We start from the raw sequence: 56,272 nt of genomic DNA, 5'->3' as shown, positions 1-56,272 counted from the left end.
TCCGGCTCGTCCGGCCGCGGACCACCGGCGTGGAGTACGGCATCGAACACGCCGGCGACCACTTCTTCGTCCTGCACAACGAGGGCGCGGAGAACTTCGAGCTGGCCACCGCCCCGCTGAACTCCCCCGGCACCTGGACGCCGCTGATCCCGCACCGCGACGACACCCGGCTGCTGGAGATCGACGCGTTCGCCGACCACTCGGTCGTGCACTTCCGGCGCGACGGCCTGACCGGCATCCGGGTGCTGCCGCGGGCGGCGGAGCCGTACGAGATCGAGTTTCCCGAGCCGCTGTACGACGTGGCGCCCGCGGGGAACCCGGAGTTCAGCACCAGGCGGCTCAGGCTCGGCTACACCAGTATGGTGACGCCGCCGAGCGTGTACGACTACGACCTGCGGACGAACGAGCTGATCCTGCTGAAGCAGCGGCCGGTGCTCGGCGGATACACCCCCGGCGACTACGAGCAGTTCCGCGAGTGGGCGACGGCGGAGGACGGCACGCGGGTGCCGATCTCGATCGTCCGGCGCAAGGACGCGGTCAGTCCCGCGCCCACCGTGCTGTACGGCTACGGCAGCTACGAGACCTCCATCGACCCGAGCTTCTCGGTGGCCAGGCTGTCGCTGCTGGACCGGGGGTTCACCTTCGCCGTGGCACACGTGCGCGGCGGCGGCGAGATGGGCCGCAGGTGGTACGAGACCGGCAAGCTGACCAGTAAGAAGAACACCTTCACCGACTTCGTCGCGGTGGCCGCGCACCTGAAGGCCGGCGGCTGGAGCGACCGGGTGATCGCCAGGGGTGGCTCGGCGGGCGGCCTGCTGATGGGCGCCGTCGCCAACCTGGCGCCCGAGGCGTTCGCCGGGGTGGTGGCCGAGGTGCCGTTCGTCGACGCGCTCAACACCATCCTCGACCCGTCGCTCCCCCTGACCGTGATCGAGTGGGACGAGTGGGGCGACCCCCTGCACAACCCGGACGTGTACGCCTACATGAAGTCGTACACCCCCTACGAGAACGTGGACGGCAGGGCGTACCCGCCGATTCTCGCGATCACCAGTCTGAACGACACGCGGGTGTTGTTCCACGAGCCGGCCAAGTGGGTCGCGCGCCTGCGGGCGACCGCGCGGGGCGGGCCGTTCCTGCTCAAGACGGAGATGGGCGCGGGGCACGGCGGGCGCAGCGGGCGGTACGACGCGTGGCGGGAAGAGGCGTTCGCGCTCGCCTGGATCATCGAGAAGGGGATGAAGTGACCTATCTGGCGGCCGACGACCGCTACGAGCGGCAGCCGTACAACCGCAGTGGCAGGAGTGGGCTGAAGTTGCCCGCGGTGTCGCTGGGGCTGTGGCACAACTTCGGTGACGACCGGCCGCTGGACAACTCCCGGGCGATCCTGCGCCGGGCCTTCGACCTGGGCGTCACCCACTTCGACCTGGCCAACAACTACGGCGTGCCGTACGGCTCGGCGGAGCGGAACTTCGGGCGGATCTTCCGCGAGGACTTCGCCAGGTACCGGGACGAGCTGGTCATCTCCACCAAGGCCGGCTGGGACATGTGGCCGGGGCCGTACGGCGAGTTCGGGTCGCGCAAGTACCTGCTGGCGAGTCTGGACCAGTCGCTGGAGCGGATGGGGCTGGAGTACGTCGACGTCTTCTACAGCCACCGGCCCGATCCGGAGACGCCGCTGGAGGAGACGATGGGGGCGCTGGACCGGGCGGTGCGGTCGGGCAAGGCGCTGTACGCGGGCATCTCCTCCTACGACCCGGAAATGACCGCGCAGGCCGCGCGGATCATGCGGGAGATGGGCACGCCGCTGCTGATCCACCAGCCGTCGTACTCGATGATCAACCGGTGGATCGAGGACGGGCTGCTGGACACGCTGGAGGAGGAGGGGATGGGCTGCATCGTCTTCTCGCCGCTGGCGCAGGGGCTGCTGACCGACCGCTACCTCGACGGGGTGCCCGCCGGCTCTCGGGCGGCGACAAGCGGGTTCCTGACGGTCGAGGAGGCCGAGCGGGACCGCGACCTGGCGCGGGCGCTGAACGAGGTCGCCGCGGACCGGAACCAGAGCCTGGCGCAGATGGCGTTGTCGTGGGCGCTCAGGGACCAGCGGGTGACCTCGGTGCTGATCGGCGCGAGCAGCGTCGCGCAGCTTGAGGCGAATGTGGACTGCGTGAACGGCCCGGCCTTCACCGAGGACGAACTGGCCGCGATCGACAAGATCACAGGGCCTCGTGCCGCTGCAGGTAGGTGAAGGACGCCCAGCCGGGCAGCACCGGCAGCCAGAAGGTGAGCAGCCGGTAGAGGATCACGGCTGAGGTGGCGAGTTCCTTGGGCAGGCCGGCCACGGTCAGCCCGATCACGAGGGCCGCTTCGACCGCGCCCAGACCACCAGGTGTGGGCGCGGCCGAGCCGATGGCGTTCGCGGTGAGGAAGACGACGGCGACCGCGGTGAAGTCCATCTGGCCGCCGAACGCGCGTACGCAGGCGTCCAGGCAGGTGATGAACGCCAGCGTGAGCAGCAGCGTGCCGAAGGAGCCTTCGAGGATCTTGCGGGGCGACTGCACGACGTCCAGCAGGCGGGGCAGCACGTTGGAGAAGAGCCGCTTGAGCCGCTGGGTGAGCAGCCGGCGCAGGACCGGCACGCCCAGCACGATGACGATGAGCACGGCCACCGCGAGCAGCGCCACGACCAGTCCGCGCGAGGGCGTGAACGAGGTCGCGGTGCTGGAGCCGGTGACGTAGGCGAAGAACAGCAGCAGCCCGATGTGGAAGACCAGCGTGATGAGCTGAGAGGCGCCCACACTGGCCACCGCGAGCGCGGGCGGGATCCCGCGCTTCTGCAGGTATCGGGTGTTGATCGCGATACCGCTGACGGCGGCGGGCGCGACGAGCTTGACGAACGACCCGGCGAACTGGACGAGGATGGTCCGGCCCAGCGGCAGCCGTTCGGGCACGAACCCTCTGAGCGTGAACGAGGCGGCCAGGTAGCTGACGAACGCGGCGATCAGGGCGAGGCCCGTCCACGCCCAGTTCGCGGTGGTCACCACCTTGATCAGGTTGACCTGGCTGAGCTGGGAGAGCAGGAAGTAGGCGGCCAGCGCGCTCGCGATGATGGTGACGAGCGTGCGCGGCTTGAACCGTTCGAGGCGGACCTCCTCCACCTCGACCTGCGGCTTGAGCGCCACGATGTGCTCGCGGATGGCGGGCAGCAGCTGCTTGTTCTTCGCCAGCGCCACCCGGGTGTCGCGGGTCAGCGCGATGCGCTGGAGCAGCGGCAGGGCGGCGGCCAGCGAGTCGGGGCCGAGGACGGCGGCCGCGGCGGCCACCGAGCGCTCCGCGCCGACCCGTAGCGACAGGTAGGTCAGCAACTGGGCGATGTCCAGTCTGAGCAGCAGGTCGCCGGCCGCGATGTCGCCGCTGCGGGCGTCGGTGAGCACGACCCGCCCGGCCCGGTCGACGTGGATGCTGTCGCCGATCAGCCGCCGGTGGGCCAGCCGCTGCACCTGCAGCAGCAGAACCTGCTCCCAGATCTGGGCGAGCAGGTCGTCGTCGATCTCCTCATCGCGCAGCTCGTCCAGCGACCTGGTGTCGAGGTGCTCGTAGGCGAGCAGCGCCGCCTCGGTGCCGATCTCGCTGGTGCCCAGCAGCCGCGGCGTGCTCGCGCCCGCCGCCTGCGCGGCGTACGCCATGAGCGCTTCGCGCTCCAGCTCGGCGCGGAGCGAGCGGATGGCCCGCCGCCGGGTCTCCGAGTTGAGCCGAAACCGCCGCCAGAGCCGGTACGGCAGGCCCGCCACCTGCCGGTCGCGGTCGAGGACGGTGACGTCGAGGCTGCTGCCGTCGTTCAGCCCGACGGCGTAGCGGCGGCTGCCCTGGTGGTCGTCGTCGATCCGGCGGGCCGAGACGGGTGAGAAGGACAGCTTGCGCAGGGCGGCGACGACGGCGTTGCCGGGCGGGCGGGTGTTCGGGCTGCCGATGCCGTACAGGGTGCCGTAGCCGACGAGCATGCCGAGCAGGATGGTGACGATGGCGCCCGGCAGGGTGATCTGGGTGCCGGTGTAGAGGGCGAAGGTGTAGAGGCCGATCACCGTCCAGACGGCGACGCGCCAGGTGGGTCTTCGGGAGATGCGCACCGCGGTGGTGTACGCGATCACCGAAGTGAGCAGGGCGTTGAGCGGCTCGACCGACCTGTTGCCGGTCAGCAGCACGCGCAGGTCGTCGGGGGCGGTGGTGAGCACCCACTGGCCGAGCAGGAACGAGCCGACCATGCCGACGATCGCCGCGATCAGTCCTTCGGCGACGCGCAGGCCGTCGCGGTGGTAGACCCGCTCGACGGCGAAGGCGGTGGGGACGATCAGCACGGCGGCGCCGCCGAGGAATGTCGCGGTCCTGCTCAGCAGGTCGGGCACCCGGGTGGTGCCCTCGGCGACGTCCTTCTCCAGGCCGTTGAGCGTCTGCTTGGCGACGAGCGCGAGCAGGATCACCGCGGCCAGCACGAGGAGCGTGGCGATGAAGCGCAGCGCGTCGGAGGGCCTGCGCAGGCGTTGCGGCAACAACGGTTCGACGACGAACACCACGGCGTCGTCGCGCGCGTCAGGCACGGCTGGAACCCCCTCCGAGAGGTCCGCCGCTTCTTCGCGTTCTCTTATATTCGCCACCGTCAGCGATTCTGCCCCTTCCACCCCAGACCGTGCGATGTCTATCCTCCAGTGTCCCTAATCGCCACCTCACCTATCTGTCCGGGTAACGTGTCTACCAGCATCGACGCGTCCTGCTGACGTTCTCCCTGTCAGTTGCCACGCTCTTCGCATGATCACTCATACGTTGCTGCTCCTCGCTCTCGCCGCTCCGGGCTCCCCTTTGGTGGACGCGGTGTCCGGGGAGAACGCGCTCCACCATCTGCGGGCGTTCCAGGCGATCGCCGACGCGCACGGCGGAAACCGCGCGGCCGGCACACCCGGTCACGACGCCTCGGCCGCCTACGTGGCCGACCGCCTGCGGGAGGCCGGGTACGAGGTGGAGATGCAGCCCTTCACCTTCGACTTCTACCGCGAACTGGAGCCCGCCCGGGTGCTGAGCGGCCGGCACGTCCAACAGGAGGTCACCACGCTGGCGTACTCGGGCAGCGGGAAGGTGCGGGCGCGTCCGCAGCGGGTGGGGAGGGGCTGCGCGGACGCCGACTTCAAGCGTTTCGTCCCGCGGCGGATCGCGGTGGTGCAGCGGGGCGTGTGCTCGTTCGCGGTCAAGACGGCGAACGCCGTGCAGGCGGGCGCGCGGGCGGTGGTCGTGGTCAACCAGGACGGGCCGTTCAGGGGCACCCTGGGCAAGCCGCAGCGCGTACCCGTGGTGGGTGTGCCCGCGAAGGCGGGTAAGCGGATCGGGCACGCCGGCCGGGTGACGGTGCAGACCAAGACCTCGTCGGAGACGCGCACCACGCACAACGTGATCGCGCAGACCCGCGCGGGCAGCACGCACGACGTCGTCATGGTCGGGGCGCACCTGGACTCGGTGCTGGAAGGGCCCGGGATCAACGACAACGGGTCGGGGAGCGCGGCGGTGCTGGAGATCGCGCTGCAGACGGCCAAGTTCACGCCGCAGCGGGCGGTGCGCTTCGCCTGGTGGGGAGCCGAGGAGGAGGGGCTGCTCGGTTCGACGCACTACGTCAAGAACCTTTCGGCCGCCCAGCGGGCGGACATCGAGGTTTACCTGAACCTCGACATGGTCGCCTCGACCAATCACATCTACGGCATTTACGACGGCGACGACTCCGACAAGATGGGGGCGGGACCCGGGCCTGAGGGGTCGGCGAAGGTGGAGAAGGCCTTCGAGCGGTTCTACCAGGGGCGGGGCCTGCCGTACCGGGGGACGGACTTCGACGGGCGTTCGGACTATGGGCCATTCATCGCGGCGGGAATCGCGGCCGGGGGGCTGTTCACGGGGGCCGAGGCGGTCAAGACGCCGGAGGAGGCCAAGCTCTTCGGTGGTACGGCGGGCGCCCCGTACGACCCGTGCTACCACAAGGCCTGCGACGACCTGCGCAACGTCAACTCCCACGTGCTGGACATCAACACCGACGCGGTCGCGGCGGTTGTCGCCGAGTATGCGGGAGCTATGTAACAAATACGAATTACATCTTCCCCAATAGCGCAACTCATCATACTTTTCCCGTCAGGCGTCACTTTTCGGGGGATATTCGTCATTCTCCTATTCCGAGGAGTCACATGCGTCATCGCCTGGGGAAAAGCAGCATCGGCGCGATTCTGGCCGCCGCCGTACTCGTCGCTCCGCTGGCCGTCACGGGCACGGCGTACGCCGATCACGGCGGCCAGAACGAGGTGCGCAAACTCGTCGAGGCCGTAAAGGGCTCGAACGTCAAGAAGCACCTGCGGGTGCTCGACGCTTTCGCGAAGTTCACCGGGGGCACCCGGGTGGACGGCTCGCGCGGCTTCGAGCTCTCCAAGGACTATGTGGCCGGCCTGCTGCGCCTGGCCGGCTACAAGGTCACGGTCCAGAACTTCGAGTTCCAGAGCGAGGAGTACAAGACCAAGCCGACGCTGGAGCGGGTCTCGCCGAACCCGAAGGTCTACCCGTTCGGGCTCGACTGGATCCCCGCGCTGGGGTCGGCCGACGGCACCTTCACCGCCCCGGTGCAGCCCGTCGACGTGGTCATCCCGCCGGGCCCGACGCCCAACTCCAGTTCCTCGGGCTGCGAGGCGGCGGACTTCGCCGGGTTCACCGCGGGCAACTTCGCGCTGATCCAGCGCGGCACCTGCAACTTCAGCGTCAAGGTGGCCAACGCCAAGGCGGCGGGGGCGGCGGGCGTGGTGCTGTTCAACGAGGGTCAGCCCGGCCGTGACGAGGTGGACCTCAGGCCCGACCTCGGCGGGCAGGCGGACATCCCGGTCGTCTTCACCAGCTTCTACGAGGGCAGGGACCTGGCCTCCACGCCCGGCGCCACGGTGAAGATCGCCTTCAGCGGCGAGACGGAGATCAAGACCTATCCGTCCTTCAACGTGCTCGCCGAGACCAGGAAGGGCCGTACGGACAACGTCGTCGTGCTCGGCGGCCACCTCGACTCGGTCGAGGACGGTCCCGGCATCAACGACAACGGCGCGGGCGTCGGCGCCCTGCTGGAGGTCGCGCTGCGGATGGCCACGACCAAGCCGGCCAACGCGGTGCGCTTCGCCTTCTGGGGCGGCGAGGAGTTCGGCCTGCTCGGGGCCCAGCACTACGTGAACTCGCTGACCGAGCAGGAGCGGGCGAACATCGGCCTCTACCTGAACTACGACATGATCGCCTCGCCGAACTACATCTACTCGATCTACGACGGCGACAACTCCGACGGCGTCGGCTCCGGCCCCGGCCCGGAGGGCTCGGCGCAGATCGAGAAGGACTTCGAGGCGTTCTACACCTCGCGGAAGCTGGCGTTCCGGGGCACCGACTTCGACGGCCGCTCCGACTACGGCCCGTTCATCGAGGTCGGCATCCCCTCGGGCGGCCTGTTCACCGGGGCCGAGCAGCGCAAGACGGCCGCGGAGGCCGCGCTGTTCGGCGGTACGGCGGGCATGCGCTACGACCCGTGCTACCACCAGGGCTGCGACGACATCAAGAACATCAGCGACACCGCCCTCGACGTGAACGCCGACGCCATCGCGACGCTGGCTGGGCTCTACGCCTTCGACGCCGCCAAGCTCGACAGCGTGCACGTGGCGGGCAAGCCGCACCAGACCGCTCCGGCCGCGACCGCGCGGACGGCCCGTCAGCACGAGATGCCCGCCGCCGCGGCGAGCTGAGACACCTGGGGCGGGCACCAGCCAGGTGCCCGCCCTACTATCAGGTGGTATGTCGGGTGAATTGAAGGTTCTTGGGGCGTGTCCGCTCGACTGCCCCGACACCTGCTCGTGGGTCGTGACCGTCCAGGACGGCAAGGCCGTGAAGCTGCGCGGCAACCCCGACCACCCCTACACCAGGGGCGCGCTCTGCGTGAAGGTCAACAGGTATCTGGAGCACACCCGGGCCGGGGACCGGCTGCTGTATCCGCTGCGCCGTACCGGGCCCAAAGGGGCTGGGCGGTTCGAGCGGATCAGTTGGCAGGAGGCGCTGGACGAGATCTCCGACCGGCTGCGGTCGATCGTGGCCGAGCACGGCGGCGAGGCCATCTGGCCGTACCAGGGGACCGGGTCGCTCGGCTACCTCCAGGGCGAGGAGGGGCACGCCGGGCGCAGGTTCTGGAACATGCTCGGCGCCTCCCGGCACTTCCTGAACATCTGCTCCACCGCGGGCAGTCTCGGGCTGCGGCGCGCCAACGGCACCGCCGCGGGCATGGACCCGGAGATGTTCGCCCAGTCGAAGCTGATCCTGCTCTGGGGCACCAACACGCTGACCAGCGGCCACCACCTGTGGAAGTTCATCCAGGACGCGCGGGCCGACGGCGCGCACGTGGTGGCCATCGACCCGATCCGCACCAGGACCGCCGACCAGGCCGACCAGCACCTGGCGATCAGGCCCGGCACCGACGCGGCGCTCGCGCTCGGGCTGCTCAACGTGGTGCTGCGGGAGGGCGCGGAGGACCGCGACTTCCTGGAGCGGCACACCGAGGGCTGGGCGGAGTTCCGGCAGGAGATCCTCCGGCACCCGGTCGAGCGGGTGGCCGAGATCACCGGCATCCCGGCCGAGGATGTGCACAGCCTGGGGATGCGGCTCGCGCACACCCGCCCGACCGGCATCCGCGCCACCATGGGCGTCCAGCGCCACGAAGGCGGCGGCAGCGCGATGCAGACCATCGCCGCCATCCCCGGCGTGACCGGCGACTGGCGCCACCCCGGCGGCGGCGTCGCCTACTCCACCTCCGACCATGTGAAGGTGCGCATCGACCCGCGCAACGATCTGCTGGAGAAGCCGGTCCGCACGCTCACCATGACCCGCCTGGCCGAGGGGCTGGAGGGCGAGTCGGTGAAGTGCCTGTGGGTGTTCGGCGCCAACCCGCTCGGCAGCACCTCCGACACCAACCGAATCAGGCAGGGCCTGGCCCGCGAGGACCTGTTCACCGTCGTGATGGAGCAGTTCCCCACCGACACCGTCGACTACGCCGACATCGTGCTGCCCGCCACCATGCAGACCGAGCACATGGACCTGCACGCCGGCTACGGCCACCTGTACCTGATGTGGAACGAGCCCGCCGTCGAACCGCCGGGCGAGTGCCTGTCCACCACCGAGACCTTCCGCCGGCTGGCCGCGCACATGGGCATGACCGAGCCCTCCCTGTTCGACTCCGACCTGGAACTGGCCGAACAGCTCCTGTCCAGCGGCGACCCCTCCCTGGACGGCATCACGCTGGAACGCCTGCGCAAGGAGGGCTGGATCAGGCTGAACTACCCCGACCCGTTCACCCCCTTCGCCGAAGGCTTCCCCACCCCCTCGGGCCGGATGCGCTTCCCGCGCAAGGGCTACACCCTCTCCCTGAGCGCCCGTACGGCAGGCCAGGGCCCCTACCCGCTCACCCTGATCACCCCGGCCGCGCACACCTTCCTCAACACCACCTTCGCCAACAACCCCGAGCTGCTACGCCGGGCCAAGGACCCCAGGGTGCTGGTCAACCCGGCCGACGCGGAGGCCCGCGGCCTCGCCGACAACGACCGGGTACGCGTCCACAACGCCACCGGCGAGTTCCTGGCCGACGTCGAGGTGAGCGACCGGGTGGCGAGGGGCGTCGTGGCCAGCCCCAAGGGAAGCTGGCCCAAACTGAGCCCCGGCGGCGCGAACCCGAACGCGGTCGTGGCGGAGCGCGACGCCGACATGGGCAGGGGCGCCGTCTACCACGACAACCTAGTCGAGCTTGAGCTTGTAGCCGACGTGTGAGTCGGTGAAGCCGAGCGAGTCGTAGAAGCGGTGCGCGTCGGTGCGGGACCTGTCCGAGGTGAGCTGCACCATCGCGCAGCCGCGCGCCCGAGCCCGGTCGACCGCCCACACGATCATCTTGCGGCCGAGCCCCTGGCCGCGGGTGGAGGCGGCGACCCGGACTGCCTCGATCTGGCAGCGCACCGCGCCCATCCGGGAGATCCCGGCGAGGTAGCTGAGCTGCATCGTGCCCACCACCTTGCCGCCGTCCTCGGCCACGATGAGCTCCTCCCACGGGTTGGCTTCGATCCGCTCGAACGCCTCCAGGTAGCGCTCGTCGGCGGGGTCACCCTCCCGGAGCGCGCCCAGCGGGTCGTCGGCCAGCATCGCCACGATCGCCGGCACATCGCTCCTGGTGGCCTGCCGGAACAGCAGGGACAGCACGTAGTGCGACTCCATCAGCGCCGGGTTGGACGGCAGCGCCATCACCTTGCCGCTGGGGGTGAACCCCTTGCCGGTGTACAGCGCGCGGGCCGTGTGGTTCTGGTCGACCGCCCACAGGCCGATCTCCTCGGCGCCGCGCCCGCGCGCCCAGGAGATCACCTCGTCGACCAGCCGGGAGCCCAGTCCCCGGCCCCGCGCCTCGGGGGCGACCCACATCGACAGCAGGTGCACGTGCCCGTGCTCCTCCTCCAGGCCGCAGACCAGCCCGACGTCCGCGCCGCCGTCGACGGCCGCGAACCAGGCCGAGCCCGGGTTCGCCAGCCGTTCGGCCCACTTCTCCGGCGGGTGGGCCGCGTCCTTCTCGTAGGTGGACCCGAAGGCGTCGGGAGCCTCGGCCAGCGCCCGCAGCCTGACCTCCCGCAACCGCTCTCCGTCCTGCGTGCCAAGGCGCTCAATGGTGATTTCCCGCATGTCCGAATCATGTCAGGGACGGGTCAGGGCTCCGCCCCTGCCTGTTGTATGGGCACGACGCCCGTGATTCGCAGGCTCGGCTCGTGGTGATTCTCCAGCACAGTCACCCGCACATCCAGCAACTTCAAGACCTCCGCCTGCTCGGCCAGGTCCATGTTCGCCAGTCTGGCGCTGGCTCGTTCCGACAGCTCGATCAGGGCGCGCATCCGCTCGGACTCGCCGTTGGCGTCCTCGACTCGGGCTACCAACTCAGCCCTTCGTCCCCTCAGTTCGGCCATCTCCCCCTTGATGCGGTCGGTTGCCTGCTTGACCACTTCGGGGTCCACCCCAGCTCGCAGGTACTCGGCAACGTCGTCCACGAGGCTCCGCTCTAGCTTGGCCAGGTGGGTCGTGATCTGCTCCAGCTCGTCACGTTCGGCCTCCACCTGGTCGGCGCGGTTGGCGTAGTAGTCGCTGGCCAGCCGCATCAGCCGTTCCGGTCGCCCCAGCAGGTCGCGCACCTCTGCCCACACCCGCCTGTCCAGCGTGTCAGCCTTGATGTTGACGCAGTCGCACTTGGGTGCTCCGGTCGAGTTCCACCGTCGCCCCTTGCACCGGTAGATGCGTGACCCATCGGCCTGCCTGGAGACTCCTCCGTAAGGCAGCCCGCAGGGCGAGGCCACCCTCCCCCCTCCCAGCGGGAACTCGCGCTTCTGGCCAGCCACCCGCGTGTTGCGGCTCAGCGCCTCTTGCAGGGCGAGCCACCGGGCTTCGCCGATGATCGGCTCCACCTGGATCGTGATGGGGTCGCCGTACTTGCCGCTCGACTTCTTGCCGCCCCAACTCAGCTCGCCGACCAGACCCCGGTTCTTGCGCAGCACGTCCCGAAGGTTGTCGTAGTGCCAGGGGTTGCCGTTCCGCTGGCGGTAGCCCTCGGCGTTCAGCCGCACTGCGGCCTGCCCCCTGGTCAAGCCGTCGTCCACGATCCAGCCGACCACCATCCGCAGCATGGCGACCTCGTCGGCGTTGTGCACGACCTTGTTGGTTCGCCCCTGCCCCTCCAGTCGGTAGCCGTACGGAAGTGCGCTCGGCGAAGCGGGCCACCCGCCCGCCCTGGCCTTGCCGTGCTGCCCCTCGGCCATCCGCCGCAGCAACCTGCGACGCTCCCAGGCGGCCACCTGCCCGACAATGCCGTGAATCAGCTCGCCCTCCTCGGTGCGGTGGTCGGCTCCGCCCAAGTCCAGCGCGACGAGTTGAACATCCAGCTCGGCCAGCTCACGCATGGTCAGGATGCGTGCGATCTCGTCACGTGCCAGCCTGTCAAGCTTGGATACCAGCACTGCCCCGACTCCGCCGTTAGCGCACTGTGCCAGGAGCTGGTCAAGCTCGGGTCGGCTGTCCTGCGTCCCGGTGAACCCCTCCCGGTAGACCTGCACGACTTCCCAGCCTCGACGGTCGGCCTCCTGTTGGCACTTACGAACCTGCTCGTCCAGGCTGCTGCCGTCAACCTGGTGCTCGGTCGAGACCCTCGCGTAAATCGCGGCTCGCATGTTCGGCTCCTTAATACGGGTTGGACCCCCGCCGTAGCGGGGGTCCTGGGGGGGACGGGGGGTTAGGGGGCAACGTTCTCGTTGGCCTTGGGGGCAGCCGCCTTGGCCTTGGCGCGCTGGGCGGCGTTGTCGAGCATGGTCGCCAGCTTGTTCCGCAGGGCCTCGCTTGCCTTCCCGGCCTGCGCGAGCGCCTGGGCCTTGGTCAGCTCCTTGTTGGCAACCGCCTTGGCGAGCTGGGAGCAGTGCCGGGCGTCGTGTCCGGGGCGGAAGATGCCCTTGCGGCTGGTGATCTGCTCGCCGCAGCCGCACAGGCACGGGCGGGGCTCCACGACCTTCTTAGCCTTGGGCTGGGGCGTGGTGGCCTGCGGCTTGTCGGCGGCGCTGGTGGCGGGGGTGGTGGTCATTTCCTGGCTCCTTAATTGCGGCGTCTAATAAAATTAAATCACCCAGGAATTGTCACCAACAATATTTCCGGTCAGCGTGAACGGACCACCCTGCATGATTAGGGTTCCGAATGCCGCGTATTCGGCGGGCAGCTCCACGAGCCACACTCCCGCCGCCGCATCCTCGGCCTCGAATCGCGGGGTATTGCCGAACAGCGCCTGCAGGGCCTCGCGAATCCCGTCGATTGAGGAAACCGGGATGCCGCCACCCCAGCTCACTTTTACGCTTTTCATTTGCTGCCTCCTGGGTTCGGATCTTGCCCCCAGGCAATCAGCGGAGATATTCCGCCAGGAACTACCCCCGGAATTACGGCCCCATACCCCCCGGGGGCGGGGTGGCCAGTGGCTCCCGGGGGGCTCGCCACCCCGCCCCCCGCCGAGAACGCTCCGCCCCACGCGAGAACGCATGGCGGGGGTGGTCTCTATCCCAGTGAGATACCCAGTCTCCGCGCCTTTCCGGATGCGTTTCCCCAGACCTATTCGAGACTGGGTATCCAACTGGGTGTGAGACTAGGTATCCGACTGGGTGCCGGATAGCCATTCCCCGTATCTCACGGGAACGCTCCTGGGGTTGGGCGACTCGATCCCGTGGTAACCGAGGGCGGTGACCTCCTTGTGCCGCTTGAGCAGGGCCAGGTCATCGGCGCAGGGCAGCCAGTCGGCGGGCTCCATGAAGTCATCCACCGAGCAGCCCAACACCTGGGCGCACCGGGTCAGGTGCGGCGAGCTGATGCGGTGCTGGACGTATCCCCGCTCCCATTCCTTGATGGTGACCTTGTGCATCTTGGCCTTCTTGGCCAGCTCCGCCCGTCCGTATCCGGCCTTGATCCTGATGAGCCGGAATTTGGCGGGGTGAAATCGCTTCTCGTCCATCTGTTTCCTCCTTGAAATGGTGTGGATACTGGGATGGATACCGGTACCCGGGTGGATATCCATCCCAGTATCCGTGGCTATCCATCCCAGTTGGTGATTTCCGGGATGGCCACAGATAGCTCGTACTATCTGCTCGGATAGGGCGAGCACGTGCTCGGGCTGCTCGCGCTCGCCGCTCGTCTGGCCCGAGCACAGGGGCGAGCAGCCCGAGCACAGCTTTTTCACCAGGGACGAGCAGCGAGCACACCCCGAGCAGGCTGCTCGGCCTGCTCGTCGGGGATAAGCCGAATGAACTTGCCGCCGTTGATCAATTCGATTGATACCAGGGAACCCGTTTCGGCGTCGGCGACCATCGCTGTTCCCCAGGGGTTCCACGCCTCCACTCGATAGGGAACGTGCAGCGTGCCATCGCTGGTATCGAACTCAATAACCGCGAGCCATCCTGGCGCTGCTGGAATCATCGTGAACATTTCATTTCCTTTCTTGATTGGGGGCGGGGGCAGTGGGGGGCAGGGGGGGCAGGCCCCCCACCACCCCGCTCTGTACGGGGCGCTCTCCACCTACCGATCCCCCCGGATGTAGCGGGGTGGGGTCGTAGCTGCCCCCCTGCCCCCCGGCTGCCCCCTGGCCGGTGAGAACGCTGCTGGGGGGCAGTGGGGGGCAGGTGGCTAGTTGCGGCTGCGGTCCCAGTTCGCGCGGTACGGTGCCGTTTTGTCGTAGTCGTTGGTCACCGTGACACCCTTGAACCCTCGGGTGCCCTTCCGCTTCGCCTCTTCGATCCCCGCGTTGCGCATCCGGTCGTAGAACTCGGCGGCCTTGAGAACGCCGTAGCGCCCGTGCTCGGCCCACCTGCGGTAGGCGTCGTAGAAGGTGACCCGCTCGGCCCAGGTGTCGGGGGTCCGCTCGCAGCACTCATCGAGCCAGCTTTCGAGCTGATTCGTACGGCGCTTGAACTCGGCCATGGCCTCCAGGGCGGAGGGTGGCTCGTCGAAGTTGCCTCTTGCCATCAGCCGTTGCAGAGCCGGGACGGCCTTCGCCGCGATGCCCCGGATCTCCTCGGGACGCTGGAGTCTCGCGGCAAGGTGCCTGTCCTCCTTGCCCGTGAAGTCATTCGGGAAGGGGACGACCACCCAGCGGGACATGTAGCCCGTCGTCACGTCGGCGGAGCCAGGAATCTTGTTGGCGCTGAACACCGGGACAGCCCAGGGCGTGAAGTCGAACGGGTCTCTGTTCTTGAACTCCGCCGTGATCACGTCCTCACCCGTGATCGCCTTGAACTTCGCCGTCTGCTCCAGGTAGGTGCCGTCGATGTCACCCGCGATGTTGGCGATCTTGCCGAACAGGCTTGCCGCCGCGAACCGCTCCATGTTGAGGGACTGGAGGGTCACCGCAGTCACGTTCTCGTCGCCGAGTAGGGTCTTGATCACCCGAATCCAGGTGCCCTTGCCGTTACGCCCGGAACCGTGCAGCATGACCGCCTTGTGCAGGGGGTTGCCGCTGTACATTAGGTAGCCGATCAACTCCCAGACCATGTCGACCATGTCGGCTGGCAACACACTGGCAAGGAACCGGTCGAACTCCGGACACTGAGCCTCGGGGTCCCACTCGGTGTGAAGCTGAACGGTAGACAGCGCGTCCGGCGAGTGCGGGTGAAGCTTGCCCTGCTCCCAGTCCAGCAGCCCGTTTCGGAAGTTGATCCACTTGGGTACCGGTTCACACTCGATCTCGGGAGCCCTGGAGCGGATAACTGCCTCAACGTCCATGGCATGCCGGACTCGGAACGCCTCGCTGAGCAGCTTTGACGCCCTGACCCTGACCGCGTGCTTGTCGATCTTCCAAACGCCGTCCCGGTAGGCCCAGAGGTGGCCGCTGGTCCCGACCCCAATCGGTCCCTCCTTGAGGATGGCGTCGGCGAGGGTGGAGGCCAGCAGTTGGCCTTCCCTGCCGTTGACCAATCCGAAGAACTCCGAGTCGAACGCAGTGCTGGCCCTCGGCCGGTCGAACCCGTCGAAGTAGCCCGAGTCGCGGGTCCGGTACTCGCTGGTCGGAGCGCCCAGCTCGTCGAGCAGCTCCGTCAGGATGTCGTAGGCGAACTCGTGATCCAGCTCGCCGCCCGCCACCAGTTGGCCGATGCCGAAGCCCCCTGAGTTAAGGGTGTTGTTGAACGTGCCGTCGTCGGCCCTCCACACCTTCCTAAGCTTGTTGACCTCGGACCTGAGCGCGCTGTTGCCGTACTTGGTTCCCTCGCCGTTCGTGTACTTGGGGGCGCGCGGTGGCCCGAGCGGTGTTGCCTCGTCGCCCGCCCGTGGGGGCGCGCCGGGGAGGGTGTGGCGAGCCAGCAGCGCGGTCTCGTCAGAGGTCAACTCCTTCGCCTCGTCGAGCCCCTTGATCCACGCGCGCCGACCGCCCTTGTGGTGCTCGGACGGCGGAGCCATGACCCCGCCTCGGCGCTGGCCCAGCACATCGAACCGGATGTTGTTCTTGTTGCTGCTGGGAGCCGACCAGCGGAACACTCCCTGCGAGCCAGCGGGAATGCGGAACCACCAGTGCGGCCTGCCGTGTGGCGGCTGGCTGACGGCAGCCTTTTCGAGGACGTCTCCGAGCCTCTCCGTCCAGTACTCCACGGCCTCGTCGGAGTCCGGATCGACCACCACCCACTCATCGGGTACACGGACCCAGATGCCGCACTTGTTGCCCCACGACATGTCGTACTCGATCGTTTCGAGCGAGGTCGGTCCGGGGAACTCGTCCTTGTTCCACTTGCCAAAGGACTTCTTGTCCGGCGAGCCATCCTCGCGCCGACCCACGGTGAGGATGAACATGCCGCGTTTGGCCAGGTCCTTAGCGGACTCCTTGAGTGCGAGCCGCAGGTCACCAGGGATTGCCGCCATGTCATGCTCCGTGCTTCCCTGGGTGGTGGATTTGCTCGCCTGGGGGCGGTGTGCGTGCGTCATCACGCCACCGCCCGATCCATGTCCGGGGCCTGCTCGGCCTCGTCCGGCTGGAACAGCAGGGCCAGCAGCCGCCGGTAACGGTCGCCGTTGGGTACCGAGGTCCACTCGGCCTTGGCGTTCACAGCTCCACCTCGACGTACAGGTCCTCGGCCTTGCAGCCGAGAATCTCGGCCATCCGCTCGACGGTCGGGGGCTTGGGCCTCCGCTTCCCGCTGAGGTAGCCGTAGACGGGGGTCGCGCCGTCGAAGCCGATCCGACGAGCCAGCGCCCTCTTGGAGATGCCCGACTGCTCGAACACGGCCCGGAACTTGGACACGCTGAAGATGAGAGTTGTCGAATGCACGACATGCCTCCGGTGTCTTCACGGAGGGGGGGTCGGCTGCCCGCCTTACTTCTCAGGACTAACCAAGCGTCCGGGGGGTGTCCCCGGAGGCCCAATAGGGTCGGTGTGCGTGCGCCTGGGGTGGTTACCAGGTCTTGGGGTCAGTTGACCTTGTGCAGTCGCCCTCTGCCGTCGTCCTACACCTAGTAGAGCACGGCGTATGTCGCGGGCAAAAGATATGGCGCACCCATTGACTCCGGGGCACGCTGCGGCAGGGTTCTCGCCGGGGATGGATCACGAGAAGTTACGGTCGGCGATACGACGAGTGATCCCCCATGTTCCGGAAAGAAAGAGAAAAACTGCGGGATTTCTCTTCACTTCACCGCAGCTATGTCGCGACCCCCTCCCCCTACTCCTGGGGCAGCGCGGCAACCGCCGTGTCCCAGTCGGGCGGGATGCTGGGGTCGTCCATGAACTGAAGCCAAACCCACACCCGCTGCTCCTCAACCGCCTTGAGCGCCTTCGCCAGCTCGCCCATGAACCGCTTGAGGGTGGGGGGCGCGGGGTGGCTCGGGTGCGCCCGGCGTTCCATCAGCTTCCGCAGGTCCGTCAGCTCCACGTCGGTCATGAACTCGACATCGACGTGCGCAAGGTTGGGCTTGCTGAGCGCTCGGGGCGCGGTGGCCCGACCAAACTGGATCAGTGCTGCCTGCTCGGCTACGGCCTGCTCCGCAGACTGGCCTGCGTCCGCGTCCCCGTGCCACATGGGAACGCCTGCCGGGCTGTAGCTGGGGCGTCCGCACCCCTGCGCGTCCTGCGCCGTCTCCGTGTGCTTGTCGTCCACTGTCCACACCACCTGTCCGTAAGTAGGAGGGGGGACCCCCGGAGTCTTCACAGGGGTCCCCCAGGTCGAAGACCCCCACCTACCAGCAAGGGGTCTCCTCATCGGGGGGCCACCACTCCCCCCGGGTCTTAAGCCGTGGTCGGCACGTCCAGCATCCGGAATGCGTTCGGCACGACGACGTTGCCGCCCGTACGGAAGTACAGGTACAGCCCCCGCTGACCGGTCGGCCTGCGGTTGGGTCCTACGAGGTGCGGGATTAGCTCGATGGTCGTTCCGATCCGGTCGGCGATCACGTAGTTCTTGAAGTCGCCGTAGATCATCACGTAGTTGTTCGCGGTCACGGCCGGGTTGATCGAGCCGTCCATGTTGCTGTTCTCGTTCATCCGCCGCCCCAGCAGGACACCGTTCGCCAGCTCGGGGAACTTGAGCGCTCCGTTGGTGGTCTCGAACTGCCGCAGCGAGTTGATGATCGGCAGGGGTGCCATCCACTGCGCGTTCGGGCTGAACCTGGGCGGCAGCGCGCCCTGGAGCGTGAACGGGTCCGCAGCGGTCAGGGCCTCGGTGCCACCGCTGTTGATCTCACTCGCCGTTCCAGCCAGTGCCGTCACGATTCCAGTCGGCTGGTTGATGCCCGTCCCCAGGACGAACGCGGTGGCCTGGAGCTGGTCCGCTCCGTCGACGAGCAGCCTTTGCAGCTCCTGCATCGGACTGACCGCGTCCATGCCGAACTCGATGCTGAACGGGATGAATGAGTCACCCTTGTGGACAGGGATCGTGACCTGTCCGAGGGTCGGGCTGTCGTCCTGGGCCTCTTCCTCTTCCGGCCTCCAGTGGGCGGTGACGCCTGCGCTGGTCACGCCGTTCCACGAGTCGCTGTTGGTCTGCACCACCCTGGCAAGCTGCCGCATCGGGTTCACGCTGCCGCCAGAGGTCAGCAGGATCGACGGGTCCAGGTGGAAGGGCACCATGTAGCCGCCCTCGGCGTCCGTGAGGGACATTGCACGCATCTCGCTACGCAGGTTCTGCACGGCCTGGAATGCCGCGCGCTCCTCCTCGCCCCACATCATGTGTCCACGCTGGGGGTCCGCGACGAGGTGGGCGAATGCTCGCTCATAGGCAGGGGCTCCGGTGGTCAGCACCCACCTTTCCGCCAGGCTCCGGTGAGCTGGTGCGCCCTGTCCGAGCAGCCCCTCGGCCTTCTCCTGAGCCTCGGCGGGGATGTCGGCTCGCTCAATGGTCCGCATCGCCTGGTCGCGCATCGAGCCACCGCCCAGCCCTGGAGTGTTCCCGGTCCCGCTGCCGTACTCGGTCTTGATCCCGTTTCCGCCCCCGACCGAACCTCGGATCTTGTCCAGCGTGAGGTTGCGGAACTCGATGTTGAGGTCGGTCCACTCGGCGGTCAGCTCTGCGAAGCGCTCCGCCTGCGATCGAGTCGGGCGCTCGTGCTCGCCGATGCGCTCCATCTCTTCAGTGATGACCGTCATTCGAGCGGCGACCTGGTCATACCTGCTCATTGCAGTGTTCTCCTAGGTGAGAGTGGTGAGGTCTCCCCTAGCGACGTCGAGCGAGCCCGCTGGCCCGCGACGTGACACATCCCGTGTCCGGCCTTGATCGAGGTGCTGTGGTGGGGGGCTGCGGTGCGAGGGTGGGGAACGTCAACACCCGGCGCTGCGCGCCGCTACCACTACCAGCCAAGCAGCCCGCCAAATCGGCGCACAAGTCCGTGCGGGTCAGGCGTCTTCTGGCCCTGACCCTACGAACGAACCGATCTGCGGAACGGTGTAGATCAAGCCCTCTTCGCGCAGCGCGGCGATGATCTTCCGGGCGGTGCCGCGCGCTATGCCGAACTCCTGGCCGATCGCGGTTTCGGAGGGCAGCGGGACGCCAGGGCGATACTCGCCCGACTCGATCCGCTGGCGCAGAATGCCTGCCACCTGCCGCCATTTCGGCTGGTCAGCCCGTAGCTCGATCACAGCTCAACCGTAGACATGCAGGTCAGAGCATCCTCATTTGAGTACGAGCATGAACGACCTTGTACGAGCATGTACAAGCTCCTAAGCTGGCCGTATGCCCCCAGTGACGATCGAGATCGAGGGCCTGGCCCTCACGTTCAAGGAGCACCTCTACGCGTACGCCTACCTGGCGAGGGTGTTCGAGGTCGGCTCGAACGAGCCCAAGGCCATGCGTCTGTCCGTCAACCTGGACGACTGTTACGTGTTCCTAGACGAGAAGGTCATCGGCGAACTGTACGGAGACGTGGTTGTCTACGACGTCCAGTTCCCTAGCAAGCGCAAGCCCACCATGGTCAAGACGTTGCCCTCCAGGAGGATTCGCACGTGACCCCAGCGCAGATGGTCAGGGAGTTCCACGAACGGTTCGGCTTCCCTGTGGCCGACACACCAGCGGCGCCGGACGAGCGGATGGCCCGCCTGCGACAGCGACTGCTCGCCGAGGAGGTCACCGAGGTTGGCCAGGCCGTCGAGTCGGGTGACCTGGTGAACCTCGCACAGGAGCTGGCCGACGTGGTCTACGTCGTGTACGGCACCGCCATCACCTACGGCATCGACCTGGACGCGGTGCTGGCGGAGGTCCACAGGGCGAACATGACCAAGGAGGGCTCCAAGGACGGCAAGGCCGTGAAGGGTCCCGGCTTCCGGCCGCCAGATCTGTCCGGCCTGGTGCCTCCGGGATAGGTCTCGGAGGCCCTCCGTGGGGTTTCGGACAGCACGAGAGCCACCACCCGGCACCTACGCGCGGACTGGTGGCTCTCAGAGTCTCCGTGAGGCTCCCGTCTATGCGGCTAATGTGAAGGGAACCCCGACCGCCCCTGACAACAGATGGGGGCGAAGCCAGGGTCGTTCCCCGATGCGGACAAGGGCCCCGAAACGGCAGAGTGGAAGCATGAACGAGATCAGCCGCCGCGAAGAACTGTCCCTCTCAGGTGCCGCGCTGCGCGGTGCGCCGTGGAAGACCGCCACCATCGCCGGTGGCGCCGTCGCCGCCGCCAGCTACGGCATGGGCGTCATCCTGCCCGGTACCGCCGATCTGCCCTGGGCGCTCGGCCTGGGCATCAGCCTGTTCGCGCTCATCGCCGCGATCGGCGCGGTCGCCAAGCCGGACATCGGCGACCGGGTCACCCGGCAGGCGCGGCAGTGGTCGCTGCGGCACCCGTGGCGCTTCGCCCTGATGCCCGCCGGCATCACCGCGGTTCTCACCTATCCCGTGCAGCTCGTCCTCGACAACGAGGGCATCTTCGGCGCGGCCTGGGACTCGGCCTGGCGCGGCGCCCTCGTCTACCTGATCACCGGCATCGTGGCGATGACCATGAAGGGCCGGGCTCGCTGAGCTCAGCCCGGCAGACCCTTCTCCGCGTCGCTGCGGCAGACGCAGAACTCGTTGCCCTCAGGGTCGAGCATGGTCACCCAGCCGGTGCCGTCGGCGCGGCGGTGGTCCTCGAAGATGGTCGCGCCGACGGCCAGCAGGCGCTCCACCTCCTGGTCACGGGTGCGCCCGCCGCTGCCGGTCACGTCGATGTGGACGCGGTTCTTCACCGTCTTGCCCTCGGGCACCCGGATGAACAGCAACATGAAGCCGTACGGCGTCCGCAGCATGATCTCGTCATCGCCCGGCTCGTCGTCCTCGCCGAGCGGCCATCCGGTGGCCTTGCTCCACCAGGTGGCCATGTCGTACGGCTCGGCGCTGTCAATCGTCACCGCATGGATCTCCATCATGGAGTCCACCCAATCGTCACACCGGCAAAGCCGTCAAGCCGGTTATCAGTGGCCCGCTCCGGCGAGGTTGAGGCCGACGACGCCGAGCAGGATGAGGGCGATCGAGCCGACCTTCATCAGCGAGACGTCGTCACCCATCGCGATCATGCCGAGGGCGGCGGTGCCGACGGCGCCGATGCCGGTCCAGACGGCGTAGGCCGTACCGACTTCCAGGCTCTTGAGCGCGTAGGAGAGCAGGCCGAAGCTGGCGACGGCGAACACGCCGAAGCCCAGCGACCACCACAGGTGGGAGAAGCCCGCGCTCATCTTGAGCGCCAGAGCCATGGCGACCTCGAGGACGCCGGCGATGATGAGAATGACCCAGGCCATGAAGACCCCAGATAGACGAGTCCGACAATGTCGTGCGTCGTCTTTGCATATCCGGGTACGGCGCGTCTCGTCCGGTCACTCACCTTTCAGAACCGCCTGGGCGCACCCTTCATTCCCGGGTGTCCCACCAGAGCGTCACCCAGCGGTCGCGCGGCACCGGCCACATGCCGAGCTCCATCGCGGTCGAGGCCACCTCTTCGGATCGCGCGGGATCGAGGCAGACCCGCCGGCAGACGCTCTCGGCCAGGTCCTCGATGTGCGTGAAGCGCTCGATCGGCGCCTCGCGCTCCTCCACCCGCACGTCGTAGCCGAGCGCGGCGGCCAGGGCCACCGCGTCCTCGGCGATGGGCCGTACCGGGCGGCGGATGCCGTGGAAATGCTCCCAGAGCGGGCTCATCCAGCTCATCGGGTGGCGGTTCGGCAGTTCGAGGACGACCCGGCAGCGGGCGTGCGCGTTGAGCGCGACGAAGAAGGGCGCCAGATCCGGCACGTTGTAGACGACGTGCGCGGCGATCACCACGTCCGCCCGCGGCACCTCGCCCTCGACGTCGGGCCAGGCCCCTTCGACGGCGGTCGCGGCGACGCCGAGCCCTTCGGCGCGGATCATCAGCTCCTTCAGCATGGCCGCCGAGGAGTCGACGGCGACGAGGTCGCCGATGCGGTCGTGCAGCGGGAGCGAGGCGCCCCCCGGCCCCGAACCGACGTCCAGGACGGCCCCTCCCTCGGGCAGGGCCTCGGCGACCCTGGCCAGCGTGGGCCCCTCGGGCTCGGCCACCGCACGGTCGGTACGGCCGGCGAAGCGCGCGGGCACGTGCGCCCAGGGGTCGGCTGGTGCCGCGGCCAGGATCTCGTCGGGGATCGCCCATGACTCGAGATTCCGCCGCCAGCGTTCGTTCAGAGCTCCGGCGTCCATGACAGGAGCGTATGTGCCACAGACCACGCTTATCTGTGGTTACCGGCGGGTAGCATTGCGAGTAAGGTTACTCGCCAGTACTTAACGCCCCCGGTTCAAGGAGAGCAGCACCCATGGGCCACTACAAGAGCAACGTGCGCGACCTGGAGTTCAACCTCTTCGAGGTGTTCGGCCGCCGCGACATCCTGGGCACCGGGCCGTTCTCGGAAGTGGACGAGGACATCGCCCGCAGCATCCTGGAAGAGGTCAACAGGGTCGCCACGGGTGTCATCGCTGACTCCTTCGAGGAGGGTGACCGCAACCCGCCGGTGTTCGACCCGGCGACCGGCACCGTGACCCTGCCGGAGGGCGTCAAGAAGTCGTTCGCCGCGCTCATGGAGGGCGGCTGGGCCCACCTGGACCTGCCCACCGACCTCGGCGGCCCCGGCATCCCGCGCTCGCTCGCCTGGTCGGCGGCCGAGATGGTGCTCGGCGCCAACCCCGCCCTGTACATGTACGCCGCGGGCCCCAACTTCGCCTACACGCTGTGGAAGGTCGGCACCCCCGCGCAGAAGCGCTTCGCCGAGCAGGCCATCGAGCGCAACTGGGGCGCCACCATGGTGCTCACCGAGCCCGACGCCGGCTCCGACGTGGGCGCGGGCCGGGCCAAGGCGGTCCAGCAGCCCGACGGCACCTGGCACATCGAGGGCGTCAAGCGCTTCATCACCAGCGCCGAGCACGACATGGCCGAGAACATCTTCCACCTCGTGCTGGCCCGCCCCGAGGGTCACGGCGCCGGCACCAAGGGCCTGTCGATGTTCCTGGTGCCCAAGTACCACGTGAACGACGACGGCGACCTGGGCGAGCGCAACGGCGTCTACGTCACCAACGTCGAGAAGAAGATGGGCCTGAAGGTCTCCACCACCTGCGAGCTCACCTTCGGCGACAAGCACCCGGCGATCGGCACACTGGTCGGCGACGTGCACGAGGGCATCAAGCAGATGTTCATGGTGATCGAGCACGCCCGCATGATGGTCGGCACCAAGGCGATCGCCACACTCTCCACCGGCTACCTCAACGCCCTGGAGTACGCCAAGTCCCGCCTCCAGGGCGCCGACCTCACCCGGATGGCCGACAAGACCGCGCCGCGGGTGACCATCACGCACCACCCCGACGTGCGCCGCGAACTCATGCTGCAGAAGTCGTACGCCGAAGGCATGCGCGCCCTGGTCCTCTACACGGCCACCTTCCAGGACGCCATCCAGATCAACCCCGGCGACCAGGACGCGGCGGCGATGAACGACCTGCTGCTGCCGCTGGTCAAGGGCGTCGGCTCGGAGCGCTCCTACGAGATGCTGGCCCGTTCGCTGCAGACCCTGGGCGGCTCCGGCTACCTGCAGGACTACCCGATCGAGCAGTACATCCGGGACGCGAAGATCGACTCGCTGTACGAGGGCACCACCGCGATCCAGGGCCTCGACCTGTTCTTCCGGAAGATCCTCCGCAACCAGGGCGCGGCCGTGGGCTCGCTGTTGGCCGAGATCAAGGCGTTCGCCACCTCCGAGGCGGGCAACGGCCGGCTCAAGGGCGAGCGCGAACTCCTCGACGAGGCCGCCGACCACGTCAAGGCCATGGGCGACGTGATGGCCGGATGGGCGATCGGCTCGCTGGAGGCGCCGAAGGACGTCTACAAGGTCGGCCTCAACAGCACCCGCTTCCTGCTCGCGCTCGGCGACCTGGTCATCGGCTGGCTGCTGCTGCGCCAGGCGGAGATCGCGCTGGACGCGCTGGCCGACGGCGAGGACCCGTTCTACCAGGGCAAGGTCGCCGGCGCGTCGTTCTTCGCGACCACCGTGCTGCCGCGCCTGGCCGCCGAGCGCCGGATCCTCAAGGGAACGAACCTGGACCTGATGGAGCTTGCGGAAGAGGCGTTCTAGGTTCACCTGCTCCCGCGGCAGGGTCACGACAGGCCCGCCCGCCCCTCACCGGGGCTGGGCGGGCCTGTTCCGTCCCAACGCACCCGGCTCGCCCTCCCCGATCCACGCGAACCTGTTGAAGCCCGGAGACGGGCGGTGCGAGGGTCGAGGGCATGAGCTCATCGCGTCACGACCACGCCTTGCCCCCTGCTCGCGTCGAAGAGGTGTCCGACGGCGTCTACGCCTACATCCAGCCGGACGGAAGCTGGTGGATCAACAACACCGGGTTCCTCGCCGGACGGCGCGGCGTCATCAGCGTCGACGCCTGCTCGACCGAGCGGCGCACCTTGGCGTACCGGGAGGCGATCGCGCGGGTCACCGACCGGCCGGTGACCACGCTGATCAACACCCACCACCACGGCGACCACACCTTCGGCAACTACCTCTTCCCCGAGGCGACGATCGTGGGGCACGAGCGCACCCGCGAGCAGATCCTCGCCGACGGCATCCCCGACTACCGCGACCTGGCCTGGACGCCGGTGGAGTGGGGCCCGCTGGAGGCGGTGCCGCCGTTCCTCACCTACACCGACTCGGTCACCGTCCACTCCGACGAGCTGCGCTGCGAGGTGCGCCACCTCGGCCTGCCCGCGCACACCAGCAACGACTCCATCGTGTGGATCCCCGAGCGCAGGCTGCTGTTCTCCGGCGACCTGATCTTCAACGGCGGCACCCCGTTCATGCTGATGGGCTCGGTCACCGGCGCGATCGAGGCGCTCGAAGCCCTCAGGGCGCTGGGCGCGGAGACGATCGTGCCCGGACACGGCGCGGTGTGCGGGTCCGAGGCGATCGACGCCGTGCAGGGCTACCTGCGCTTCGTGCAGGCCACCGCCGAGCGCGGGCGGGCGGCGGGTCTCACCCCGCTGCAGGCGGCCCGGGAGAGCGACCTCGGGGAGTACGCGGAGCTGCTCGACGCCGAGCGGCTCGTCGGCAACCTGTACCGCGCCTACGCCGAGCTCGACGGGCTGCCCCGGGGCGAGCCGATCGACCTCGTCCCGCCCATGCTCGACATGATCGAGTTCAACGGCGGCAAGCCGCTGACATGTCTCGCCTAGATCACCCATAGACGGGTATGACGGAGGGCGTACGCGCTCTTTACCCTCCGGAGGTCGCCATGGGTGTCGGGGTCAGCATCTTCTTCCTCACGCTCGGCGCCATCCTCAGATTCGCCATCGAACCGGACGTCTTCGGCTCCGCCGTCCACATGGACCGGATCGGCATCATCTTCATGATCGTCGGAGGCGTCGGGGTGATCCTCAGCATCGTGCTGGCCCCCCGGCGCGGCCAGACCTCCGAGGGCAGGCTGATGCACCGGGAGAACAACCCGCCCGACCTCTGATCGCCGCTCAGAACTCGAACTGCACGGCCGCCCTGCCCGCCTTGATGGGCTTGATCCGCTCGGCGATGACCGCCTGGTGCGCGGGGTGGTCGCGGTACACCTCGTAGTCGGCGAGGTTGTCGAACTCGGCGACGATCGCGAAGTCGGAGTTGTCGGCGACCAGTCCGAGGTCGGCGCCAAGGTCGTAGCGGCGTAGCTGCGGGATGAGCGCCGGAAGCGTGGCCAGCCCCTCGGCCACCGCCGCCCGCTGCTCGGCGGTGGCGTCGTCGGTCCAGGTCAGCAGCACGATGTGACGAATCATGGCGGCCAGCCTAGAGGCGGCGGCCACAGCGGTCGACACCGGGCGCTCGTGTCCTGGAACCGGGCAGGAGGGCCCCGGCGGGCCCTCCTGCTCGGATCAGCTCCAGGCGAGCATGCGGAGCGGGTCCTCCAGCATCGCGCCGACGTCCCTCAGGAACAGGGAGCCGAGCTCGCCGTCGATGATCCGATGGTCGAAGGAGAAGGCCAGCGTGGTCACCTTGCGTACGGCCAGCTCCCCGTCCACCACCCACGGCATGTCGCGCACCAGGCCGAACGCCAGGATCGCCGACTCACCCGGGTTGATGATCGGAGTGCCGGTGTCCACGCCGAACACGCCCACGTTGGTGATCGTGATCGTGCCGCCCGCCATCTCGGCCGGCTGGGTACGGCCCGCCCGCGCGGTCTCGGCCAGCTCGCCGAGCGCCACCGCCAGTTCGGGCAGCGACTTGGTGTGCGCGTCCTTGATGTTGGGCACCAGCAGGCCGCGCGGAGTGGCCGCGGCGATGCCCAGGTTCACGTAGTGCTTGACCACGATCTCCTGGGCCTGCTCGTCCCAGGTGGAGTTGACCATCGGGTAGCGGCGGGCCGCGGTGAGCACGGCCTTGGCCACCAGCAGCAGCGGCGAGACCTTGACCTCGGCGAAGTCGGCCATCGTGCGCAGCCGCCGGACCGCCTCCATCGTCGCCGTGACGTCCACCTGGAGGAACTCGGTGACGTGCGGGGCGGTGAACGCGCTGGCCACCATGGCCTGCGCGGTCATCTTCCGCACGCCCTTGATCGGGATGCGCTCCTCCTCGGCCGCGGGCGCGGCCTGCGCGGGACCGCGGACGGCCGGGGCTCCGGCCGGCACGCCCTGGCTGGCCGCCTGGACGTCCTCGCGGGTGATCGAGCCCTGCGGCCCCGAGCCCGTGAGCGTCGCCAGGTCCACCCCCAGGTCCTTGGCCAGCTTGCGCACCGGAGGCTTGGCCAGCACGGCGACCCGGGCCGGGTTGGCGACCGGCTCGGCGGGGATCAAGGGCACCGGCGCCGGGGCCTCGGCGCGAGCCCCCTCAGGCGCGGCGGCCTGGCCACCGTTCGCGGCCGGTGTGGCTGCCTTCCTCGGGCGGCGCTTCGCGGCGCCCTGTTTGACGCCGTAGCCCACCAGGACCGGCTGGCGTTCCTCCTTGGGGGCGGGACTGCCGTGCGCTCCCGGCTCGACCGCGCCCTCCTTGGGCGGACTCGGCACCATGTCCTCGGCCTGGGCCGCGGAGACACCCGTCTCGGGAGCGGATTCGGCCTCGGCGGTGTTCACCGCGATGATCGGCAGGCCGACGTCGATCGTCTGGCCCTCGTCGGCCAGCAGGTCGGCGACCACCCCGTCCCACGGGATGGGCAGCTCGACGATCGACTTGGCCGTCTCGATCTCCACGACGATCTGGTTGACCTTGACCGCGTCCCCGGCCTTGACGTGCCAGCGGACGATCTCCGCCTCGGTCAGGCCCTCACCGACGTCGGGGAGCTTGAACTCGCGTCGCATGGACGTCCCCCTCTCAGTAGGTGTAGGTACGGTCGACGGCGTCGAGCACCCTGTCCAGGTCGGGCAGGTAGTACTCCTCCAGCTTCGACGGCGGGTACGGCGTCGACGGCCCGCAGACCCGCAGCACGGGCGACTCCAGGTGGTAGAAGCAGCTCTCGGTGATCCGGGCCGCCAGCTCCGCCCCGAACCCGCTGTAGAGCGGCGCCTCGTGCACGATCACGACCCGGCCGGTGCGCCGCACCGAGTCCATGACCAGGGGCGTGTCCAGCGGGTTCAGCGAGCGCAGGTCGATCACTTCGAGGGAGCGGCCGTCGTCCTGCGCCGCTGCCGCCGCCTCCAGGCAGGTCTTCACCATCGGGCCGTAGCAGAGCAGTGTGACGTCGGTGCCGGGCCGTACCACCTGGGCCTTGTCGAGTGGGGTCCACCAGGCGGTGTCGGTGGTGTCGACGTCGGCCTTCTCCCAGTAGCGGCGCTTGGGCTCGAAGAAGATGACCGGGTCGTCGCAGCGGATGGCCTGCTGGATCATCGAGTAGGCGTCGGCGGGATTGGAGCAGGCCACCACGCGCAGGCCGGCGGTGTGCGTGAAGTACGCCTCGGGCGACTCGCTGTGGTGCTCGACCGCGCCGATGCCGCCGCCGCACGGGATGCGCACGACCACGGGCAGCTTCAGCGCGCCGAGCGAGCGCAGCGGCATCTTGGCGAGCTGGGTGATGATCTGGTCGGCGGCCGGGAAGACGAAGCCGTCGAACTGGATCTCGCACACCGGCCGGTAGCCGCGCAGGGCCAGGCCGATCGCGGTGCCGATGATGCCCGACTCGGCGAGCGGGGTGTCGATGACCCGGTCCTCGCCGAAGTCCTTCTGCAGGCCGTCGGTGACCCGGAAGACGCCGCCGAGCTTGCCGACGTCCTCGCCCATGATGAGGACCTTGGGGTCGTCCTCCATGGCCTTGCGCATGCCCTCGTTCAGCGCTTTGGACAGGCTGAGAATGCTCATCGCTCGAAGCCCTCCAGGTAGGCGGCGAACTGCCGGCGCTCGTCGTCCATGAGGGCGTGCGGCTCGGCGTACACGTGGTCGAAGATGGCCAGCGGCTCGGGATCGGGCATGGCCAGGCAGCGCCGTCGCACGTCGGCGCCGAGCGCGTCGGCCTCGGCGTCGACGGAGTCGAAGAAGTCCTGGTCGGCCAGGTCGCTCTTGAACAGGTACGCCTTGACCCGCTCGATCGGGTCCTTGAGCTTCCACGCCTCCAGTTCGCTGGCGACGCGGTAGCGGGTGGGGTCGTCGGTGGTCGTGTGGGCGCCCATCCGGTAGGTGAATGCCTCGATGAGGGTCGGCCCCTGGCCTTCGCGGGCGTTCTTCAGCGCCTGGCGGGTGACCGCGAGGCAGGCGAACACGTCGTTGCCGTCGACCCGGATGCCGGGGAAGCCGAATCCGGAGGCGCGGCGGTACAGCGGGATGCGGGTCTGCTTCTCCAGCGGCTCGGAGATGGCCCACTGGTTGTTCTGGCAGAAGAAGACGATGGGCGCGTTGAACACGCTGGCCCAGATGAAGGACTCGTTGACGTCGCCCTGGGAGGTGGCGCCGTCGCCGAAGTAGGCGATGGTGGCGGCGTTGGCGCCGTCGCGCTGGATGCCCATGGCGTACCCGACGGCGTGCAGGGTCTGGCTGCCGATCACGATGGTGTACAGGTGGAAGTTGTGCTCGGCGGGGTCCCAGCCGCCGTGGTTCACACCGCGGAACAAGCCGAGCAGCTTGACCGGGTCGACGTCCCGGCACCAGGCGACGCCGTGCTCACGGTAGGTGGGGAAGGCCATGTCGGCGTCGGTCAGGGCGCGGCCCGAACCGATCTGCGCGGCCTCCTGGCCGAGCAGCGAGGCCCAGATGCCCAGCTCGCCCTGGCGCTGGAGGGCGACGGCCTCCAGGTCCACGCGACGCACGAGAACCAGGTCGCGGTAGAGCGCCTTCACCTCGTCGGGCGTCAGGTCGATGTCGTAGTCGGGGTGCTCGACACGCTCTCCCTCGGGGGTGAGCAGTTGGACGAGCTCCGGAGGTGCTTCAGCACCACGAGAGGCGTCGACGGTCACGTGCCACTCCTGTGCGGTCGGGGCCAGTGGGATGGGGTTGCCACCTGTAGCCAGCCTTTCCATGCGTCCGTCCATCTGGTGGTGGTTCGTACGCTTATGGGGACATCGTGGCAGAGGCCACAGCCCCACGCGCAAGCCCCTTCCCCTCCCCGTTCCCGGTGGATCGCCGCCGACACCTCGCCGAGGGCCGCCGGGTAACGGCCGCGCCCCCTTCTCCCAAGTGAACTCGGAGGGGGAGAAGCGGCGATACCAGAGTGCGAAGCCGGTAACGATCTGGGGGTCACCATTCCGCCATCTCGCGTATTTGTGCTGCTCGAAAACAGGGCACTGCTCCTGGCCCTGGTGCCGGCGGTCGCGCTCAGGGCGCTCACGGTTCTCGGCTATCCGCCCGCGCTGTGGTTCTGGGCAGACTCCTTCAGCTACCTGCGGGTGGTGGCTCCCGGCCCGTTTCGGCCGGCCGGATACTCCGTCTTCCTCGCGCTGCTCGAGCCCGCGCACAGCCTCGCATTGGTCACCGGGATCCAGCACACCCTCGGCCTGGCGCTGGCCGTCGCGGTGGCGCTGGTCAGGCGGGCCTACGACGCCCTGTTTCCGGCGCTGGCGGCGCTGCTGCTCATCGCCGCGCCGCCCTTCCTCACCGGCTTCGACGTGCGCTACGTGATCCCGGCGATCCCCCTGGCCTGCCTGGCGACCGGGATGGCCGCTGCGGGGCGGTCGGGCGGTGGCACTAGGCTGAACGCCGGAAGTCACCTGCGCCTACCCATGGAGGAAGATCGTGGCGCGCGTCATCGTGGACGTCATGCTCAAACCGGAGATCCTGGACCCGCAGGGGCAGGCGATCGCCCGCGCACTGCCGCGCCTGGGCTTCTCGGGAGTCTCCCAGGTACGCCAGGGCAAGCGCTTTGAGGTCGAACTCGACGGCCCCGCCGACGAGGCGGCACTTGCGGACGTCCGAAAGATGGCTGAGACGCTCCTGGCCAACACGGTGATCGAGGACTACACCGTACGGGTTGAGGGGTAGAAGGGCACTTTTGCCGCCTTGATTTACCCTTGACAGCTTAAAGTCGGATTCCGCCGTGCCACAATGCCACGTGCTTACCAACACTAAATAACAACAACGTGATTTTGCGGTTAGCCCGGATTTCACGGGGAAACCTACTCCAGGTGACATTCTGGCGCCGGGAGGGGTCCGGTGGACATTGAGTTCTCGTTGGCTCTGCCTCGGGATGCGATCGGCATACCGATGGTCAGGCGAGTGCTGGGAGACGCCTTGCGCTCACTCAACGTGAGCGAGAGCTGCATCTCCGACATGCTGCTCGCGGTCTCCGAGGCCTGCTCCAACGCCGTACGGCACGGCGGCCCCGCCAACCGCTACGAGGTGACCGCCTCCATCGGCTACGGCCGCTGCGACGTACGCGTCGCCGACAGCGGCCGCGGCCTGCCCTCCATGCCCCTGCACTACCCGCCCGCCGACACCGAGAACGGCCGCGGTCTGCTCATCATGCGCTCGGTCGTGGACGAGATCTCCTTCGGCATCACCCCGGGCCGCGGCACCACCGTGCACCTGCGCAAGCACCTGGCCTGGGACGACGAGGCGGGAGCGCGCCAGCGCGAGCTCGCGGCCGTCTGAGCGGTCCCCCGCCGCCCCGTTTGGCGGCAACCGATAACCTGGGGACACCGCCGCAGACCGCCGTCCACCCCAAGAGACGGCGGCGCGCGCGTGCGCATCCTCGGAGGGGACGAACTCATGAGCGCTGCCCGTGTGGGCGTAGTCACGTTTCCAGGCACTCTCGACGACCAGGACGCCGCCCGCGCCGTGCGGCTGGCAGGCGCGCAGGCGGTGCCGCTGTGGCACGCCGAGCACGACCTCAAGGGCGTCGACGCGGTCTTCCTGCCGGGAGGGTTCTCCTACGGCGACTACCTGCGGTGCGGAGCGATCTCCCGCTTCGCCCCGCTGATGGAGGAGCTGATCCCGGCCGCCCGCAGCGGGCTTCCGGTGCTCGGCACGTGCAACGGCTTCCAGATCCTCTGCGAGGCGCACCTGCTGCCGGGCGCGCTGACCCGCAACGCGAGCCTGCACTACATCTGCCGCGACCAGCGGCTGGTCGTCGAGCGGGACGACACCCCCTGGACCTCCGCCTTCCGGCCCGGCCAGGAGATCGTGCTGCCGGTCAAGCACGGTGAGGGCCGCTACGTCGCCGCGCCGGAGACGCTCGCGGCGCTGGAGGCCGGCGGCCAGGTGGTCATCCGCTACGTGGGCAATCCCAACGGCTCACTCAACGACATCGCGGGCATCCGCAACGAGGCCGGCAACATCGTCGGCCTGATGCCGCATCCCGAGCACGCCGTCGAGGACCTGGTCGGCGCCCCGAGCACCGACGGCCTCGGCTTCTTCACCTCGATCCTGAAGAACCTGGTGAACGCATGAGCACCGACAACGTCAAGCGCGCGGCCGAGACCCCTGACGAGCCGATGCCCTACGCCGAGCTGGGGATGAAGCTCGACGAGTACGACCGGGTGCGGGAGATCCTCGGCCGCCGCCCCACCTCCTCCGAGCTGGCGATCTACTCGGTCATGTGGAGCGAGCACTGCTCCTACAAGTCCTCCAAGGTGCACCTCAAGCAGTTCGCCAGCAAGGCGCCCAAGTCGGAGGCGCTGCTGGTCGGCATGGGGGAGAACGCCGGCGTCGTGGACATCGGCGACGGCTGGGCGGCCACCTTCAAGATCGAGTCGCACAACCACCCGTCCTACGTCGAGCCGCACCAGGGCGCCGCCACCGGCGTCGGCGGCATCGTGCGCGACATCATGTCGATGGGCGCCCGGCCGATCGCCGTCATGGACGCGCTGCGCTTCGGCGGCGCCACCCAGGACGACACCCGCCGGGTGCTGCCGGGCGTGGTCGAGGGCATCAGCCACTACGGCAACTGCCTGGGCCTGCCCAACATCGGCGGCGAGGTCTCCTTCGACCCCTGCTACATCGGCAACCCGCTGGTCAACGCGCTCTGCGTGGGCCTGCTGCGCAAGGACCAGATCAAGCTGGCCACCGCGCCGGGTCCCGGCAACAAGGTGGTGCTGTTCGGCGCCTCCACCGGGCCCGACGGCATCGGCGGCGCGAGCGTGCTGGCCAGCGCGACCTTCGAGGAGGAGTCGCACGCCAAGCGCCCGGCCGTCCAGGTCGGCGACCCGTTCATGGAGAAGCTGCTCATCGAGTGCTGCCTGGAGCTGTACGCGGCCGACGTGGTCGTCGGCATCCAGGACCTCGGCGCGGCCGGCGTCTCCTGCGCGACCACCGAACTGGCCGCCAAGGGTACCGGCGGCATGAATGTCGACCTCAACCTGGTCCCGCTCCGCGATCCCTCGCTGCAGCCCGAGGAGATCCTGATGAGCGAGTCCCAGGAGCGGATGATGGCGGTCGTCGCGCCGTCGGACATCCCCGCGTTCATGGCCATCTGCCGGCGGTGGGACGTCCCCGCCACGGTCATCGGCGAGGTCACCGACACCGGCAGGCTGGTGATGACCTGGCACGGCGAGACGATCGTCGACATCCCGCCGGGCACCGCGGCCGACGAAGGTCCCGTCTACGAGCGCCCCTACTCCGAGCCCGCCGGCCAGGCCGCGCTCAACGCCGATTCGGCCGCCCGGCTGGAGCGGCCCGGCGACCTGCGCGCGACGCTGCTGGAGCTGCTCGGCTCGCCGAACCTGGCCTCCAAGGAGTGGGTGACCTCCCAGTACGACCGCTATGTCAGGTCCAACACCGTGCTGGCGCAGCCGGCCGACGCGGGCATGCTGCGGATCTCGGAGGTCATGGACGGCGCGGAGCCGACGACCAGGGGCATCGCGCTGGCCGTCGACGGCAACGGCCGCTACGCCAGGCTCGACCCGTACGCGGGCGCCCAGCTCGCGCTGGCCGAGGCGTACCGCAACGTGGCCGTGACCGGCGCGAAGCCGCTGGCGGTCACCAACTGCCTCAACTTCGGCTCGCCCGAGGACCCCGAGGTCATGTGGCAGTTCGCCGAGGCCGTCCGCGGGCTGGCGGACGCCTGCAGGACGCTCGGCGTGCCGGTCACCGGCGGCAACGTCTCCTTCTACAACCAGACCGGTTCGGCCGCCATCCACCCCACGCCCGTCGTGGGCGTGCTCGGCGTGATCGACGACGTGGCCAAGCGCGTCAGGTCCGGGTTCGTGGCCGAGGGGCTGCGCGTCGCGCTGCTCGGCGAGACGAAGGAGGAGTTCGGCGGCTCGGAGTGGGCGCACGTCGTCCACGGGCACCTCGGCGGCCTGCCGCCGGAGGCCGACCTGGAGGCCGAGCGCGGCCTCGCGGCCGTCCTGGTCGAGGCCGCCTCCCAGGGGCTCGTCGAGGGGTCCCACGACCTCTCCGACGGCGGTCTGGCGATCGCCCTGGCCGAGGCCTGCCTCGCCCAGGGGGTCGGCGCGACGGTGTCGCTGAGCGGGGACGCGTTCGCCGGCCTGTTCAGTGAGTCGTCGGCGCGGGCGCTGGTGGCGGTGCGCGAGGAGTCCTTCGACGCGCTCGCGGCCCTATGCGCCCGGCACGAGGTGCCCTGCTACGGGCTCGGCGTCACGGGCGGCTCGTCCCTGGTCGTCGAGGACGTCCTGGAGATCCCGATCGAGGAACTCCGCGCCACGCACGAGGGAACCCTGCCGGCCCTGTTCGGCTGACCCGCCGGGGCCGGTACGGCACGCGCCGTACCGGCCCTGTCGGTCAGCTCTTCGACACGCAGACGGCGTAGACCGTGCCGCCGTTGCCGTGGCCGCCGCCCTTCTGCAGCTCGGGGGAGGGGGTCTGCTTGCCAGCCTCGGACGAGCTCATGGACCTGTCATCGTCGTCGTCGTGGCTGCCGTTCAGCGACACCGTCCAGCCGCTGGGGACGCCGCCGTTCGCGGTGGGCATGCTGGTCACGACCGTGCCCTTGATGCCGGAGAAGCCGCCGCCGGTCGCCACCTTGCCGTAGCCGCAGGAGACCGAGCCGGTCTTGCCGGAGAAGTTCGAGGACACGACGGTGACCGAGCCGAAGCCTCCGGAGTCGCCCTTGTCGCCCTTCGGTCCCTGCTTGCCGTCGTCGCCCTTGGGTCCCGCGGGGCCGCGCTCGCCGTCCTTGCCCGGGGAGCCAGGCTGACCGTCCTTGCCCGGGGCGCCCTGCTTGCCGTCGTCGCCCTTGGGTCCCGCGGGGCCGCGCTCGCCGTCCTTGCCCGCCGGGCCCTGGGGACCGGTGGCGCCGTCCTTGCCGTCCTTGCCCGGGGCGCCGTCCTTGCCGTTGACGCCGGGCTTGCCCGCCGGGCCCACGGGGCCGGTGGCGCCGTCCTTGCCCGCCGGGCCCTGGGCGCCGGTGAGGCCGCGCGGGCCGTCCGCGCCCGCGGGGCCCTGGCCGCCGCCGCCACCGCCGGACTCGCCGCCCCAGGTGACCCGGACCTCGGTGGTCCGGCACCTGGTGGTGGCGTTGACGATGCGGGCGTAACGCGACTTCTTGTTCACGCAGGCGTGCACCACGGCGCCGGCGGCGGAGACCGCGGAGACGCCGGCGGTCGAGGCTGTGGAGACACCGCCGACCACCAGGAGCGAGCCGGCGAGTGCGCCGGTCGCGGCGAGAGTGAGCACGCGCCCACCGAAGACCTTCATGCCACGGACTTCCTTCCAGAGGAACAGGTGATGCTGAAGATGTGCAAGTGATACACGTTTCAAACGGTCCAATGGTGTACATAACCACATAACGTATTCATCACAAAACAGAGCGTGACTTTTGATCTGACGTTCTGTGAGCCGTCCGGTCCGGTAGGGCGCGTGGAATAATCGGGGGCGTTCGGGGGAACCGCGGTCGTCGGCCGCGGCGGGCATCTGACGGAGGACGACTTGCCGACCCCCAGCCCCTACCTTCCTCCCGCCACGCAGCCCGTCAGGGCCGTGGTGTGGGCGATTCACCTGATCGTGCCGATGCTCGGGCTCTGGCTGCTGCTGGCCGGAGGCGACGCGGTCAACCTCAAGTGGCAGCACAACCCCAGCCACTTCTGGATGATCCTCACCGTGGCCGGGCTCAACGTGGTGCTCGGCCTGATGGTCAGCGAGGCCGCGCGCAGGCACGCCGACGCCCGGCTCTTCCTGGTCTCGATGGTCTTCCTCAGCAGCGCCGGATTCTTCCTCCTGCACGGCCTGGCCACCCCGCAGATCATCCTGGCCAAGGGCTCGCTCGGCTTCGACATCGGCCAGCAGGTGGGCCTCTCCATCGCGGCCGTCTTCGCCTTCGCCTCCGCCCTCCCCCTGGACGACCGGCGGGCCAGGGCCGTACTCGCCGCGCAGGGCACCGTCCGCGCCGGGCTCGTGGCCTTCATGGCCCTGTGGGGGCTGGCCTCGCTGATCCCCGGCTTCACCCCGCTCAGCGCGCCGCCGAACGCGGCCCCCGTCTCCTGGCTGGCCTGGCTCTCCGTGCCCGGAGTCCTGCTGTACGGCGCCGCCAGCGCACTGATGTTCCGCCTGCACCGCAGCCGCCCCTCGGCCATGCTGATCAGCCTGATCACCGCCTACGCCCTGCTCGCCGAGGCGATGGTCGCCGGGATGTCGCAGCTCAACTGGCACCTGTCCTGGTGGGAGTGGCACCTGCTGCTCACCCTGGCCTTCGTCTTCGTCGGCTACAGCTCCTACCTGCAGTTCAGGCGCGAGGGCAGCAGCGCGGGCCTGTTCGACTCGGTGTCGCTGTCGGCCACGGTCGCGCGCATCGAGGCGCACTACGAGCAGGCGCTGGAGGAACTGGTCGAGCACGTGCGCAGGGGCGAGCCGCTGGCGGCCACCCGCCTGTCGGGCAAGTTCCGGCTGAGCGAGGGCCAGGCGGCCGTGCTCGACCGGGCGGGGCAGGCGCTGGCCGGCGAGCGGGAGCTCTCAGCGCGCCTGGCCGCGCTGGTCGAGGTGGGCGGCCAGGCCAGGGTCGGGCTGCCGGAGGCCGAGCTGCTGTCCGGCGCGCTGGAACGGGTCCGGCAGGCCTACGGCGACGTGCGGATCGGCCTGGTCGACGACGGCCGGGTGCAGATCGGCTCGCGGGCGTACACCTTTCCCGGTCTCGCGCCCGTCTCGAACGGTCACCTGGTGGCCCTCCCGCTCACTGTCAAGGGGCATCTGGCCGGGGCGGTGGAGATCCCGCTCGGCCGTACCAGGCACGACGAGGCGCTGGCCGCGACGCTGGCCGGGCAGCTGTCCATCTCGCTGGAGAACGCGCGGCTGTACCAGGAGCTGAACACCCTGTTCCGGCAGTACATGTCGCCGGACGTCGCCAACGCGCTGCTCGCCGACCCGGGGCAGGCGGCGCTCGGCGGCGAGCTGAAGGAGCTGACCTCGCTGTTCGCCGACCTCAAGGGGTTCACCACGTTCTCCGAGCGGGTCTCGCCCGGCGAGATCGTCGAGATGCTGAACCGGTACCACACCGCCGCGGTGCCGTGCATCCTCGACAACGGCGGCACGATCGTGCAGTTCGTCGGGGACGCGCTGCTGGCGCTGTTCAACGCGCCGGCCACGCAGGATCGGCACGAGCTGGCCGCCTGCCGGGCGGCGCTGGCCATGCAGGAGGCGGCGGGGCGGGTGTCGGAGGAGGTCGCCGGGGAGCAGGCGGCGGGGCGGCGGGGCGGGGTGGAGTGGCCGACCTTCCGGGTCGGCGTCAACACCGGGCCCGCCCTGGTGGGCAACATCGGCAGTCCCGAGCTGCGCGGGTTCAACGCGATGGGCGACTGCGTGAACGTGGCGGCCAGGCTCCAGGCGCTGGCCGAGCCGGGGACCGTGGTGATCGGCGAGGCGACGCTGGCCGGGCTGGGCGACAGGGCACGGGTGACGCCGCTGGGATCGCTGTCGCTCAAGGGGAAGGAGCGGACCGTCGACGCCTACGTTCTCGGGGAATTGGCGTAGCTGCGCGGTGGCCGTACGGACATAATCGGCGCATGACCCCAGAGCCAGGCGAGTTCCTCTCCATGCTCACCCCGGACGAGATCAGCGCCCTGCGGGCCGCCGGGCGGCCGCGCCGCTGGGACCGCGGGGAGACCGTGATGGCCGAAGGGGAGACCTCCGACTGGGTGCTCGTGCTCACCGAGGGGCGGGTCAAGGCCTCCTCGCACACCAGCGGCGGCACCGAGGTGGTGCTGGCCGTGCGCGGGCCGGGCGCGCTGCTCGGCGAGATGGCGGCGCTCGACGGGTCGGCGCGCTCGGCCACCATCACCGCGCTGGAGCCGGTCGCGGGCGTCGTCGTCCGCGACTTCCCGGCCTTCCTGCAGGAGCACGGCCGGGTGGCGGTGCTGCTGATGCGGCTGACCGTCGGGCGGCTGCGGGACTCCGACCGCAAGCGGATCGAGTACGGCGCGTTCGACACCACCGGGCGGGTGGCCACCCGGCTGGTCGAGCTGGCCGAGCGGTACGGCGAGCCGACGAACGGCGGCCTGCGGGTGATGCTGCCGCTCTCCCAGGACGAACTGGCCGGCTGGACCGGCTCCTCCCGGGAGGCCGTCAGCAAGGCGTTGCGCTCGCTGCGGGACCGCGGCCTGATCGAGACGGGCCGCCGGAAGGTCGTCATCCACGATCTCGAAGGGCTGCGAAAGCGCGCCCGGTGAGATGGTGAACGTACGCTGTACGTCATAGTGGGGGGCATGGTCGCCGTCCCCCATGACCTTCCCGGCACGCCCGAGTACGTCAGCAGGCTCAGGTACGCCTGGCGTGTCTGCTCGGTCACCAGCCTCGGCCTCGTCCTCATCGGCATCGCGGGCAGCACGCTCAACGTGGCGCTGCCCGTCGTCGTCCGCCACTTCTCCGCCACGCCCTTCGAGTCGGGCTGGATCCTGCTGTCGTTCCTGCTGGTCAACACCGCCACCCTGGTGTTCTTCGGCCGGGTCGCCGACCTGCTCGGCCGCCGCGAGATCTACCTGGCCGGGTTCGCGCTGTTCACGCTGGGCTCGCTGGCGGCCGGGCTGTCGCCGGACGTGTGGTTCCTGGTCGCCATGCGGGTCGTGCAGGCCGTCGGGGCGGCGATGATCCTGGCCAACGGGACCGTCATCATCACCGACGCCTTCCCGCCCGACCGGCTCAGCCAGGGCATGGGCGTCTACATCGGCACGCTGTCGGTGGCCCAGCTCGCCGGGCCCACGCTGGGCGGCCTCATCGCGGAGACCGCGGGCTGGCAGTGGATCTTCTGGGTGAACGTGCCGGCCGGCCTGGTCGCGCTGGTGTGGGGGGCGTTCACGCTGCGCAAGGTGCCGCGCGGCCCGCGCGAGCCGATCGACGCGCTGGGCAACGCGCTGGTGTTCGCGGCGCTGTCGGCCGCGCTGCTGGCGCTGTCGGAGGCCGGGTCGGGCGGGGTGGGCAGCCCTGTCGTCCTCGCGGGCGCGGCCGTGTTCGCGGTCCTGGTGCCGGTGATCGTGCTGGTGGAGCGGCGGGCCTCGCATCCGGTGCTGGACCTGCGGCTGTTCGGCGGGCGGATGCTGGCGTGCGCGAACCTGGCCTCCTTCTGCAACGCGCTGGCCCGCTCGGCGCTGATCCTGGTGGTGGCGCTGTACTTCCAGGCGGCGCGCGGGATGGACGCGTTCACCGCCGGGCTGAGCGTGCTGCCGGTGCCGGTGGGCATGGCGCTCGCCTCGCCGCTCGCGGGGTGGCTGGGGCGGCGGGTGTCGCCGTACGCGTTGTCGATCGGGGGGAGCCTGTTCAGTGTGGCCGGGCTGGGGGTCCTGGTGGCCGGGGTGTCGCCGGCCACGCCGTACTGGGTCGTCGGGGTGGGGCTCTTCCTGGCCGGGTGCGGCAGCGGGACTTTCCTGACCGGCAACACCACGCAGGTGATGTCCGCCCTGCCCGCGGGCAGCCTGGGCCTGGTCAACGGCTTCCGGCTGATGATCATGAATGTGGGCATCGTGCTGAGCGTGGGCCTGTCGCTCAGCGTCCTCACCAGCGCCGTCTCCCCCGCCCTGCGGGACGAGGTCTACTCCGCCACGCTCTCCCGCCTGTCCCCCGCCGCCGTGGACCAGCTCATGCACGGCTTCCAGCGGACCTACCTGGTGCTGTTCGCGGTGGCCCTGGCCGGCGCCCTGCTGGCCGCGCTGGCCAGAACCGGGCCGCGGGTCAGGCGTGGAACGGGTCGGTGACGCCGCGGGGGCTGGCCAGGCCCTCGGCGTCGCAGGAGGTCCGGCGGGCGCCCGCGCGGTAGGCGCTTTCGAGGAAGCCGAGGACGGTCATCACCGGGTCGTCGCTGGTGCGGGCGTCGTCGTAGCGGAGAACGGCCAGATGGCTGCCTCGGGAGGGGATCCAGGCGGCCCAGTCCGGCCACAGCGGCTCCTTGTCCAGCCCTTCGGGTTCCGGGGCGGTGTAGGAGTAGAAGGCCGGCCAGGGGCGTTCCTCGTCGCCGAACCAGAAGCCCGCGCTGATCACCTCCCAGCTGTACGCCTCGCGGGTCACCGGGTCGGCCTGGGGTGAGGGGCCGGCGACACGGCCGGTGAAGCGGGTCACGGCGAGGTCGAAGGTGTGCCAGAAGTGGTGCACCGGGCTGGTCTTGCCGCAGAAGTCGGCCGCGAAGCGCTCCAGCACCTGCGCCACCTGCGACAGGACCTGCCAGTACCGGGTGATGAGCGCGGGATCGTAGTGGGCGTGCGCGCGGTCCTCGGCGAACGGGGTCGAGTCGCCCAGGTCGAAGGGCGTCGCGTGGATGTCGACGGAGATGTCCAGGTCGGCCAGCGCGGTGAAGAGGTCGGCGTAGAAGGAGGCGACCGACTGCCCGACCAGGCCGAAGCTCACGCTCCTGCCGTCGAGGCGGTCGATCACCAGCCGGTGCCTGACCAGGTCGAAGTCGATGCAGAACAGCGGCAGGCCGTCGAGCCCGCCCATCGGGCGCGTGGTCAGTCCCCGGCCGGTCAGGTGGTAGGGCACGTTCCACCAGTGGTTGCGGCGGACGCTCGCGGCGAGCCGCACCTTGCCGACGATCTGCGCGAACCTGTGGAAGGTCTCCTTGGTCTTGATCCAGTCCTCGTACGGCATGGCCGGAAACAACTCCACGACGACCTCCTAGATGGGACAGCCCTCCTCGAATCGTAGCAATACACTCACTCTCCGCTATGTCGGGCCGCCAGCGTGTCGATGCCGCCGAGCAGGAGGTCGACGCCGAAGGAGTCGTAGAACTCCTCATCGCCCCCCTCGGCCATCGGCTCGGCCATCTCCACCAGGTACGGGTAGACGCCGACGGGCAGCGACTGCAGCCGCAGGCGTTTGACCCGCCGCAGTTCGGCGGCCTCGTCGTCCGGCAGGCGCCGGTGGACATGCCCCGACGACCCGGCGATCGAGATCGCCCCCTCCAGCAGGAACCGCGAGATCAGGCAGCTCTCCTTGGGGCCGAACCCGGCCGAGCGGGCCAGGCCGAGCGACCCGTTCCAGACCTTCAGGAAACTCGGCACGTCGGTGTGATCGGTCTGCTCCAGCACGTCCTTGGCGCACGGATGGCGGCGTAGCACCCTGATCAGCCCCTCGACGAGTTCGCGCAGTTCCTCCTGCCACGGCCGCCCGTCGCCGGACCGGGGGGCGAACCCGTCCACCAGGTGGTCGGCCATGCCGGCGAGGAGTTGTTCCTTGTTCTTGAAGTGCCAGTACAAGGCCATGGGCGTCACGCCGAGGTCGGTGGCGAGCCGCCTGATCGTGACCGAGTCGAGCCCTTCGGCGTCACCGATCTCCAGCGCCCGCTCGACGATCGCGTCCGCGGTCAGTTTTCCCATCACGGTTGACAACTATACGTCGTACAAGTTCCACTATACGGCGTACAAGTACACCGTAGAGGAGACCTTGCTGATGAACGACCGCAGATGGTGGGCGCTGGGAGCGGTGACGCTCGGCACCTTCATGACCTACCTGGACAACAACGTGGTCAACGTGGCGTTGCCCACCATCCAGAAGGAGCTGGAGCTCGGCATCTCGGGCCTGGAATGGATCGTGAGCGGCTACATCCTGGTGTTCGCCGGGCTGATGCTGGTCGGCGGCAGACTCGCCGACGTGTACGGCAAGCGCCGGATCTTCCTGATCGGCCTCACCGTGTTCACCCTGTCCTCGCTGGCCGCGGGCCTGGCCACCAGCGGCGGCGCACTCATCGCCGCCCGCGCCGTCCAGGGCGTCGGCGCCGCCTTTCTCACCCCGACCGCCCTGGCGCTGCTCTCCTCCGTCTTCCCCGACCCGCGCGAGCGCGGCACCGCCGTCGGCATCTGGACGGCCACGGGCGCGCTGTCCATGGCCCTCGGCCCGGTGACCGGCGGATTCATCAGCGAGCACCTGCACTGGGGCTGGATCTACCTGATCAACGTGCCCATCGGCGCCGGCGCGCTCGCCCTCGCATCCTGGACCCTGCCCCGCGACCCCCAACCCGTACGGCACAGCCTCGACCTGCCCGGCCTGGCCACCTCGGCGATCGCCCTGTTCGCCCTGACCTACGCGCTCATCGAGGGCGAGGGCGCCGGCTGGACCTCACCGGAGATCCTGACCGCGCTCGGCGTCACCCTCGCCGCCGCGGCCGCCTTCGTGCTCGCCGAGACCAGGTCCGCCGAGCCGATGATCGACCTGTCGCTGTTCGGCAACCGGGTCTTCACCGGCGGCGCACTCTCGATGGGCCTGTGGTCGTTCGGCATCTTCGGCATCTACTTCTTCAGCGCCCTGTGGCTGCAGAACGCGCTGGGCTTCTCGCCCACCGAGGCGGGCGGCGCGTTCGTGCCGATGGCCCTGCTCATGGCCGTCGTCGCCATCCAGGCCCAGCGCGTGGCCCGGCTGCTCGGCAACGGCAGGACCGTCGCCCTCGGGCTCGGCCTGATGACCGCCTCCGTGCTCGGCATCGCCGCCGTCGGCGCCGACGGCGGCTACCTGGACGTCCTGCCCTGGTTCCTGGTCTACGGCCTCGGCGGCGGCCTGCTGGTCCCGCTCACCACGATGATCCTGGGCAGCATGCCGCCCGCCCGCGCCGGTGTCGCCTCCAGCGTGCTCAACGTTTCGCGCGAGGTGTTCGGCCTGCTCGGCATCACCGTCCTCGGCGCCGTGCTCGGCTCCCTGCAGTCCTCGGCCCTGGCCGACGGCCTCATCCCACAGGCCGCCTTCCTCGATGCCTACCGGCAGACCCTGACGATCGCGGCGGTGATCATTCTGATCGGGGTACCGGTGAGCCTGTGGGCGTTGCGCGGCAGCCGTACCGCTCAGGCCACCGAGCCGGTCGAGAAGGCCGAGGCGGTGAGCTGAGACTCGTCGAACTGGGTGTGGTAGAGCTCGGCGTAGCGGCCGCCGGCCGCCAGCAGGGCGGTGTGCGTGCCCCGCTCGACCACCCGGCCCGCTTCGACGACCAGGATGAGGTCGGCGGCGCGGATGGTGGACAGCCGGTGCGCGATCACCACGGCGGTCCTGCCCTCCAGCGCCTCGCCGAGCGCCTCCTGCACGGCCACCTCCGAGGTGGAGTCCAGCGCCGCGGTCGCCTCGTCGAGGATCACCACGCGCGGCTGGGCCAGCAGCAGCCTGGCGATCGTCAGGCGCTGGCGCTCGCCGCCGGACAGCCGGTAGCCGCGCTCGCCCACCACCGTGTCGAGCCCGTCGGGCAGCGAGGCGATGAGGTCGCCCAGCCTGGCCCTGCGCAGGGCCTCCCACAGGTCCTCCTCCGCCGCCTCCGGCCTGGCCAGCAGCAGGTTCGCCCGGATGGAGTCGTGGAAGAGGTGGCCGTCCTGGGTGACCATGCCGAGCGTGTCGCGGATCGAGTCGGCGCTCAGGTCGCGCACGTCCACGCCGTTCAGCCGGATCGCGCCCGTGTCGGTGTCGTAGAGCCGGGGCAGCAGTTGGGCGATCGTCGACTTGCCCGCGCCCGAGGAGCCGACGAGGGCGACCATCTGGCCGGGTTCGGCGGTGAAGGACACCTCGTGCAGCACCTGGACGCCGCCGCGCGAGTCGAGGACGGCGACCTCTTCGAGGGAGGCGAGCGAGACCTTGTCGGCCGAGGGGTAGCCGAAGCCGACGCCGTCGAACTCGACCGTCACCGGGCCCTCGGGCACCTCGCGGGCGCCCGGCTTCTCCTTGATCAGCGGTTCGAGGTCGAGCACCTCGAAGACCCGCTCGAAGCTCACCAGCGCGCTCATCACCTCGACCCTGGCGTTGGCCAGCGCGGTCAGCGGCGAGTACAGGCGGGTCAGCAGCAGGGCGAGCGCCACGACCGAGCCGGCGTCGAGTTGGCCGCGCAGGGCGTAGAAGCCGCCGAGGCCGTACACCACGGCGAGGGCCAGGGCCGAGACCAGCGTCAGCGCGGTGACGAACACCGACTGCACCATCGCGGTGCGCACCCCGATGTCACGCACCCGCCTGGCCCTGGCCGCGAACTCCCGCGACTCGTCGGCCGGACGGCCGAACAGCTTCACCAGCGTCGCGCCGGGCGCGGAGAAGCGCTCGGTCATCTGGGTGCCCATCGCCGCGTTGTGGTCGGCGGCCTCCCGCCTGAGCCGGGCCAGCCTGGCCCCCATGCGGCGGGCGGGCAGCACGAACACCGGCAGCAGCACCAGCGCGAGCAGGGTGATCTGCCAGGAGATGCCGATCATCACCACCAGCGTGAGCACCAGCGTGACCACGTTGCCCGCCACGCCGGACAGCGTGTCGGTGAAGGCCCGCTGGGCGCCGATCACGTCGTTGTTCAGGCGGCTGACCAGCGCGCCGGTGCGGGTCCTGGTGAAGAACGCGATCGGCATCCGCTGCACGTGGTCGAAGACCGTCGCGCGCAGGTCGAGGATCAGGCCCTCGCCGATGCTCGCCGACAGGTACCTGGTCAGCAGCCCGAGCCCCGCCTCGGCCAGCGCGATGAGCGCGATGAGCCCGGCGAGGCCCGTCACCACGTCCGTCGCCGAGCCCTTGACGATGGCGTCCACCACCCGTCCCGCCAGCACGGGCGAGACCACGGCGAGCGCCGCCATCACCACGCTCAGCAGGAGGAACCTCACCAGCTTCGCCCGGTGCGGCCGCGCGAAGCGGCCGATGCGGCGCAACGTGGCCATCGAGAACGGCCTGCGGTCCCGCTGGGCGTTCATCGCGCTGTAGAGCTGGTTCCACGCCGTCACTTCCATGTTCACGACTGGTCCCTCCCATTCGGCGTCATGAGAGGGACCCTAGAAGCTCAAGTTAAGTTGAAGTCAAGCCCCGATCTTCTTGCCCCGGGTGTGCCAGGCCACCGCCACCGACGGCCGGGGCTGGGAGTCGCCGCCGTCGGGCCAGCGGCTGCCCGGGTTGTCCGGCGTCGCGCCGTCGAGCTCGCCCGGGTGCTGGACCGCCACGAACACGCTGCGCTGGTCCTGGGTGACCAGCGGCCCGCAGGTCTCCGCGCCGAGCGGCACGGTGAGGAACTGCCGCAGGTGACCGCGCTCGCGCCCGCGCACCGGCATCACGAACAGGCCGTCGTTGGCGCCGAGCTGGTTGCCGTCGGTGGAGATCCACAGGTTGCCGTCACGGTCGAAGGCGACGTTGTCCGGGCAGGAGATCGGCGAGACCTTCGACTTGTCGAACCCGGCGAAGTACGTCGTCGCGTCGTTCGGGTCGCCGCAGACCAGCGGCAGCGACCAGGCGAACGTGGTGGCCGCCGCGTCGTCGCGCCGCTCCACGATCTCCAGCACGTGCCCGTGCTTGTTGGCCGGGCGCGGGTTGGCCTCGTCCACCTGCGCCGGGGTGCGGTTGGAGTTGTTGGTCAGCGCCACGTAGACCGCGCCGGTGACCGGGTTGCGCTCGACGTCCTCCGGCCGGTCCATCTTGGTCGCGCCCGCCTTGTCGGCGGCGATACGGGTGTAGACCAGCACCTCCTCGGCGCTCATCCCCTCCACGTACGACCGGTCGCCGCTGACCAGCGGGATCCACTCCCCCGAGCCGTCGAAGGCGCCGTCGGCGGGCAGCTTGCCGGAACCGTCGATCTCCGCCTTGGGGCTGTCGCCGCTGAACCGGGCGACGTAGAGCGTGCCCTCGTCCAGCAGGGTGCGGTTGTGGCGGTCGTTGCCGGGGAGGTACCGCTTCTTGGAGACGAACTTGTAGACGTACTCGAAGCGCGAGTCGTCGCCCATGTACGCCACCAGGCGGCCGTCCCTGGCCAGCGTCGTCGTGGCCGCCTCGTGCGCGAACCTGCCGAGCGCGGTGCGCTTGACCGGCGTCGAGTCCGGGTCGAACGGGTCGATCTCCACGATCCACCCGAACCTGTTCACCTCGTGCGGGTGCTTGGCCAGGTCGAACCGCTCCTCGACCCGGTCGAACCGGCGGCTGCCCGACGCCGCGCCGCTCGGGATGGAGTAGCGGGTGATGTACGGCCGCTGCTCCGCCGGGACCTTGTCGCCGTTGACGAAGTACTGGTTGAAGTTCTCCTCGGCGGTCAGCACCGTACCCCACGGCGTGGTGCCGCCCGCGCAGTTGTTGAGCATGCCGACCGGCGCCCGCCCCTCCGGGTCCGCCTGCGTCTTCAGCAGGTCACTCCCGGCGGCCGGGCCGGTGAACCGCATCGGCGTCTGGGCGGTGATCCGCCGGTTGTAGCGCCGCCGCCCCTGGGTGACCAGCTTCCACTCGCCGGAGTCGCGCACCCGCTCGATCTCCACGACCGAGCCGCCGTGCGCCGCCAGCGCGATCCTGATCTGCTCCTCGGTGGCCGCCGCCCCGCCGGTGTAGCCGCGGAACATCAGCGCCTCGTCGGTGTACTCGTGGTTCACCCACAGCAGCCCGCGCTCGCGCCCCATCGGGAACAGCGTCACGAAGTCGCAGTTGTAGCCGAACTGCTTGCCCTGCGCCTCGGCCGTCTGGTTGTCGAAGTCGAACGCGGGCGCGTCCGGCAGCACCGGGTCCCCCCAGCGCACGACCACCGACGAGGCGTACCCCTCGGGCACGGTCAGCCGGTCGTCCTTGTTCGGCGCCACCGGCGTGAACCGCAGACCGTCCCGCCCGCGCGCCACCTCCACCTCCACGGACGCCGCGGCCGGTACGGCTCCCGCCACCCCCACGCCCGCCACGAGGGCGCCCAGCGCACCCGCCCGCAGCACGCCGCGACGGGACAGGGCCTCGGCGGCGATGTCGCCGAAGTAGGCGTTACCGCTGGTGTTGACCACCTCGTGGGCGCAGGCGTCACCGCAGCGGAACCGGCAGGTGAGCGCGCTCCGGCCGCCCTTGTGCGGGCTGGACAGCAGGGGCAGCAGGCGGCGAGGCGAGGGATTCGCCACAGTTCCTCCAAGATTGTGCTCATTCGTTCCGCCTGGACGCTACGGCCGCCGGCGAAACCGCCGATGAACGACGACCGCCCGCACGATGAACCCTTGCCGGGGAGACAATGGGCGGGTGCCGCCACGCAGACTCGACCCCGACAAGCTCAGGTCCGCCCTCGACGCCCAGCTCGTCGCCCTGGACCAACCGCCCTTCGACGGGCCCGCCTCGGCCCTGGCAGGCGCCTGCGTGGCCGCCGTGCTGGCCGCCTACGACCGGGGGCTCACACCCGAGCGGGAGGCGGCCCGCTTCGCCGTACGGCACCTGCTGGACCGGCTCGTGACCGCCGCGCCCGGCAGGACCGTGGAGGTGCGCGTGCCGCCGTACGCGGCGGTGCAGGCGATCGAGGGGCCGCGGCACACCAGGGGCACGCCGCCCAACGTCGTCGAGACCGATGCGCGCACCTGGATCGAGCTGGCCGTCGGGCGGCTGAGCTGGGACGAGGCCATGACGAAGGGCGCCGTCTCAGCGAGCGGCGCCCGCGCCGACCTGTCCGGTCACCTGCCCGTCTAGCTACCGCTCAGCCACGGGATCTTGCTCTCGATGCAGGCCTCGGTGAGGCTCGGGGGCAGGTTCGAGCACTGCGAGATCACGTTCATGAAGATCGTGGCCAGCACGCCGACGATGATCAGGGCGACGACGCTGGTCACGATGCCGGTGATCGCCTGGCCCCTGTTGACGCCTCTGGTCAGGGCGACGACGCCGAGGACGATGCCGACGATCGCGGTCACCAGGCCGGTGCCGCACAGGAACACCAGGAAGATGCTGGCGATGCCCAGCACCATCGAGGCCGTGGCCAGCCCGCCGCCCGGTTTGCGCGGCTCCCAGTCCTGCCTCGGGGCGGAACCCGCGCCCGGCGGCGGGACGTAGACGGCGCCGCCGTACGGGGGCGGGGGCTCCTGGCCCGAACCGCCGCCCGGCGGGCCGCCGTACGGGCTGGAGGGCGAGACCCCCGGCGTCACCGGCTCCCGGGGCCCGCCGTACGGCGAGGTCCCCGGACCGCCCTGCGTCCCGTAGGTCGCCGACTGGCCGTACTCCTTGGGCGCCCCCTCGTACGGCGAAGCGCTCTCGCCCCCAAGGGACGGCGGCGGCTCCTGCCCGAAGGCGCCGGGAGCGCCGGGGGGAGGGGGCGGACTCTCCCCGAAAGCCCCGCGAGAGGGCGGCGGCTCTTGGCCGCCCTGCGGCGGGGTGGGCGGGTCGTAGCGGGAAGGGGTCGGGGCCGACGGCTCCGTGGTCTCGCCGGGGCTGCTCTCCCAGCCCGGGTAGGACGGAGTCGCCCCCGGCCTCTGGAAGACCTGGGTCTGCGTCGCGTCCTCCTCCTGGTCATACCGGGGAACCTGGAACGCCTGGGTCTGCGTCGCGTCCTCGCCCACCTGCGGCTGGGGGACCTCGGGAGCGGTGGGCTCGTCAGGGTGAGTGGGCAGGCCCGGCTCGGGGAACCCCGAGAGCGGGCCGGGCACCTCGGGCGAGGCCGGCAGGTCGGGGTGGGGAGGCGTGACCGGCTCGGGCCAGTCGGGCTCACCGGGTTCCGGCCTCGGCGGCTCGGGCCTGCCGGGCTCGGGACCGCCCGGCGGCCCCGGAGGGGGCACCACGGGCGGTTCGGACGTGAGGGGCTCCCTCGGCTCGGGGCCGCGCGGCGGCTCCGGCACAGTGGGCTCCAGGGGCTCGGGGGCGCGCGGTGGTTCGGGAGCGATCGGCTCCTCCGGCTCCGGCGCGCGCGTCGGTTCCTCCCCCTCGGCCTCCTCCTGACCACCCGCACCACGCGAAGACCCCGAACGGCGGCCTTCGTCATCGGGCTCGGATGGCGTGGGACGGTCTTCTCCCGGGTCCTGCCCCGGGCGAGGCTGGTTCGGGTCACCAGGTGTGGTCACGTCTACGTCTCCCCCGACGTGTCGGCATACCGGATACCCCACACTCCCCCGGCACAGGTCACCGAAACGGTCCGACACGGCAAAACCGTGCCGATCGTTTGGTCACGGTGCTCCATGGACAGGCGGCGGAGCGGTCCACCCAAGGGCTTCCACCCCGCCAGACGATCCGGTCATATCCCCCGAAACAGGCCCGGGTGTGCAAGCAGGGAAGTTCCCGACCTAGACTGAAGCATGTGCTGAAGGGCGACGGCCGGCTCGGCCATGACCTGGACCCCCAAGACCGCGCACCGCAGGACGCCTGTGGTGTCTTCGGAGTCTGGGCGCCAGGCGAGGAAGTCTCCAAACTCACCTACTACGGGCTGTACGCGTTGCAGCACCGCGGCCAGGAGTCCGCGGGCATCGCGGTCAGCGAGGGCAGCCGCATCCTCGTCTACAAGGACATGGGACTGGTCTCCCAGGTCTTCGACGAGACGGTGCTGGGCACCCTGCGCGGCCATCTGGCGATCGGCCACTGCCGCTACTCCACCACGGGCTCGAGTGTGTGGGAGAACGCGCAACCCACGCTGAGCTCCACCGAGGTCGGCGGGCTCGCGCTCGCCCACAACGGCAACCTGATCAATACCCCGGAGCTGGCCCAGCGCCTGGCTCCCGGGGCGACCAGGGCCACGACCGACACCGAGGTGCTCACCACGCTCCTCGCACAGGACCGCAACCAGTCCATCGAGGACGCGGCGGCCGAACTGCTGCCGCAGGTCAAGGGCGCCTACTCGCTCGTCTTCATGAACGAGCGGACGCTCTACGCGGCCCGCGACCCGCAGGGCATCCGCCCGCTGGTGCTCGGCCGCCTGGAGCGCGGCTGGGTGGTGGCCAGCGAGACCGCGGCGCTCGACATCGTGGGCGCCACGTTCGTCCGCGAGATCGAGCCCGGCGAGCTGCTCACCATCGACGAGCGCGGCGTCCGATCCCGCCGCTTCGCGCTCGCCGAACCCAAGGGCTGCCTGTTCGAGTACGTCTACCTGGCCCGCCCCGACACCACCATCGCGGGGCGCGGCGTACAGGTCACCAGGGTCGAGGTGGGCCGCGAGCTGGCCCGCGAGCACCCGGTCGAGGCCGACCTGGTCATCCCGACCCCCGAGTCGGGTACCCCCGCCGCCGTCGGTTACGCCGAGGAGAGCGGCATCCCGTACGGCCAGGGCCTGGTGAAGAACTCCTACGTCGGCCGCACCTTCATCCAGCCGTCGCAGACCATCAGGCAGCTCGGCATCAGGCTCAAGCTCAACCCGCTGCGCGAGGTCGTGGCGGGCAAGCGCCTGGTCGTCGTGGACGACTCGATCGTGCGCGGCAACACCCAGCGGGCGATCGTCAAGATGCTCCGCGAGGCCGGCGCCAAGGAAGTGCACGTGCGCATCTCCTCGCCGCCCGTGCAGTGGCCGTGCTTCTACGGCATCGACTTCGCCACCCGCGCCGAGCTGATCGCCAGCTCGCTGACGGTGGAGGAGATCAGGGCCTCGCTGGGCGCCGACTCGCTCGGCTACATCTCCCTCGAGGGCCTGACCAAGGCCACCACGATCCCGGCCGAGCGCCTGTGCAGGGCCTGCTTCGACGGCTCGTACCCCATCCCGATCGACCAGGACAACGTCGGCAAGTTCGTTTTGGAGAGCAAGGCGTGAGTAGTTACGAGGCGGCCGGAGTCGACATCGCGGCGGGCGAGCGCGCCGTCGAGCTGATGAAGGCGAAGGTCGCCCGCTCCCGCAGGCCCGAGGTGGTCGACGACGCCAGCGGCTTCGCCGGCCTGTTCGACGCCTCGGCCCTGCTGAAGTACCACCGCCCGCTCCTGGCCACCTCGACCGACGGCGTCGGCACGAAGGTCATGATCGCCCAGCGGTACGGCAAGCACGACACCATCGGCATCGACCTGGTCGGCATGGTCCTCGACGACCTGGTGGTCTGCGGGGCCGAGCCGCTGTTCATGACCGACTACATCGCCTGCGGCAAGGTCGTCCCCGAACGCGTCGCCGAGATCGTCGGCGGCGTGGCCGAGGGCTGCCGGCTGGCCGGCGCCGCGCTGGTGGGCGGCGAGACGGCCGAGCACCCGGGGGCGATGGACGCCGACGAGTACGACCTGGCGGGCGCGGGCACCGGGGTCGTCGAGGCGGCCGACATGCTCGGCGCCGACCGCGTCCGCGAGGGCGACGTGGTGCTCGGGCTGGCCTCCTCGGGCGTGCACTCCAACGGCTACTCCCTGGTCCGCCACGTGCTGAAGACGGCGGGCCTTTCCCTCGACGACGAGCTGCCCGAGCTGGGCCGCCCGCTGGGCGAGGAACTGCTGGAGCCGACGCGCATCTACTCCCTCGACTGCCTGGAGCTGACCCGCTCAGCCGAGGTGCACGCCTTCGCGCACGTCACCGGCGGCGGCCTGGAGGGCAACCTGTCCCGCTCGCTGCCCGCCGGCCTCGACGCGCTGCTCGACCGCTCGTCGTGGACCCCGCCCGCGATCTTCCAGGTGCTCGCCGGTCACGGCGGCATCGCGGTCAAGGACATGGACAAGACGTTCAACCTGGGCGTCGGCATGGTCGCGATCGTCGCCGCCGACTCGGCCGACCAGGCGCTCCGGGTGCTCGCCGGGCGCGGGCTGCCCGCGTGGGTGCTGGGCGAGGTCGTCCAGGGAAGCGGTCAGGCGCGCTACCGGTCGTGAAACGACGAAGGGCCCCACGGACGGTGATCCGTGGGGCTCAGTCGTTCGGCGGACGCGCATCCGGTGTGGTGGCCACACCGGATGCGGTCATCCAAGTCGCCTATCGGCGGCCGGACGATCGGTCGTCGCCGTCGTCCTTGCTGCCGTAGTCATCGGCGTAATCGGCATAGCGATCCGCCAGCTCGTCGTTGAGGTCGTCGGCGTCGTCCTTGTGGTTGGAGTCGTCTTCTCTGACTCCGAGCTCGTCGCGCAGACGCTCAAGATCCGTGCCACCGCTGTTGTACTTCAGCTGGCGAGCAACCTTGACCTGCTTGGCCTTTGCTCGGCCGCGCCCCATTGGCTCGACCCCCTCGTGTGGGGTCGTCCCCGACCCCTCGTCGCTAACGCACCACTCACTGACGCCACCTGACTTCGGGCGTCAGCCTCTTGTTCGCCTATAACCGTACCTGTTTTGCGCTCAGCTCGGTACGTCGTATGGGCGTGGGGGGTCAGCGCCCCAGCCAAATGGCCCTTACTCGCCCGACTTCCGACATTCTGCGCTCGGCCAGCCTATCTGCTGCGACGGCCGGCGGGACGCCCTCCTCAGTGGCGATGCGGAAAATCTTCAGAGTCGTGTCATAGATCTGTGTCGCCTTGGCCCTGGCCCGATCCATGCTGAACCCTTCGATCTCGTCGGCGACCTGGATGACGCCGCCGGAGTTGACCACGTAGTCGGGCGCGTAGAGGATCCCGCGGTCGGCGAGCTGCTTCTCCACGCCCGCGTGCGCGAGCTGGTTGTTGGCCCCGCCACAGACGATCTTCGCCCGCAGGCGGGCCACGGTGTCGTCGGTGAGCGCGGCGCCGAGCGCGCAGGGGGCGTAGACGTCGATGTCGGCCGAGGTGAGCGCCTCGGCGTCGGCCACGACCGCGACCTCGGGGTGGCGCGTCCTGACCCGTTCGACCGCCTGTTCGCTGACGTCGCAGATCACCACCTCCGCGCCGTCCTCGAGCAGGTGCTCGACCAGGCGGTGGCCGACCTTGCCGACGCCCTCGACGCCGACGCGCTTGCCGTGCAGCGACGGCGTGCCGTACACGTGCTCGGCCGAGGCGCGCATGCCCTGGAAGACGCCGAAGGCGGTGAGGATCGAGGAGTCGCCCGCGCCGCCGTGGGCGACGGTGCGGCCGGTCACGTAGGCGCACTCGCGCGCCACGATGTCCATGTCCTCGCTGTAGGTGCCCACGTCGCAGGCGGTGAAGTAGCGTCCGCCCAGGGACTGGACGAAGCGGCCGTAGGCGCGCAGCATCGCCTCGTTCTTGTCGGTGGCGGGATCGCCGATGATGACGGCCTTGCCGCCGCCGAGGTCGAGCCCGGCGAGCGCGTTCTTGTAGGCCATGCCTTTGGAGAGGGCCAGCACGTCGGCGAGTGCCGCCTGCTCGCTGGCGTACGGATAGAACCTGGTGCCCCCGAGCGCGGGGCCGAGCGCGGTGTTGTGGATCGCGATGATCGCGCGCAGGCCGCTGCGCTCGTCTGAGCAGAAGACCACCTGCTCATGCGCGGCTTGACTCTGGCTGGCGTCCTTGTGGGACAGCCCGAAGACGTCGGTCACTGTAGTGACTCCCTGTCCGGTCCACCGCACCTTCGCGGCGGAGATCACCTCTCAGGGTAGTGGCCACACCGGTGCAAGCAGGTTGTCTTCATGACACGATGCCACCGTGCTGCCCTACGCCGCCTACCTCCGCGTCTACGAACCGCTGTCCGCCTTCCCCGAGGCCGACCGTAAGGTCTGGGCCGCCTACGCCGAATCCCGCGACCGCCCCAGGAGGGCCGGCGCGCTCGAAGCCGAGCACGGTGAGTCCGTCCGGCGCCTGATCGGTGTGCCGCCGCAGCCCGCCCCCGCCCAGGAGAGCCCCAACGCCTATCTGAGGCGCGTGGAGGACAGGCTGTTCGTCTGTCCCTGGCAGAGCCGGTTGCGCTCGTGGCTGGCGTTCTCGCGCTTCCGTGGCAGCACTCCCGCGAGAGTGATGGACCGATTCGTCCCGCAGGCGATCGCCGAGCAGACGGCCGACGACTTCGACAGGTACAAACGGGGTGGCGACTCCGCCTCGCTGCGCACCCACATCCGGACGGCGACGTGGAACATCCCGTCGTCGTGGTTCGTGCCCTTCGACGGCAACGAGCGGTGGCTGGTGCTGGGCAAACCGGTCAAGGGGCAGGACGTCACCACCGCCACAGGGCGCAACCTCATCTACGTCACCTCGATGTCGCAGGCCAGGCGCCGCTCGGCGAGGGCCCTGCAGGTGATCCGCAAGCACGTCGGCGAGGTCGCGACCGGCGTGGAGGTGGAGGAGGTGGCCCGCTGGCTGGAAGAGTTCCACCCGCACTCGCTGGTGGAACTCGACTACGGCGGGCTGGTGCACCTGATGAACGACGACGCGCTGCAGGCCGACCAGTCGGTGGCGGAGCTCTCGGCGGCCCTCACGGGCCTGGACACAGGTCAAGAAGAACTTGCCTACGCCATGTACCAGCGGGTGATCCTGCGGTGGAAGTCAATGCAACTTCTGGAATCTGCCAACTGAGCCCCAAAACAACCGTGTGACCTGCATGAGTAGGTCACGTGCGACGCCTGCTGCCTTCTGCGAACTGAGTAGTTTGCCGTTTTCACTGCGATACCACGAAACGTGTCGCTAGAATCACCGAGCGTGACATCGCCGCGCGGGCAGGCGGCCGGCCCAAAGAAGGGCTCGCCAATCGCTCAGCGTGGCGGTATGGTCACTTCGGGTGATGCCGCATATGGTCCAGAAAAGCCGCACGCACTGGGCCATACGGGGACATCCGTGACACGCGCACAAGCAGTCGCAGGATCGCTGAGCCGGTCCACACGGAGGAGAGGCCGCACACATGTCAGCTCGTACACCCGAGGCCGAGCCACTGCTCACGCCCGCTGAGGTCGCCACCATGTTCCGCGTCGACCCCAAGACCGTTACGCGGTGGGCCAAGGCGGGCAAGTTGACGTCGATTCGCACCCTCGGCGGTCACCGGCGCTACCGGGAGACCGAGGTCCGTGCCCTGCTGGCGGGTATTCCGCAGCAGCGTTCGGAGTAACAGCGAGGTCGTCACGGACCTAGGGGGGTTTCACGGTGGACCTGGTTCTGCCCGGTCCACCAGCGTGACGACGTCTAGTCGCCCCGCGCGTCGGGGGACGCATACGGGAGTTGGCGCCGCCCGCCCGGCGCCATCCTTCCCACCCGTCTCAGACCAGCTCGGCCAAGAGCCGCTCGACGTCCTCGTCATAGGCCGCGGCCGCCCTGCACAGGGCCACCATCTGATCGACGAGCATCCGTTCCAGCGCCGCCCGGTCGAGGTCGCGGTGCTCCAGCCAGTCGAGGCCGGCGGCCTCCACCGAGGCGATCCACGTCCTGAGCGTCAGGCGCAGCACCGGGCTCGGCTCGTCCACCCGCAACTGCCGCTGGATGAGCAGGAACAGCCGTCGGCGTACCCCGTCGACGATCTCGCCCGCCTCGCCCGCCCGGCGCGCGGGCCCGCCGCGCAGCAGCGCGGCGAAACCGGCCGTGTCCTCCTCGACGAAGTCGAAGTAGCGGCGCAGCGCCGCGGCCAGTTCGTCCAGCGGACGGCCGCCCTCGTCCCGGCACAGCCGCGACTCCAGCTCGACGGCCGCGCCGCGCAGCGCGGCGAGGTAGAGCTCCTGCTTGCCGCCGAAGTAGTGGTAGACCAGCGCCCGCGAGGCGCCGGCCGCCGAGGCGACGTCGTCGATGGAGACATCCTCGGCGTCCCGCCCGCCGAACAGTTTCAGGGCGGCCGCCACGAGTTCCCCGCGGCGGCGGTCCACGCTGAGCCTGCGCCTGGCGGGACGCGCGTTCTCCGAGGTCTCGGCGGGTTTCCCGGGTGCCACCTCCGCACACTATCGGGTAACGATCATGCCGACATCAGGCTTCCCTAACCTGAGGCCGTACCCTGCGGCGTCCTCGATCGTTTGACGGGACAGGTGCCCATCCACGCATCGCGGGGGAGACACATGTCAGGACCGCCCGTCAACACGACCATCGCCGAGGTAGACACCCTGCCTCGCCCAAGACCCACCATCCGCAACGTCGCCGAACGCGCAGGCGTCTCGAAGTCGTTGGTCTCTCTCGTGCTGCGCGGGTCGCCGCACGTGAGCGAACATCGCCGCCAGGCCGTCCTGGCCGCGGCGCGCGAGCTCGGCTACCGCCCGAACGCCGTGGCCCGCAGCCTCGTCGAGGGCCGTACTCACCTGGTCGGGGCGCTCGTCGCCGACCTGCACAACCCGTTCTACGCGGAGTTCCTCGACGGACTGCAGGAGAGCCTGCACGGCGACGGGCTGCGCATGCTGATCGGCAACAGCCAGTGGGACCCGGCCTTCGAGGACGAGGCCGTGGAGGCCTTCCTGGAACTCAGGGTCGACGGGCTCGTGCTGTTAGGCATAGCGCCGACCAGCGAGACCCTCATCGAGGCCACCTCCTACACGCCCACCGTCGTGGTGGGGGAACGTGACAACGCGCTCGACGGCGTCGACATCGTGGTCGACGACGACCAACTCGGCG

The 56,272-nt window shown here is 69.7% G+C and carries 54 protein-coding genes and 1 riboswitch (2 of these 55 only partly in view); of the genes, 25 read left to right on the top strand and 29 right to left on the bottom strand.

What is annotated here, in order from left to right; translation table 11 throughout:
* On the top strand, nt 1–1,244 hold the 3' portion of the coding sequence (locus ABZ911_RS16495; protein WP_358055900.1) for a S9 family peptidase. Its footprint begins 811 nt before the window's first position; 1,244 of the gene's 2,055 nt are visible here — the last part of the coding sequence; its start codon lies off the left edge, out of view; the stop codon is at nt 1,242–1,244.
* A complete protein-coding gene (mgrA, locus tag ABZ911_RS16490) occupies nt 1,241–2,245 on the top strand; it encodes an L-glyceraldehyde 3-phosphate reductase (RefSeq protein WP_358055898.1) in 1,005 nt (334 codons plus the stop codon). Before ABZ911_RS16495 ends, mgrA begins: the two co-directional genes overlap by 4 nt.
* On the opposite strand, the gene ABZ911_RS16485 is transcribed toward mgrA, so the two are convergent.
* Nucleotides 2,214–4,592: a lysylphosphatidylglycerol synthase transmembrane domain-containing protein gene (locus ABZ911_RS16485; RefSeq protein ID WP_358055896.1), complete on the bottom strand. Its 2,379-nt coding sequence runs from the start codon at nt 4,590–4,592 to the stop codon at nt 2,214–2,216. The genes mgrA and ABZ911_RS16485 overlap by 32 nt on opposite strands.
* Before the next feature lie 208 nt (nt 4,593–4,800).
* Between ABZ911_RS16485 and ABZ911_RS16480 the strand changes: the two genes are divergently transcribed.
* The 3 genes from ABZ911_RS16480 (at nt 4,801) to ABZ911_RS16470 (ending at nt 9,849) form a co-directional block, all read left to right on the top strand.
* On the top strand, nt 4,801–6,108 hold the full coding sequence (locus ABZ911_RS16480; protein WP_358055894.1) for a M28 family metallopeptidase: 1,308 nt from the start codon (nt 4,801–4,803) through the stop codon (nt 6,106–6,108).
* Between the two features lie 104 nt (nt 6,109–6,212).
* A complete protein-coding gene (locus tag ABZ911_RS16475) occupies nt 6,213–7,784 on the top strand; it encodes a M28 family metallopeptidase (RefSeq protein ID WP_358055892.1) in 1,572 nt (523 codons plus the stop codon).
* 49 nt (nt 7,785–7,833) lie between these two features.
* Nucleotides 7,834–9,849, top strand: a complete 2,016-nt coding sequence (locus ABZ911_RS16470; protein ID WP_358055890.1) for a molybdopterin oxidoreductase family protein — start codon at nt 7,834–7,836, stop codon at nt 9,847–9,849.
* Here ABZ911_RS16470 and ABZ911_RS16465 read toward each other — a convergent pair.
* From ABZ911_RS16465 to ABZ911_RS16410, 12 genes are all read right to left on the bottom strand, one after another.
* Nucleotides 9,817–10,743, bottom strand: coding sequence for a GNAT family N-acetyltransferase (locus ABZ911_RS16465; RefSeq protein WP_358055888.1), 927 nt, complete (start codon nt 10,741–10,743; stop codon nt 9,817–9,819). The genes ABZ911_RS16470 and ABZ911_RS16465 overlap by 33 nt on opposite strands.
* A 23-nt stretch (nt 10,744–10,766) precedes the next feature.
* Complete coding sequence (locus ABZ911_RS16460) at nt 10,767–12,272, bottom strand: recombinase family protein (RefSeq protein WP_358055886.1); 1,506 nt, start codon at nt 12,270–12,272, stop codon at nt 10,767–10,769.
* 62 nt (nt 12,273–12,334) lie between these two features.
* Nucleotides 12,335–12,676 (bottom strand): hypothetical protein, encoded by a 342-nt coding sequence (locus tag ABZ911_RS16455; protein ID WP_358055884.1) that lies wholly within the window; start codon nt 12,674–12,676, stop codon nt 12,335–12,337.
* Between the two features lie 33 nt (nt 12,677–12,709).
* The gene (locus tag ABZ911_RS16450) at nt 12,710–12,949 is read right to left on the bottom strand and encodes a hypothetical protein (RefSeq protein ID WP_358055882.1); all 240 of its coding nucleotides are present in this window, start codon (nt 12,947–12,949) and stop codon (nt 12,710–12,712) included.
* 276 nt (nt 12,950–13,225) lie between these two features.
* Nucleotides 13,226–13,588 carry a helix-turn-helix transcriptional regulator gene (locus tag ABZ911_RS16445; RefSeq protein ID WP_358055880.1) on the bottom strand — a complete coding sequence of 121 codons (363 nt, stop codon included), beginning with the start codon at nt 13,586–13,588 and terminating at the stop codon, nt 13,226–13,228.
* A 221-nt stretch (nt 13,589–13,809) separates the two neighbouring features.
* A complete protein-coding gene (locus ABZ911_RS16440; RefSeq protein WP_358055878.1) occupies nt 13,810–14,058 on the bottom strand; it encodes a hypothetical protein in 249 nt (82 codons plus the stop codon).
* A 198-nt stretch (nt 14,059–14,256) separates the two neighbouring features.
* Complete coding sequence (locus tag ABZ911_RS16435) at nt 14,257–16,410, bottom strand: phage/plasmid primase, P4 family (protein ID WP_358055876.1); 2,154 nt, start codon at nt 16,408–16,410, stop codon at nt 14,257–14,259.
* A gap of 131 nt (nt 16,411–16,541) precedes the next feature.
* The gene (locus ABZ911_RS16430; RefSeq protein WP_358055874.1) at nt 16,542–16,664 is read right to left on the bottom strand and encodes a hypothetical protein; all 123 of its coding nucleotides are present in this window, start codon (nt 16,662–16,664) and stop codon (nt 16,542–16,544) included.
* Nucleotides 16,661–16,858 (bottom strand): helix-turn-helix transcriptional regulator, encoded by a 198-nt coding sequence (locus tag ABZ911_RS16425; RefSeq protein ID WP_358055872.1) that lies wholly within the window; start codon nt 16,856–16,858, stop codon nt 16,661–16,663. The genes ABZ911_RS16430 and ABZ911_RS16425 overlap by 4 nt, the downstream gene beginning before the upstream one ends.
* Nucleotides 16,859–17,273: 415 nt before the next feature.
* Nucleotides 17,274–17,708 (bottom strand): hypothetical protein, encoded by a 435-nt coding sequence (locus tag ABZ911_RS16420; RefSeq protein ID WP_358055870.1) that lies wholly within the window; start codon nt 17,706–17,708, stop codon nt 17,274–17,276.
* Between the two features lie 128 nt (nt 17,709–17,836).
* Nucleotides 17,837–19,222 carry a phage major capsid protein gene (locus ABZ911_RS16415; RefSeq protein WP_358055868.1) on the bottom strand — a complete coding sequence of 462 codons (1,386 nt, stop codon included), beginning with the start codon at nt 19,220–19,222 and terminating at the stop codon, nt 17,837–17,839.
* 216 nt (nt 19,223–19,438) lie between these two features.
* Nucleotides 19,439–19,681 carry a winged helix-turn-helix domain-containing protein gene (locus ABZ911_RS16410; RefSeq protein WP_358055866.1) on the bottom strand — a complete coding sequence of 81 codons (243 nt, stop codon included), beginning with the start codon at nt 19,679–19,681 and terminating at the stop codon, nt 19,439–19,441.
* 94 nt (nt 19,682–19,775) lie between these two features.
* On the opposite strand from ABZ911_RS16410, the gene ABZ911_RS16405 reads away from it, so the two are divergent.
* From ABZ911_RS16405 to ABZ911_RS16395, 3 genes are all read left to right on the top strand, one after another.
* Complete coding sequence (locus ABZ911_RS16405) at nt 19,776–20,048, top strand: hypothetical protein (protein WP_358055864.1); 273 nt, start codon at nt 19,776–19,778, stop codon at nt 20,046–20,048.
* Nucleotides 20,045–20,401, top strand: a complete 357-nt coding sequence (locus ABZ911_RS16400) for a MazG nucleotide pyrophosphohydrolase domain-containing protein (protein ID WP_358055862.1) — start codon at nt 20,045–20,047, stop codon at nt 20,399–20,401. The genes ABZ911_RS16405 and ABZ911_RS16400 overlap by 4 nt, the downstream gene beginning before the upstream one ends.
* 208 nt (nt 20,402–20,609) lie before the next feature.
* Complete coding sequence (locus ABZ911_RS16395; RefSeq protein ID WP_358055860.1) at nt 20,610–21,053, top strand: hypothetical protein; 444 nt, start codon at nt 20,610–20,612, stop codon at nt 21,051–21,053.
* Nucleotides 21,054–21,055: 2 nt separating this feature from the next.
* Here ABZ911_RS16395 and ABZ911_RS16390 read toward each other — a convergent pair whose 3' ends face one another.
* The 3 genes from ABZ911_RS16390 to ABZ911_RS16380 all read right to left on the bottom strand — a co-directional run bounded on the left by ABZ911_RS16390 (nt 21,056) and on the right by ABZ911_RS16380 (nt 22,721).
* Nucleotides 21,056–21,421 carry a VOC family protein gene (locus tag ABZ911_RS16390; RefSeq protein ID WP_358055858.1) on the bottom strand — a complete coding sequence of 122 codons (366 nt, stop codon included), beginning with the start codon at nt 21,419–21,421 and terminating at the stop codon, nt 21,056–21,058.
* Between the two features lie 63 nt (nt 21,422–21,484).
* Nucleotides 21,485–21,808, bottom strand: a complete 324-nt coding sequence (locus ABZ911_RS16385) for a multidrug efflux SMR transporter (protein ID WP_358055856.1) — start codon at nt 21,806–21,808, stop codon at nt 21,485–21,487.
* A gap of 31 nt (nt 21,809–21,839) precedes the next feature.
* Nucleotides 21,840–21,904, bottom strand: a riboswitch (guanidine-III (ykkC-III) riboswitch).
* A 13-nt stretch (nt 21,905–21,917) separates the two neighbouring features.
* Nucleotides 21,918–22,721, bottom strand: coding sequence for a class I SAM-dependent methyltransferase (locus tag ABZ911_RS16380; protein WP_358055855.1), 804 nt, complete (start codon nt 22,719–22,721; stop codon nt 21,918–21,920).
* Nucleotides 22,722–22,834: 113 nt separating this feature from the next.
* Between ABZ911_RS16380 and ABZ911_RS16375 the strand changes: the two genes are divergently transcribed.
* The 3 genes from ABZ911_RS16375 (at nt 22,835) to ABZ911_RS16365 (ending at nt 26,012) form a co-directional block, all read left to right on the top strand.
* Nucleotides 22,835–24,637, top strand: a complete 1,803-nt coding sequence (locus tag ABZ911_RS16375; RefSeq protein WP_358055853.1) for an acyl-CoA dehydrogenase — start codon at nt 22,835–22,837, stop codon at nt 24,635–24,637.
* Nucleotides 24,638–24,789: 152 nt separating this feature from the next.
* Nucleotides 24,790–25,728 (top strand): MBL fold metallo-hydrolase, encoded by a 939-nt coding sequence (locus ABZ911_RS16370; protein ID WP_358055851.1) that lies wholly within the window; start codon nt 24,790–24,792, stop codon nt 25,726–25,728.
* Nucleotides 25,729–25,787: 59 nt separating this feature from the next.
* Entirely contained in the window at nt 25,788–26,012 is a 225-nt protein-coding gene (locus ABZ911_RS16365; protein ID WP_358055849.1) for a hypothetical protein, read from the top strand.
* A 7-nt stretch (nt 26,013–26,019) separates the two neighbouring features.
* Here the strand turns inward: ABZ911_RS16365 and ABZ911_RS16360 are convergent, their stop codons facing one another.
* The 4 genes from ABZ911_RS16360 to pdhA form a co-directional block, all read right to left on the bottom strand.
* Nucleotides 26,020–26,313 carry a Dabb family protein gene (locus ABZ911_RS16360; RefSeq protein WP_358055847.1) on the bottom strand — a complete coding sequence of 98 codons (294 nt, stop codon included), beginning with the start codon at nt 26,311–26,313 and terminating at the stop codon, nt 26,020–26,022.
* 96 nt (nt 26,314–26,409) lie between these two features.
* Entirely contained in the window at nt 26,410–27,828 is a 1,419-nt protein-coding gene (locus ABZ911_RS16355) for a 2-oxo acid dehydrogenase subunit E2 (RefSeq protein WP_358055845.1), read from the bottom strand.
* 13 nt (nt 27,829–27,841) lie between these two features.
* Nucleotides 27,842–28,822: an alpha-ketoacid dehydrogenase subunit beta gene (locus ABZ911_RS16350; RefSeq protein WP_358055843.1), complete on the bottom strand. Its 981-nt coding sequence runs from the start codon at nt 28,820–28,822 to the stop codon at nt 27,842–27,844.
* The gene (pdhA, locus tag ABZ911_RS16345) at nt 28,819–29,910 is read right to left on the bottom strand and encodes a pyruvate dehydrogenase (acetyl-transferring) E1 component subunit alpha (RefSeq protein ID WP_358055841.1); all 1,092 of its coding nucleotides are present in this window, start codon (nt 29,908–29,910) and stop codon (nt 28,819–28,821) included. The genes ABZ911_RS16350 and pdhA overlap by 4 nt, the downstream gene beginning before the upstream one ends.
* Before the next feature lie 775 nt (nt 29,911–30,685).
* Here pdhA and purS point away from each other — a divergent pair.
* The 4 genes from purS to purL all read left to right on the top strand — a co-directional run bounded on the left by purS (nt 30,686) and on the right by purL (nt 34,587).
* Entirely contained in the window at nt 30,686–30,931 is a 246-nt protein-coding gene (gene purS / locus ABZ911_RS16340) for a phosphoribosylformylglycinamidine synthase subunit PurS (protein WP_358055839.1), read from the top strand.
* 222 nt (nt 30,932–31,153) lie between these two features.
* On the top strand, nt 31,154–31,540 hold the full coding sequence (locus tag ABZ911_RS16335; RefSeq protein ID WP_358055837.1) for an ATP-binding protein: 387 nt from the start codon (nt 31,154–31,156) through the stop codon (nt 31,538–31,540).
* A gap of 117 nt (nt 31,541–31,657) precedes the next feature.
* Nucleotides 31,658–32,338: a phosphoribosylformylglycinamidine synthase subunit PurQ gene (purQ, locus tag ABZ911_RS16330; RefSeq protein WP_358055835.1), complete on the top strand. Its 681-nt coding sequence runs from the start codon at nt 31,658–31,660 to the stop codon at nt 32,336–32,338.
* Complete coding sequence (gene purL / locus ABZ911_RS16325) at nt 32,335–34,587, top strand: phosphoribosylformylglycinamidine synthase subunit PurL (protein ID WP_358055833.1); 2,253 nt, start codon at nt 32,335–32,337, stop codon at nt 34,585–34,587. Before purQ ends, purL begins: the two co-directional genes overlap by 4 nt.
* A gap of 43 nt (nt 34,588–34,630) precedes the next feature.
* Here the strand turns inward: purL and ABZ911_RS16320 are convergent, their stop codons facing one another.
* The gene (locus tag ABZ911_RS16320) at nt 34,631–35,545 is read right to left on the bottom strand and encodes a hypothetical protein (protein WP_358055831.1); all 915 of its coding nucleotides are present in this window, start codon (nt 35,543–35,545) and stop codon (nt 34,631–34,633) included.
* 231 nt (nt 35,546–35,776) lie between these two features.
* Here ABZ911_RS16320 and ABZ911_RS16315 point away from each other — a divergent pair, with 231 nt between their 5' ends.
* The 3 genes from ABZ911_RS16315 to ABZ911_RS16305 are packed head-to-tail and all read left to right on the top strand — an operon-like array spanning nt 35,777 to nt 40,023.
* Nucleotides 35,777–37,810, top strand: coding sequence for an adenylate/guanylate cyclase domain-containing protein (locus tag ABZ911_RS16315; protein ID WP_358055829.1), 2,034 nt, complete (start codon nt 35,777–35,779; stop codon nt 37,808–37,810).
* Between the two features lie 32 nt (nt 37,811–37,842).
* Nucleotides 37,843–38,505 (top strand): Crp/Fnr family transcriptional regulator, encoded by a 663-nt coding sequence (locus ABZ911_RS16310; protein ID WP_358055827.1) that lies wholly within the window; start codon nt 37,843–37,845, stop codon nt 38,503–38,505.
* Nucleotides 38,506–38,541: 36 nt separating this feature from the next.
* The gene (locus ABZ911_RS16305; RefSeq protein ID WP_358055825.1) at nt 38,542–40,023 is read left to right on the top strand and encodes an MFS transporter; all 1,482 of its coding nucleotides are present in this window, start codon (nt 38,542–38,544) and stop codon (nt 40,021–40,023) included.
* On the opposite strand, the gene ABZ911_RS16300 is transcribed toward ABZ911_RS16305, so the two are convergent.
* Nucleotides 40,001–40,927: a DUF5996 family protein gene (locus ABZ911_RS16300; RefSeq protein ID WP_358055823.1), complete on the bottom strand. Its 927-nt coding sequence runs from the start codon at nt 40,925–40,927 to the stop codon at nt 40,001–40,003. The genes ABZ911_RS16305 and ABZ911_RS16300 overlap by 23 nt on opposite strands.
* 47 nt (nt 40,928–40,974) lie before the next feature.
* Entirely contained in the window at nt 40,975–41,637 is a 663-nt protein-coding gene (locus ABZ911_RS16295; protein WP_358055912.1) for a TetR family transcriptional regulator, read from the bottom strand.
* A gap of 73 nt (nt 41,638–41,710) precedes the next feature.
* Here ABZ911_RS16295 and ABZ911_RS16290 point away from each other — a divergent pair, with 73 nt between their 5' ends.
* Complete coding sequence (locus ABZ911_RS16290; protein WP_358055821.1) at nt 41,711–43,135, top strand: MFS transporter; 1,425 nt, start codon at nt 41,711–41,713, stop codon at nt 43,133–43,135.
* On the opposite strand, the gene ABZ911_RS16285 is transcribed toward ABZ911_RS16290, so the two are convergent.
* A complete protein-coding gene (locus ABZ911_RS16285; protein ID WP_358055910.1) occupies nt 43,093–44,988 on the bottom strand; it encodes an ABC transporter ATP-binding protein in 1,896 nt (631 codons plus the stop codon). The genes ABZ911_RS16290 and ABZ911_RS16285 overlap by 43 nt on opposite strands.
* A 66-nt stretch (nt 44,989–45,054) precedes the next feature.
* Nucleotides 45,055–47,106 carry a PhoX family phosphatase gene (locus ABZ911_RS16280; protein WP_358055819.1) on the bottom strand — a complete coding sequence of 684 codons (2,052 nt, stop codon included), beginning with the start codon at nt 47,104–47,106 and terminating at the stop codon, nt 45,055–45,057.
* A gap of 85 nt (nt 47,107–47,191) precedes the next feature.
* Here ABZ911_RS16280 and ABZ911_RS16275 point away from each other — a divergent pair, with 85 nt between their 5' ends.
* Nucleotides 47,192–47,659: a sterol carrier family protein gene (locus tag ABZ911_RS16275; RefSeq protein ID WP_358055817.1), complete on the top strand. Its 468-nt coding sequence runs from the start codon at nt 47,192–47,194 to the stop codon at nt 47,657–47,659.
* Here the strand turns inward: ABZ911_RS16275 and ABZ911_RS16270 are convergent.
* A complete protein-coding gene (locus ABZ911_RS16270) occupies nt 47,656–48,795 on the bottom strand; it encodes a hypothetical protein (RefSeq protein WP_358055815.1) in 1,140 nt (379 codons plus the stop codon). The genes ABZ911_RS16275 and ABZ911_RS16270 overlap by 4 nt on opposite strands.
* Before the next feature lie 455 nt (nt 48,796–49,250).
* On the opposite strand from ABZ911_RS16270, the gene purF reads away from it, so the two are divergent.
* On the top strand, nt 49,251–50,687 hold the full coding sequence (gene purF / locus ABZ911_RS16265) for an amidophosphoribosyltransferase (RefSeq protein ID WP_358055813.1): 1,437 nt from the start codon (nt 49,251–49,253) through the stop codon (nt 50,685–50,687).
* Entirely contained in the window at nt 50,684–51,712 is a 1,029-nt protein-coding gene (gene purM, locus ABZ911_RS16260) for a phosphoribosylformylglycinamidine cyclo-ligase (RefSeq protein ID WP_358055811.1), read from the top strand. Before purF ends, purM begins: the two co-directional genes overlap by 4 nt.
* A 100-nt stretch (nt 51,713–51,812) precedes the next feature.
* Here the strand turns inward: purM and ABZ911_RS16255 are convergent, their stop codons facing one another.
* Together ABZ911_RS16255 and ABZ911_RS16250 are read right to left on the bottom strand one after the other, a co-directional pair.
* A complete protein-coding gene (locus tag ABZ911_RS16255; RefSeq protein WP_358055809.1) occupies nt 51,813–52,049 on the bottom strand; it encodes a DUF3073 domain-containing protein in 237 nt (78 codons plus the stop codon).
* A gap of 151 nt (nt 52,050–52,200) precedes the next feature.
* The gene (locus ABZ911_RS16250) at nt 52,201–53,298 is read right to left on the bottom strand and encodes a Glu/Leu/Phe/Val dehydrogenase dimerization domain-containing protein (protein WP_358055807.1); all 1,098 of its coding nucleotides are present in this window, start codon (nt 53,296–53,298) and stop codon (nt 52,201–52,203) included.
* A 106-nt stretch (nt 53,299–53,404) separates the two neighbouring features.
* Between ABZ911_RS16250 and ABZ911_RS16245 the strand changes: the two genes are divergently transcribed.
* Both ABZ911_RS16245 and bldC read left to right on the top strand, forming a co-directional pair.
* Nucleotides 53,405–54,268 (top strand): hypothetical protein, encoded by an 864-nt coding sequence (locus tag ABZ911_RS16245; protein ID WP_358055805.1) that lies wholly within the window; start codon nt 53,405–53,407, stop codon nt 54,266–54,268.
* Nucleotides 54,269–54,590: 322 nt separating this feature from the next.
* Entirely contained in the window at nt 54,591–54,794 is a 204-nt protein-coding gene (gene bldC, locus ABZ911_RS16240; RefSeq protein WP_013133571.1) for a developmental transcriptional regulator BldC, read from the top strand.
* Nucleotides 54,795–54,942: 148 nt separating this feature from the next.
* On the opposite strand, the gene ABZ911_RS16235 is transcribed toward bldC, so the two are convergent.
* Nucleotides 54,943–55,602: a TetR/AcrR family transcriptional regulator gene (locus tag ABZ911_RS16235; protein WP_358055803.1), complete on the bottom strand. Its 660-nt coding sequence runs from the start codon at nt 55,600–55,602 to the stop codon at nt 54,943–54,945.
* Nucleotides 55,603–55,725: 123 nt separating this feature from the next.
* On the opposite strand from ABZ911_RS16235, the gene ABZ911_RS16230 reads away from it, so the two are divergent.
* On the top strand, nt 55,726–56,272 hold the 5' portion of the coding sequence (locus ABZ911_RS16230; RefSeq protein ID WP_358055801.1) for a LacI family DNA-binding transcriptional regulator. Its footprint extends 503 nt past the window's final position; the window shows 547 of its 1,050 coding nt (coding positions 1–547); it begins with the start codon at nt 55,726–55,728; its stop codon lies off the right edge, out of view.

This window comes from Nonomuraea sp. NPDC046570 (genome assembly GCF_040645915.1).
Taxonomy (GTDB): Bacteria; Actinomycetota; Actinomycetes; order Streptosporangiales; family Streptosporangiaceae; genus Nonomuraea.
This window is presented reverse-complemented; position numbering and strand designations above follow the sequence as displayed.

Bases quoted from the DNA above. Each gene is read 5' to 3' on its own strand.
- ABZ911_RS16480 (WP_358055894.1), top strand. From the start codon at position 4,801: ATGATCACTCATACGTTGCTGCTCCTCGCTCTCGCCGCTCCGGGCTCC.
- ABZ911_RS16475 (WP_358055892.1), top strand. From the start codon at position 6,213: ATGCGTCATCGCCTGGGGAAAAGCAGCATCGGCGCGATTCTGGCCGCC.
- ABZ911_RS16470 (WP_358055890.1), top strand. From the start codon at position 7,834: ATGTCGGGTGAATTGAAGGTTCTTGGGGCGTGTCCGCTCGACTGCCCC.
- ABZ911_RS16465 (WP_358055888.1), bottom strand. From the start codon at position 10,743: ATGCGGGAAATCACCATTGAGCGCCTTGGCACGCAGGACGGAGAGCGG.
- ABZ911_RS16460 (WP_358055886.1), bottom strand. From the start codon at position 12,272: ATGCGAGCCGCGATTTACGCGAGGGTCTCGACCGAGCACCAGGTTGAC.
- ABZ911_RS16455 (WP_358055884.1), bottom strand. From the start codon at position 12,676: ATGACCACCACCCCCGCCACCAGCGCCGCCGACAAGCCGCAGGCCACC.
- ABZ911_RS16450 (WP_358055882.1), bottom strand. From the start codon at position 12,949: ATGAAAAGCGTAAAAGTGAGCTGGGGTGGCGGCATCCCGGTTTCCTCA.
- ABZ911_RS16445 (WP_358055880.1), bottom strand. From the start codon at position 13,588: ATGGACGAGAAGCGATTTCACCCCGCCAAATTCCGGCTCATCAGGATC.
- ABZ911_RS16440 (WP_358055878.1), bottom strand. From the start codon at position 14,058: ATGTTCACGATGATTCCAGCAGCGCCAGGATGGCTCGCGGTTATTGAG.
- ABZ911_RS16435 (WP_358055876.1), bottom strand. From the start codon at position 16,410: ATGTTCATCCTCACCGTGGGTCGGCGCGAGGATGGCTCGCCGGACAAG.
- ABZ911_RS16415 (WP_358055868.1), bottom strand. From the start codon at position 19,222: ATGAGCAGGTATGACCAGGTCGCCGCTCGAATGACGGTCATCACTGAA.
- ABZ911_RS16405 (WP_358055864.1), top strand. From the start codon at position 19,776: ATGCCCCCAGTGACGATCGAGATCGAGGGCCTGGCCCTCACGTTCAAG.
- ABZ911_RS16395 (WP_358055860.1), top strand. From the start codon at position 20,610: ATGAACGAGATCAGCCGCCGCGAAGAACTGTCCCTCTCAGGTGCCGCG.
- ABZ911_RS16385 (WP_358055856.1), bottom strand. From the start codon at position 21,808: ATGGCCTGGGTCATTCTCATCATCGCCGGCGTCCTCGAGGTCGCCATG.
- ABZ911_RS16380 (WP_358055855.1), bottom strand. From the start codon at position 22,721: ATGGACGCCGGAGCTCTGAACGAACGCTGGCGGCGGAATCTCGAGTCA.
- ABZ911_RS16375 (WP_358055853.1), top strand. From the start codon at position 22,835: ATGGGCCACTACAAGAGCAACGTGCGCGACCTGGAGTTCAACCTCTTC.
- ABZ911_RS16370 (WP_358055851.1), top strand. From the start codon at position 24,790: ATGAGCTCATCGCGTCACGACCACGCCTTGCCCCCTGCTCGCGTCGAA.
- ABZ911_RS16365 (WP_358055849.1), top strand. From the start codon at position 25,788: ATGGGTGTCGGGGTCAGCATCTTCTTCCTCACGCTCGGCGCCATCCTC.
- ABZ911_RS16360 (WP_358055847.1), bottom strand. From the start codon at position 26,313: ATGATTCGTCACATCGTGCTGCTGACCTGGACCGACGACGCCACCGCC.
- ABZ911_RS16355 (WP_358055845.1), bottom strand. From the start codon at position 27,828: ATGCGACGCGAGTTCAAGCTCCCCGACGTCGGTGAGGGCCTGACCGAG.
- ABZ911_RS16350 (WP_358055843.1), bottom strand. From the start codon at position 28,822: ATGAGCATTCTCAGCCTGTCCAAAGCGCTGAACGAGGGCATGCGCAAG.
- ABZ911_RS16335 (WP_358055837.1), top strand. From the start codon at position 31,154: ATGGTCAGGCGAGTGCTGGGAGACGCCTTGCGCTCACTCAACGTGAGC.
- purQ (WP_358055835.1), top strand. From the start codon at position 31,658: ATGAGCGCTGCCCGTGTGGGCGTAGTCACGTTTCCAGGCACTCTCGAC.
- purL (WP_358055833.1), top strand. From the start codon at position 32,335: ATGAGCACCGACAACGTCAAGCGCGCGGCCGAGACCCCTGACGAGCCG.
- ABZ911_RS16320 (WP_358055831.1), bottom strand. From the start codon at position 35,545: ATGAAGGTCTTCGGTGGGCGCGTGCTCACTCTCGCCGCGACCGGCGCA.
- ABZ911_RS16310 (WP_358055827.1), top strand. From the start codon at position 37,843: ATGACCCCAGAGCCAGGCGAGTTCCTCTCCATGCTCACCCCGGACGAG.
- ABZ911_RS16305 (WP_358055825.1), top strand. From the start codon at position 38,542: ATGGTCGCCGTCCCCCATGACCTTCCCGGCACGCCCGAGTACGTCAGC.
- ABZ911_RS16295 (WP_358055912.1), bottom strand. From the start codon at position 41,637: ATGGGAAAACTGACCGCGGACGCGATCGTCGAGCGGGCGCTGGAGATC.
- ABZ911_RS16290 (WP_358055821.1), top strand. From the start codon at position 41,711: ATGAACGACCGCAGATGGTGGGCGCTGGGAGCGGTGACGCTCGGCACC.
- ABZ911_RS16285 (WP_358055910.1), bottom strand. From the start codon at position 44,988: ATGGAAGTGACGGCGTGGAACCAGCTCTACAGCGCGATGAACGCCCAG.
- ABZ911_RS16275 (WP_358055817.1), top strand. From the start codon at position 47,192: ATGAACCCTTGCCGGGGAGACAATGGGCGGGTGCCGCCACGCAGACTC.
- ABZ911_RS16255 (WP_358055809.1), bottom strand. From the start codon at position 52,049: ATGGGGCGCGGCCGAGCAAAGGCCAAGCAGGTCAAGGTTGCTCGCCAG.
- bldC (WP_013133571.1), top strand. From the start codon at position 54,591: ATGTCAGCTCGTACACCCGAGGCCGAGCCACTGCTCACGCCCGCTGAG.